Here is a 57,671-nt window from a genome sequence, read left to right as displayed (position 1 = left end):
CACCCTGTTCAATTTCCAAGTCCGAAAGAATCAGCCGCGGGTCGCCTTCCATGGCGAGTTCCAGCATGGCAAAGCGGTCTTCGGGACTCGCATTCAGCTTCTTGTCCCAACGGTCAGGACTCGGCATAAACCACACCTCGTCACAAAATCCTTTTTGCAGACAGGTCTTTGCTACCCTAATATGGTCCAAATGAACCGGATCGAACGCTCCCCCTAAAACAGCAACATTCTTCTTAAAATCAGACAAAACAAATCCCTAAAATTAAACCACTAGAATACGTACACCGAGAATCCCAAATTCATCTGGATGCGCCCGCCGTGAACCTTCTTGTCCAAGAACGGGTCATAATGCGTCAGCACCCAGCGGTAAGCGACTTCGGCAAACAGCATCGTCTTCGAGAAAATAAACAACAGCGACCCAAAGCCCGCGCCCCATTCGTTCCAGGCCACGTCGCCCAAGTCGCTCAGTTCCTTCACGCGAGAATACGAACCCAGCAAATAGACTTCGCCCAGCAAGTGGAGTCCCAATTCGAAATCCATTTCCGAATGGTCCACCTGATAATCCTTGCCATCATCGGTATCCTCTTCGTAACCATACATGCCGTAGCCCACACGGAGCAAAGCCATTCCTGGGTACCAAATACCGATCATCGGTTCAATCTGGCGGAGTCCGATTCCTCGGTCAGAACCCACGCCCGTGCCCGAGCCAAAGCCGAGCGCACCGCCCACAATCAGCGGCGTACGGATTCCGTTCAGCAACGGTCCGGCAGAAGTTCCTGCAGCAGCCCCCGTGGTCGGGTCAATGGCCGCTTCCATCTGCGACCAGGCCGGAACGCAGGCGAACAGCGCAAACACGAGCAGGGCGATTATCTTTTTCATAGGCACCTCACGATACGGCAATCACCGCCACCCCAAGCCCCATCAAGACATTCACCGCGGCATCTACCTTGGTAATCTTGAAGAACTTCGGGCGAATCGAATTTTCCTTGAAAATCTGCGAAATTTCCAAATGCGACAAATACATTGAAACCGCAAGCTTCACAAACACGACGCCCACCACCCAGTAGGCCAAGCCCGAAAGGTAAGTCAGCAAGATAAACAGCACCGAAAGCGTTCCGGTCAGCAAGAAATTCGAACGACGGATCGAACTTTCGTCCGAATCGTTCTCCAGCGCCATCGCCTTGAATTCCTTGACCTTTTCGCAAATTGCCTCATAACTCGTCACCAACTGGTGCAGGTTGTAACCCACCAGCACAATCGACGCCACCAAGGTAATTTTTATCGCAATATCCATCAAACCTAGTTCCTAGAATTCAAAATTCTCAAATAACTCGCATAGCGGGCCCGCGAAAGCTTACCCGATTCTACCGCCTCGCGCACCGAGCAGCCCGGTTCCTTCAGGTGCTTGCAGTTGCTGTACTTGCAGGTAAACAAGTCGCCCTCGAAAAATCCCGGGAAAATCTTCGCCAAGGTCTCGCCGTCCATATCGTCGTCACCGTCGGCAAGACCAATACTCCTAATCCCCGGCGTATCAATTACGTAGCCGCCACCCGGAAAATCGAACAGGCTCGAAGAAGTCGTCGTATGCCTTCCCTTGCCGTCGCGTTCGCGCACGGCGCCGGTTTCAAGTTCCGCACCCGGCACCAAGGCATTCACCAGCGTCGACTTGCCCACGCCACTCTGTCCGCTGAACACAGACGACTTGCCCAGGAGTTCCTCGCGCAGACGTTCCAGGCCCACCCCCGTCTTCACACTCACGGGAATCACCTTGTCCACGATACTCATGAAGTCGCGGATATCGTCGTTCAGGTCAGCTTCGCCATTCGGCAGCAGGTCCATCTTGGTCAGCACCAGCACAAACGGCAAGTTGTTCAGGTTAGCCGCCAGCAAGAAGCGGTCCATAAATCCGTAGTTGAATTCCGGCTGAGTCACGCTCGCGACAATCACCACCTGGTCAATATTCGCTGCCAGGGTGAGCTTACGCCTAAAGCTATCGCGGGGGCCGGGGCGCTTGAGTTCGCTCTTTCGCGGGAGCACACGCACCACGCAATACTTCTGCGAACCGACACCTTCGCCGCTGTCCTCGTCTTCGTTCACCTGACCCAAAAGCACGCGGTCACCCACCGCCGGAAATTCCCCCAGCGCCTTCGAAGTCGTCGCACGGTACATGGCAGTAACAGTAGACGGTAGGCAGTAGGAAGTAGGAAGGGAGTCATTCTGAGCGAAGCCGTTAGGCGTAGTCGAAGAATCTAACCGAACTTCACATGTTCTTCGGTGTACTTCGACCACCAAGCCCTCAACGCAATCCTTCTCGTCGATCTTTTCGAGCGGGTCCTTGATTTTCTTGATGCGGGGATTCTTGAATTCGCGACTGAAACGCTCCTTGACCGGGCGCTCGTCTACCACGCCCGATTCCAATTCACGCATCACGTCAATACGCCTGCTGCGGTGATCGCGGCGGGTCGGCTTTACGCGACGGAGCGGTTCCGGTTCGTCATCGAATTCGTTATTTAGCATCTTTCTTGCAATTTAAAAAATCCGGAAGCGATTCCTGGAGTTCGTCTTCCGAAACAGGCCTATCCTGACGAATGGACTCCATCAAAAAATGAATCGCCTTGAGTCTTCCATTACATTTTTCGATACAGTTGTCGTAAAAGCCCTTCGTTTTGTAGTCGCCCTCGACTACGCGCTCGGACGCATACAGAAAATGCTCCACGCATATCGAAAGTTGCTCGGCTTCCGCCCGCAAGTCCACAAGATTGCTTTTGGTAAAAAACGGCATACCGCAAATATAGAAAATCAAAAAGAAAGCTATATTTTACCCATGCTCCTAGCCCTCGTTAAAATGTCCCGGCCGGTGAATATCGTGATTGCGATGGTCACGCTTGTAATCGGCTACTACCTGCTTTCGGCGTTGCCTACAACGACGGGCGGTATCGAATGGTTTCCGCTTGTTTTGCAGGCGCTCGGTTTTGCATTTGCAATTGCCTTTGCAAACATCCAGAACGATATTTGGGACTTGGATAGCGACCGTCTGAATCGCCCGGAGCGTCCGCTGGTGAGCGGAAAGGTTTCGGTGGCGGCGGCGCGGAGGGCGTGGATTATTCTTCTTGTGCTCACAGTTGCGGCGGGCCTTGCCGACAGCCTGATGACCAAGACGAACTTCACGGCTTGCATTTTCTTTGTGCTACTCAGCGCGCTTCTTGTCGCCTACAACAAGTGGCTCAAGCACATCCCGCTTTTAAAGAACATGACGGTTGCCTTCCTTTGCGCAACACCCCTGATTCTCTGCCTGTTCTACCCCACGGGCCTCAAGGAATCCATCGAATCGACGCTTGGAATTTCGAACAAAATCGGACTTCTCTACCCCGCGATGCTGTTCGCAATACTCCTCACGACCGCCCGCGAAATCTACAAGGACCTGGAAGACGAAACTGGCGACCTCAAGGCTGGCATCATGACGTTCCCACTGATTGCAGGCGCCCCCACCGCTAGGCGCCTCGCCGGCCTCATTTGCCTTTTCACCTGGGCCATTTTACCGCTGCCTGTCGCGCAGGGTTACTACCCCATGCTCTTCTTGATTATCACCGGAATCGCCTTTACCCCCGCCGTCATCGCGATTCTCGTTTTTGCAAACAAGCGTAACTACCGAAACGCTCAAAAACTGGTGAAAATCGCCATGTTCGCAGGCCTTATCGCCCTCGTCGTGAGCTGTTAAAAGCCTCCTTACTCTAAAAAAATCAAAAAAAGTACTTTATCCAAAGCCAAAACGGTAAGTTTTTTGTAACTTTCACCCGTATTTCATTATTTTAAGGAGGAAATATGAAAATCACAAAGTTAATCCTGACATTACTGTTTTTACCCCTTGGAGCATTCGCCCTAGACCCCCCGATAGAACCGATCGAAACGGTGAAAGTTTCCAGCGAAGACGATTTTGAACATCGTTCTACCTTTGACGGCTGTTGGTCACTACAAAAAAACACAGACTACATATTAACCCAAAACGTAAAATTGACAAGATGCCTTCACATCGGAGCAACCATTCGCCTAGATCTCAACGGCTACACGCTATCACGTAATTTAGATAATCTTTTTGTTACAGAAAAAGCATTGATTTTCCGTGTCGATAGGACACTTATCATCGAAGACAGCAACAAGAGCGAGAACAATAGAGGCATAATAGCAGGAGATTTCAACATTAATACCGGCATCCCTGCGATTCTCGTTAATGATAACGGCAGTGCCTTCCTGCTATCAGGAATAATCAATGTTACGGAGGAAAATCTGGCCATCGACTTACACGGGTCCCTTCAAATAGATGGGGGGAGTGTTTATTCCTATGGTACAGGTATAACCGCTCATTCCGGCTCAAAAGTTGAAGTATTCAGCGGATCTGTCAACGGAAACAACAGAGGTATAGTCGCAAAAGAAGGATCCAAAGTGACTCTTGCAGGAGGATCATTCAATACTAACTCAAACTATGCTGTAGAAGCTTTTGAAGACATCAATATTTCTGGCACTCCATATTTTCCCAATTACAACGCGCTGGTTCTCTCTAACGGAAAGAAAATCAATATTGTAGGCGAATTAAAAGATAAAGCCCTCATCAACGTAAACATTGCAGAGCCCTTGACAGACAAAAATCCCAAGATCGCTCTTTCCGGACAATCGGAATACATCACCAATGACGCCATTGCTAATAAGATATTCAGACATGTCACAGCAGAGCCAACTGGCTACCAACTTTACGCCTACAACAACACGCTCATGCTGAGAAAGGATTACCCCGCTATCCGGTACATAACCGAAGACGGGAAAACAACAGCATACATCGATGGCGACTACTACGGATCCGTCGGCGACGTCGAAGAGAAACACGTGGACTCCGTCGTTTTCGAAAGAAAGTTCCCTCTTTCAGCAAACGGATACTCCACAATCATGCTCCCCTTTGCAGTCAAGCTGGGTCAACTGGGCGGAGTCAAGAATATCTACTATTTCAGAGGTGTCGAAGAAGTCAACGGCAAAATGGAAGTCCAAGTTCAAAACTTAAAAGATGGAGCCGAAGATATCAGCCAAGTAGAAATCCAAGCTTATAGACCTTATCTCATTCAAATGGAATCCGAAACCCTCAAAATTAAAGGTGCAGTAGAAATAAAGTCAAATAACTCCTATACTGTAAGCAGTAGTGGTCTTTGGTTTTTTAATGGCAACGACGAATTCTTAGAATTTACATCAGAGCATGTTGCGGGTGACAACATTTATGGATTTAACGATCAAGTCACAGAAAACTTTAAAACAGCAGGCCAGTTCGTCAAAATTGGTACCGGAGCCGCAATACCACCCTTCCGCGCATTCATATTTACCAGAGACATTTTCGGTCCCGAATTCAAGGAAACGAAACGCCCCGCCACCATGGACGTAGTCATCGTCGAAAGTACCAATGGCAACGAACACACGACAGTTATCGGGCGCATCGATACACGCACCGGCGAATTCAAGATGAACCGTAACTACGACCTCAAGGGCCGCAAGCTGAACGGCACACACCAAGCCCGCGGTGCCTACTACGGCAAGAAAGTTTTAGTGAAATAAGGAGGACACTATGAGCAACGAACAGAAAAAGAATTACTTCGCCCCCGAAATGAAGGAAATCAAGCTCAAGAACCAGGCCCACCTGCTACAAAGCAGCGAACCCTACACAGGCCTGCTTTCAGCGGTTGATTCCTCGTTGGACAAGTCCGACAAGGCATAAGACTCTTTTACATAAAACGTAAGTTTTACAATAAGGTTTTACACAAGTTGTAAAGCCTTTTTGTTTTGCAATTTGAATTTTGGCGTTTTTGAGCCAAAATCGCCATAATGGCACATTTTTTGCTTTACAAGGGCGGCCGTTTCCTTGCTTGCACCCGTCCGGGTGGGCTATGACCTTCGAGGTAGGGGGAACATACATTTCAAAGAGGCGTTATGCTCGACGAATTGCACGAAGAATGCGGAGTGATCGGCATTTACAATGGCGACACTGTCGTAAGGAATATTACCATGGGGCTTTACGCCCTGCAGCACCGCGGGCAGGAAAGTGCCGGATTCGCGGTCACTGACGGAGACAAGATTCGCGTCCGCAAGTCCATGGGGCTTGTATCGACCCTTCTCCGGGAACACGACATCAACGAATTTGACGGATTTGCAGGCATTGGCCACGTGCGTTACAGCACCACAGGCGCATCAACCTTGGCCAACGCGCAGCCGATTCTGGTGAGTTGCAAATGGGGCCAGATTGCAGTCGCCCACAACGGAAACATCACTAACGCCGCCGAGCTCCGTGCCGAAATGGAAGCCGACGGCCATATTTTTCAGACGACATCCGATTCCGAAATTCTTCTGCATGAAATCGCGCGCACCGAGGCCGCAGACCTAGGTGAAGCCATCAAGAAGGCCGTCACGAAATTTACCGGCAGTTTCTGCCTCGTATTCATTAGCAAAGACACCATGTACGTCGCCCGCGACGGATTCGGATTCCGCCCACTGTCGCTTGCACGCATGGGAAAAGCCTGGTGCGTCGCCAGCGAAACTTGCGCCTTCGACTTGCTGGGCGCCCACTACATTCGCGACATCCAGGCCGGCGAATTCCTGACCATCACCAAGAACGGGCTCCATTCCGAACGCTTCGTGCAAAAGGATCGCCTCGCCCACTGCATTTTCGAATACATCTACTTTAGCCGCCCGGATTCCAAGATTTTCGAGCAGAGCTGCGACAAGGTCCGCCGCAAAATGGGCAAGCAGCTCGCCAAGGAATGCCCCGTCGATGCCGACATCGTGATTTCAGTACCCGACAGCGCCACTACCGCTGCGCTCGGCTACGCCCAGGCGAGCGGCATTCGCTTTGAAATCGGCCTGCTCCGTAACCACTACGTGGGCCGCACTTTCATCGACCCCACGCAGAACGTTCGCGAACAGAAAGTCAAGCTCAAATTCAACCCCATCGAAGGCGTGCTTAAGAACAAGCGCGTCTGTGTCGTCGAAGATTCTATTGTGCGCGGCACCACGCTCAAGATTCTATCCAAGATGCTGCGCGATGCCGGTGCTTTAGAAGTGCATATCCGCATTGCATCGCCTCCGGTCGCACACCCGTGCTTCTTCGGCATGGATTTCCCGAGCCAAGGCGAACTTGCCGCAAGCTCCATGACGCCTGCCGAAATCGCCAAGATGCTCGGCGTCGAAAGCCTCGGCTACCTGAGCGTCGAAGGCATGAAGGAATGTACCGGCGAAGGCGAAAACTACTGCGCCGCCTGCTTTGACAACGACTACCCCGACTACATCGGAATAGACACGACAAAGACCCGCTGCGGTTAAAAGAAAAAGCGAGAGCATTTGCTCTCGCCTTTTTTATTTTCGTCTAAAGCCAAATTAAATCTGGTTATAAGTCCACTTGACGTGATCGAGCATAAACTCGTGAGCGTCAAAGGCAAGCCCGAACTGTTCCTGAATCTTGCTCACGTCAAACAGCATGGGTTCATCGCCCCAGCCAAGGTCAGTTTCCACGATTTTGGATTTGCAACCAGGCTTCATGGAAATCATCATTTCGGCAATTTCCTTCCAGCTCATCCAAACTTCACCAAGACCGAGGAAGATTTCTTCGTTCTTGTCGGATTCAAGGACGCTCATGTAAAGCTTTGCCTGCTGACTGGCATGAATGAACTGCGTGCCGTCATTCTTGATGATATTGATGTCGCGGTTTTCCTTGACGGCCTGTGCCATCGAGAAGAATCTGCGGTCCGGCTGCGAGCAGCCATCGGCCCAAGCAGGATTACCAAAGGTGTAACCAGGGCGAATAATGTTGCGGGTCATCTTGACTTCGGGGAACTGGGTTCCGTAGCCATGCGTAAAGCCAAGCACAAAGGCTTCGCCTGCGGCCTTGGTGGCACCGTAAAGATCCATCGGCAGGTTGCTCGTGATTTCGCGCATCGTGGGGCGCATGCGGCCCATAGCGGCCGTGCTACTCGTGTAAATAAACTTCTTGCAACCGGCCTTTGCCGCATTTTCAAGCAGCATCACCGTTGCGCGGGTGTCGTTAGCAAGCATCGTGCTCGGGGTATCGCCCCAGCCGAGAGCAATGTGAATGCAGGCGTCGCAACCCTTCAGTCCTTCAGCCATCAGGTCAAAATCAGTCAAGGCACATTCCACGAACGTAACCTTAGGATTTGCCTTGAGTGTCGGGACCTTATTAGGGTGCCTAGTCGCAATCACTACGTCGTGGCCATTTTCCAAAAGGGCCTTCACCACATAGTGACCGATGAAACCAGTACCACCTGTAACGAATACACGCATAACAACCTCTCTTTTCCCATAAGATACAAACCTTTTAAGAGCCAGGCAACTAAAGGAATTGAATTTACTACATTATTTGCATAAGTTTTTCAAGAGGTTTATTATGGCTCGTATGCGCGTATTAGTTTTAATGGGTGGCCCGTCCACCGAACATGATGTTTCCGTTGTCAGTGGCACGGGCGTTGTTCGCGCCATGAACCCGGATCGTTACAACATTCATCCGGTGCTTATCGACAAAGACGGCACCTGGCACTGGTCTTCCCGCGAACTTTCCCCCTACCAGAAGGACAACTTCTCGGTGAACTACTTCCGCGGACTCGAAGGCACTGCCGCAAACTGCAAAAAATCTCCGGCCCTTTCTGAGCTCCCTGATGCAGACATTGCATTCCTCGCCTTGCACGGCAAATGGGGCGAAGACGGACACATTCAGGCCTTGCTAGAAAACTGGGGCATTCCCTACACCGGTTGCGGCCTTTTGGCATCTGCTCTCGCCATGGACAAAGTAAAGACCAAGGAAATTTATAAGGCCAACGGTATTCCGACTCCGCCGTACCGCGTGATTTGGAAGCACGACTTCACCGGCGATACGCTCGTTTCCGTTTCTGATGAACTCGGATTCCCGCTGGTCATCAAGGACCCGCTTGGCGGTTCCTCTATCGGTATCGGCATCGCCAAGGACCTGGACGAAGCCGGCAAAATTGCCCAAGACTTGTTCAAGGATTCCAACCGCCTGCTCTGCGAAAAGTTCATTGCCGGCGAAGAAGCTAGCTGCGGCTACATCGAAGGCGAAAAGCCGCTGCCGCCGACCGAAATGCGCATGACTACCCGCGAATACTTTGACTTTGAAGCCAAGTACAACGGCGAATGCAAGGAAGTCACTCCGGCCGAATTCGAACCCGATCTGACGGCCCGCATCCAGGAACTCGTGAAGAACGCCCACTACGCCTTGGGCGGTGCTGGCTACAGCCGTACCGACGTGCGCATCACCAAGGACAAGCAGCTGTTCGCTATCGAAACGAACACACTCCCGGGCATGACACCCACGTCGCTCTTGCCGCAACAGGCTGCCTGCAACGGCATCACCTACAGCCAGCTCATCGACTTGATTATCGACAAGAGCCTCTACATCAAACGCTAAGTCACGGATAGCTTCATGCAATTCGACTTATTTGTAGATACTTCGCGCAAGGGAATTTCGATGGCGCTTCTGGAATCAGACGCCGCCCGCCCCCGCTATATGGAAAGCGTCGACGAATCGGCCCGCGGCGAAACCGCATCGGCCATGCTGGACGCACTCCTTGAAAAAACGGGAGCGACCCTCGACCAGGTGACCCGAGTCATGGTCACCCTCGGCCCAGGGTCTTTCAGCGGACTGCGCACGGGAGTCGCCTTTTGCGAAGGCTTGAGCTTTAGCGGCAAGCGCAAGCTCTACGGAGTTTCTACGCTGCAGGCCCTCTCCTGCTTCGCAGCAGAGCCCGACAAGGCAGCCGTAGTCATCCGCGCCCGCAAAGACTACTGGTACTTGCGCCTGAACGAAAAAGAAAGCTTCATCGAAACCGAGCAAGTGGTAAAAGCACTTAAGTCCAGCGACGTGAACTACGTCGTCGTCGACGAAAACGCCGCCAGCGACGAAACCTTGAAGGCCCTTTTCAGCGAAATCGGTGCAGCGACAGTCATCGACAAGGGCAAGCCCCTGAGCGATTGGGCAAGACTCTTCGAGCGAGTGGCCCCGAGCCTTATGCAAGAAGCGAACTACATCCAGCCCTCATATTTCGAAAAGTTGCACTGATCCACAGGAAGTTCCATGTCCATCCGCAAAATGAATTCCGCCGACATTCCTGCCGTACTGAGGATTCAGGGTGAACTTGCATTTCAAGACTGGAACGAACGACAATATGAGCTAGAAATCAAGGCGCCCTACACCTACGCCGTCGTTTACGAAACCGAAACAGGAATCGTAGGGTACGCCGTATTCCATTTGCTAGGCGCCGACTCCGAGCTGCTCTCTATTGCCGTAAGCGAATCGGCACAGCGCGGCGGAATTGGTTCACTGCTTTTACGCTCAGGACTTTCGCAACTGGATTTAGACAAGACAGATTGCTGTTTTCTAGAAGTCCGCGAGAACAATATTAAAGCCCGCCGCTTTTACGAAAGCCACGGTTTTAATTTGTTTGGAATCCGCAAGAAGTATTACGCCGACGGCGAAAATGCGGCGCTGTACCGCACCCAAGGAGCAAAAATTGACTAAGCTACCCACCAAGAAACAGATCAAGAAAAAGAAAGTCATTTTGAGTACCATTGCGGCCGCCGCCGTACTCCTCGTCATCGCCTTCTACTTGGTGATGACCAAGAGCGGCCATTGGCTTGTCGACGATGACGAATTCGAACATGTCAGCTGGATCGTCGTGCTCGACGGACAAACCGCCGACATGGAACGCATCGACATGGCCGCCGAACTCATGGCTAGCGGCAAAGCCGATTCCGTCTTGATTCTCGGGCGCCGCATCCTGCGCAACCGCAGCAACGCAGAATTCTATCTGGACGACTTCATGCGCCTCGGCAACTTCGACAGCAACGCAGTCTTTATCGCAAGGCACGATGACCCCTCCACCATGGACGAAGCCTACTCCATTATTCCTTGGCTCAAAATGCACAACGCCGACACGGTTTTGCTCCTCACCGGCGCCGCATCCACTTACCGCGTCAAGCGAATTTTTACAAAGCTTTCTGGCGAATCTCCCGTTTACCTGACCAAGGACGTTCACCATTACTACTACAATCCCGATTCCTGGTACACGCACCGTGAATCCCGCAAGGAATGGCTCCGTGGTTGGGCAGCTCTTGCAGCCTCTTACATAGACCTGCTCCCGTCTCACCCCATGAGCGCCCAGGATTCCTTCTACTACAAGCCTATCGTCTCGGCCAAGGAATTCGAAGCCGAAAAGAATCCGGTGGTAAACCTGCAATCCCTTTTGCCGAAGGTTCAGGAAAAAATCAAGGAAGCCGAAGCAGACACCACCGCCAAGGATACGACTGCAAAAGCATCTGCCAAAGAAGCCGTTAAAGATTCTGTCGTAAAGGAATCCGCTAAAGACTCTACATCAAAAAAAGATTCCAAGGAAACCAAGGAATCTAAAGAATCAAAGAAAGACTCGACCTCTAAAAAGGACGAGAAATCAAAAGCAAAGTAATGCAAGCACCGCTGTCAGCGGGGCGTTCCAGTTAATTGCCGTTTCGTTGCTCGCAAAAGAGCAGCGTTCGTCGGTGTACGAATAACCGGACAGTTCTCCCGGATAATGGGGAGCGCGGTGCATATCCTGACGGTCGCTGTTGATGCCTCCAACCAAAAGCCCCGGAATCGGTTCTTCGACGCCGTCGGAATGGCTTAAGCGATGGTGCGGATCTTTCGGAGAGCTCCAAGCGGAACCCGTCACAAAACTGACATCCACAGGATTGCGGCCATAAATAAAGTTCAACATTTCGCGGCACCAGAAATCCAGGGAGTTGCCACCCAGGCTCGGAGCCCAGCGTTTTACAATAGCCAGGGTAAGTGCATGGTTGGCAATATCGCCATTGCTGCCCCAAATAAACTTGCGTACCGGAATTCCGTAGGCATCGCCATTTTGCATGTCGACAATTTCACGAGCCGTCATGTTCAGCGTCGTGCGCGCATAAAGGCGGAATTCGCGGTCAAAGTCCTGCAAGGCAAGGGCTAGCCAGCCCAAGTTCTGGGTGTCACGCCAGTCAAGGCCCGACTTAGGCGGAATCACCTTCATGTCTTCAAGTAGCAGGGGGCGCAAGCTTTCGGCGGAAACTCCGTCTACTTCGCCGCGTACCTGCAACTCGCGGTAAAGCATTGCACGCGCCCAGAAAAATTCGTCTTCGGCGTGTTCGTCGCCGTAGCCGCCACTACCTTCGGTATTGTGCGGCCAATCCACAAAGGGGCGCGAAACGGCCCACTTATAGGCCTTTACCGCCGCTTGCAGGCAGCGTTCTGCGAACGCTGTATCGCGCTTACCATACACGCGCGATGCCGCGGCGAGAGCTCCCGCAAAATTCAGCGTCGATGTTGTCGACTTGCCTAAAATCATGCGCTTTTGCAACAGGTCGGAATCCGTAGGCGAAACAAATCCGTCCCAATGTTCAGGAGTCACCTTAAAAAATACGCCGCCGTCGGTGTCCTGCATTCGCAAGAAAAAGTCCAGTTCAAAGCGGATTTCATCCTTGAGGCTGTACATCTTGAGTCCGTCAGGCCCCACAAAGGGTTCCGTCGCATTGATCGCCTTATTTGTCAGGCTTTCGCATTCACAATCGCCAATCAATTCGCAGGCAAGCAAGAGTGTCGCCACCGAGACGCCACCATTCACAATATACTTGCCATAATCACCGGCATCGTACCAACCACCATGGGCGTTCCAGGTACCTTCGCGCTGCATGCTCGGGTGGAATCCGATATTGTCGTCTAAATGAGCTGCAGGCCTTGCCCACTTGCCCGCAAAATCGGCAGGCAGTTTCACACCGCTACGTTGGTAGTAAAAAGATTTGATGTTTGCAAGCAACTGACGACAAATCCAGTCATTCGATATTTCAAACGATTCCGTCTCAAAAAGGAGCGTCTCCTTCTCAGCGCCACCTTTTCGCAGAATTTGGATAAAGAACAATCCCGTTTCGTTAACGTCCGTAAAATTTCCCGACCAGAGAATTTCACCTGTGTACTCACAAACACCGGAATGCCCCAAAGTCCCCTCGACAAATGAGCCTTCCCATACAGCAGCATATTTCGTATACTGAAGTTGCCGTATTACACGAAAAAAATAATTATTCACATTACCACAATCAGGTTCAAGCTCCTTCGGGTTCACAAAGAAAATCTTTGCCGAATCAGGAGCATAACCGACATGGTTATAGCGAACAGGAATCTTCATATTACAAGAATAGCTTTTCATATGTCATTCCGGTGTTCCTGTGTATACAAATCTGTTTACCGCTGCAACCGACTAAAAGTCGTAATTCACTGCTGCAATTATATAAAAATCCTTATACTGGTCAGCCTTGTTATCCGGACGATAGTTGAAAATTGAACCTAATGTCCAATCTGTATACAAGGCCTGGGTGTGATGTATACGTAATTTTGCAGAAGCGTCGATATCGAGTTCCATTTCGTCGTAATCCTGGTCCTTGATCTCGTAGCTCAAGAAGTTCTGACGCAAACCACCCGACAGGCCCAGTTCCAAAAAGTCCCTGGAAAGTTCAATATCCATGTTATCCAAGAAACTCCACTCGAACTCGCGCATTTCGTTACGATTGTACACCTTGTAGCGGGGCGTCAACGAAACGGAATTCTTGAAGCCGTCCATCGTCGTCGTCAAAGAAATCGGGTAACGCTGTTCCAGGTAATCACTTCCGTGGAAATAGTAACCCAGAATGCCATAGGTTTCGTTCTTGAACCTAAAGCCAGAAATCAGGTTGTCTTGCTTGAATTCCGACATATCCGTAAAGGCCACCAAACCCGCCCCAAGTTTCAGCAAGTTCTTGGGGAACTTGAAAGAAAGCCCGAGTTCAAGAGTATGCTTCATCAGTTTTTCTTCGAACTGGGTTGCCAAATAATCTTCATCGACAAGTGCATAATACTGAGCCCAATGAGCCGAATCAATAACCGTCGTATCGAGCCCTTCATTCACCTTCACAGTCGGACGACCTTTAATAGCGTCAAACCACGGGTCATCATAAATACCCGAAGAGGCCGAGTAGTTGCCGTACAGGCGTTGCGGCGTGCTGCGGGTTCTGTAATTCAGGGCGTACTTGAAAGAAAGGCCGACCTTTTCATTCAACTTGAAGTCGTTCTTCAAGTAACCATCGTGAATATACAGCGTGCGCACCATATCCTGCTCATGCTTCTTGAGCCAATCGTCATCGGCGCCCGTAAGGCCCCACTGGGTACCTTCACCCAAGCCGAAGATATTGTAATCGTTGCCTTCTCCGGCAGCGTTTTCAATATTCAAGGTATAGCCAAAGCCCAAGTTCCAGAAGTCATAAATCTTATGCTTCAAGTTACCACCAATCATGCGGGTATTCTGCAACAAGTCTTCGGAACCGGGGCTGTAATATTCGGCACCCACATACCTGAAGAAACCTTCAATAGAAGTCGTCGGATTCGACCACTGGTAAGATCCGGCAAAAGCCCAATGTTCATGGCCCCAGAATTCACCATGAGAAGGCCTACTGTCTTCGGTCTGCAATGTCCTCGCCACCCTAGAAGCTTCCTTCAAAAGGGCCTTCAATTCGGCGCGCATCTCAGAAGGAGTCATCATGGCATTTTCACCAAAAATCTCATTCAACTCGGCAGGCGTCAAGGAATTTACCTGGTTCACGTTACTCATCAGCTTATTCAAGAGCGCAAAATTCGACGGATCCAGTCCCGCTTCCGAGAACACCTGATTTACCGCCCTGATTTTAGCGGCATTCAAGGTATCGGCTCCACCTACGGCAACCTGGCCATTCAGCTTGATATCGCCAGGGTAAACCAGCCAGTTACCATCGGCAAAGAAGGCTCTAGATGTCACCAGGGGTTTTGCCGTGTTGGTTTCGGGAGACATGCCGTCCCTCATAAAAGGATCTTCCAGGTAATCCTTGCTGGCCACAAAGCCCAAGGTTCCGTTAAAGCGACGGTGCATATTCCAGCGGATACTTCCGCCGGCTCCGATGCGCTGGGCCTCGGCTTCACCATCATCAATGTAATCCTTGTACACATCGTAGTTGCGCTTGCCCTGAATCTTGGGAGCATTCATTTCGCCCGCAAAAGCCGTACCGACGAAAGTCGGGATGTTGGCCGCATTCTTGAGCAGCGACAGTTCATACAAGCCACCAAAAGCGTTCATGCCAGACAGGTAAATCTCTCCCCCGTTCGCATAGAAATCACCGAGGACCAAGTGCTGCATATCGTCCGTATAGCTGGCTTGCAACTGGTAAAGCTTAAGGTTATCCCAGGAATCGCTTGAAGCATCCAAGAGGAATTCCATCGTTGCTCCCGTAGGAGACTTCATCAACAAGTTGGCATTCCAGTTGGTAAAGAATCCCGGAACCTGGAAGTAGTTGATGTAGCGTTCGCGCGGAAGCACCGTATCCTTATCGGACACGTACTTTTGGCCCGAAGAATTGTGGCGCATCAGCACCTTGTGATAGCCCATTTCAACGCCTACGCTACCCGAAATAGACCAGACAGAATCCGCAGAATCGTCCTGGTTGCCTGCAAATTTTTCGGTATTTGCGTAAGGATTACGGGGCTCGTCGCCCAGCATACCCGTATAGTCGTTCATATTATTCGCAAGCGGTCTCTTGTTGTCTTCCAACGCCTGGCGAATTTCTTCAGGCGGAATGTCCTTGGAAACAAGGCCGATTACGTTATCCATAATCAAGGAATTTCTCTGCTTCAAGTTGTTGTTACCAAAGTCGAGAATGGCTACATCGTTAGATTCCAAGTGAACGCGTTTCATGTTCACCACGGCATTTTCGCCGGCAACCAAGGCAATCTTGTTTTGCGTCAAATTGGAACCATCGATATCGATTTTGGCATTAGAGGCCGCCCACACGCCCACATTGCGACCATCTTCAACCGTTGTCCACTTCATCGCCAAAGAGGCGTTGCGGACATAGATGGCAGTGCGGCCAGCGTTCTTGATAACGCCATCGCGAACTTCCAAGGAACCGCTTTCAACCGCATAGCCAAACTGAGCATTCTTGATATGGGTGCCTTGAGTTTCGCAAGACTTGTTTCCCGTAATGGAAATACCGTTCCAATACTTGTCTTCTTCTGCAGCGGTCATCACCACCGGATTATGGCTCTCGCCCATCACCGCCAAAGAACCACCACGGACATCAAGACCCGTGCCTTCGTTAAAGTAAATCTCGGTTCCCGCTTCCACGACCAGGGCTTTGCCTTCGGGCACCACTAGGGTCTCGTTCACCAGGTACGGAGACTTGTCTTTTTTCAAGAAACCGGATACTTCGCCTCCAATCACGCTCCCTTGCTGGAGGGCCGTATCAACGGCAAAAGCACTCACGTGGAGTGCTGCCATAGAAAGTACGCCTACAAACCAATCCCTAAGTTTCATCAATGAACCTCGTAATCCTTCTTAGCCTTCGATATATATCCGCTCTTGTGAACGACTTCGATATCGAAATGGTTTCTCGCCCCTCGCGTTAGCGACACTGGAATCTGGTAATCCAGGTTGTGAATCTGCGATAGCGATTCTTGCAAAATGACCTTGCCGTTTTGTCTAACAGTTACCTTGTACAAGTAATCAGGATCATTTTCAGGAATTCGAATTCTAAACTGGAGCGTCTGCGTAATGCGATCCGGAATATCCTGCGGCGGAGGCGGGACCTTCAACACTTCCTTTGCGGGACCCAGGACTTCTACCGGGAATCTCTTGTTCGGGTAGCAACCCATCTTCTTGGTGACTTCAGCCTTGTTCGACGCCAAGTCTTCAACGCGGACCACATATTCATGGCGGCCCTTCTGCAGTTTCAGTCTCTTCTGGGAATTCTTGGTCACCGTTTCTTCGCTCAACTTGCTTCCATCCGCTTCCATGACCAGGATACCGGCATCATTCTGAATTTCACCGACCATCACGTTGGCAATACAGCGCAAAGAGTCATAAGAAATAATCGATGCCGTAGGAGCCTTCGTATTCACGTCGACGCAAGCCTTGTTCACCATCAAGTCAATGGACTTGGAACTGGTCACACCGGCGCCCTTGAATTCAAGAGTTGCCTTTTCAGCTTTCCAGAGACCGTTATCGTCGTTGACCACGACCTTTTCAGAGAAGGAATGAGCCTGGCCATCGGCAGCGCGGATCAAGTTGCTAGAGGTATAGGAATTGCCCACCTTCAAGACCAGCGTGGCAGATTCATCAGAGGTTCGGTAAGAGCCGTCAACCACAAGACCGTCTTCGCAAATTTCCACCGGCGAAACAGTGCTTACGATAAAGCCGTTCTCGGGAACCGTTGCGGCAGCCTGCTTGGCTTCTTCTTTCAGCTGAGCCTGGAATTCAGTATCGGCTTTTTCAAGTTCAGCCTTCAAAGCCTTCGTCGACTTGGACTTGTCCGAAAGAATCTTCGAAAGACGCTTCGCGAAGCGGGCTTCACCAGAAGAGGCCAACTTCACCACCACCAGGGAATCCGTTCCGAAAGTGGTTTCGCCAGCGACAATGGACACCAACTGGTCAGAACCGTTGGGCTTGATTTCCAGCTTACCCGTTTTCAGGCCCGCGAAGAAAACACCTTCGCCGCCAATATAGCCTTCGGTACCGCGAATCGATGCAGTTGCGGTTCCCGTCTTGAAGATGAACTTAGACTTCTTGTTTTTGAGTTTATGTACGGCGAAATTCAAGAAACCCTTTTCCACGTCGATCATGGTTTCGAAACCGCCTTCGTCGTTGGGTTCAAAAAGACTTTCCATTTCGACAATCGTCTTTTCGCCAATCTTGATGGAGCTTCCGTCAGGGAGTCGAATCACCACTTCGGATTCTGCGCCCGTACGCACTTTATCGGACTGATAAATCTTGGCACCGTTACCGAGAGGTTTCCACTGACTCTGCTTGGCCTTCCAGCGATCGACTTCGTTCACAGGCATGCTTGCGGTACCGACAGAAGGACCCGAAAATGCCATCGCAGGCACTACGGCAAGAATAAACAACGAGCGTAAAAACGTTTTGCGTGAAACGGAAATTCTGACCATTGTAAGCCCTCTTCTCAATCTCTTAAAAAATACCCTTTTTTTTCGAAAAAAGCACTCACTTTTTTTGCCTGGTGATATAAATCAATCTCCCCCCGAGCCGCTATTTCTAGCCACCAGCAAGCTTTACCGTGTACCCACGCTTTTCCAGCTCCGTTTTAAGCAGATTGCGCTTGTCACCCTGGATTTCGATGGCAAAATCCTTGACAGAGCCGCCTACCCCGCACTTTTGCTTGAGTTCACGGCCAAGTTCCTTGAGTTCGGGTTCATCCAAAGGCACTCCGGTCACCACGCTCGCCATTTTACCGCCACCCAAACGCTTTAAAAGAATACGGACCACGCCGTCACCCTGGGGGCGCTCCGCCTTAGGTTTTTCTTGCTTGACACGACCACCAAGAGCCGTCGAATATACCAGTGTAGAACGTTCTTCAATACTCATACTTAGAACTTAGAAATTTTCTGTATAAATAGGAAATGCCCGCTGTTCATTGGCGGGCATCTCCTACATTTTCAATTATTCAACTTACTTGTTTTTCGGACGACGGTAACCGAAGGACTTCAAGAGTTCGTCGCTGTTCTTGACAACGTCACCCTTGCGCTTGGTGGTTTCGCCGTAGCCATCACCCTTGTTGTGATCCGGATCGTAGGTGCCGTCCGGAATCGTACAACGAGCCTTGGAACGGATATTGGCCTGAACCTTGTAGACGAAGGCGCCGGTAGCATACTGCTTGCCATTGTCAGCCCTTACAAAGCCGTCCTTATCCGGTTTCATTTCGAAGTACATTTCAAGGAGACCGGCGTCATCCGTGAAGCTCGGGTCATTCAGTTCCTGAGTGAAGCTGAAGTAATCCACGAAGTTGCCCAGCGAGGTGTAGACCCAGATCTTGGCGTTCAGCTTGATGTCAAACAGGTTCACCTTGCTTGCATCGCTACCGATCTTGAAGCCGTCTTCGCAGTATTCTTCAACGTATTCTTCAACAGTGATCTTGTGGCTCTTCTTGGAGTTCGTACGTTCGAGAGCGATCATTCCATCCGGAGTAATCAAGTCGTCGAGCGTTGCGAGGCCAGAAATAGCGTCGATCACCGGCACCTTGATATCCATAGCGAGGGTCGGGCCCAAGTGCTTGGATCCGGATGCACCCGGATACGGTTCCTTACCGCTACCTTCCTTGGTCTTGAAGTCGCCACCAATCAAGGTTTCCACTTCTTCGCCCGTAGTCGGGTTCCTGATGCTCACAGCAAAGGTTTCACCCTTTTCAGGCGGGTTGATAGCATAGTATTCTTCGATCTTTTCTCTCGAGATCTCGGTCACCGGCTGTTCAACAGAAATGTCAACATCCTTGCTGTCCTTCATGTACACATACACCGTAGCAGAGGCTTCGTTACCGGCCTTGTCGCGGTAGATACGGATAATCGGGTTCGGACCCTTAGAGAGACCCTGGAGCGTCAAGGTATCCTGAATGACACCGTCAACAGTCCAGACAACCTGCACAGAGTTCGAGCGGATAATTTCCTTGTTGGTCGGCGAAAGGATTTCCACCTTCGGAAGCACCTGGTCAACCACGATGAATACGGATTCCGTTGCGACGTTGCCATACTTGTTTTCGTAGGTGTAGGTCACAGAGAAGCCCATATCGCCTTCGGGGCTCTTGACCGCGTTGCCCTTCTTGTCGACGAAGTACGAAATCGTCCTGTCGTTGCCAAGGGCATCCCTGGTCGTCGTGGTAATCGTAAACATACCTTCGTTGGTCGTGTAACGGCTGGTAGTCTTGGAAGAATCCTTTTCGGTAGGAGCAAACACGGTCTTGGAAGCACCCTGTTCCATTAGTTCGCCAGACGGACCCTTCACGAAGATTTCACCAGTCAAAGCGTCAGCCTGGTAAGAAACTTCGACGTCCTTACCATTGTTGCCGCCGACCCTGGTCTTGTAGGTCACGGTAATCACTTCGACAGAGTCAACCTTGCCCTTGTCGTTGATCACCGGCACCTTGACGGGGTTACCCTTCTTGTCGGTCAGGTAAGAAATCGTCACGGTGTCCTGGCCAACGATTTCCTTGTAAGAGAACTTGATCATGTCGGAGTTCACCGGAGTTTCGGTCACCTTCTTGCCGGTTTCATCGCGCATCAGCTTGGAATCGGCAATCTTGCTAACCTTATCGAGTGTACCCTGAGAAACGGTAACCGGATCAAGGTTCACTTCGATAGCAAAGGAAGTATCCTTCTTACCGGCAGGATCCTTAATGGACACCCAGATAGAATCCTTCATCGTATTGATGTAGATGTTGGTGTCGCCTTCCATGTCTTCCACAAGAGTAAACACGTTTTCTGCATCAACCAGCGTGGGCTTGCCAGTCACGGTCACAGCCGGAATAGCGTCGCTGAAGTAGATTCTTACCGTATCGCTACCCGCATGGTCCTTGGCCGGGTTCTTCCAAGAAATGACCACAACAGAATCCTTCGCAATGTTCAGATCAGTCATGCAAGTATCGTAACCATCTTGGTTCCAGCAGATTTCGCGGATCGGATGGTTGGTGTAAATCGTTTCAGGATCTTCCCAAGTCTTCTTATCGGAACTTGCTTCCGTAATCTTGACGTTGGTCCATTCTTCGATGTTACTGATATTGATCTTGACCTTGGCGGTATCGGCGAATTCACCGTCATCCACCTGGACAGTCACGTAGTAGCTGTTCTTGGTTTCGTAGTCGAGGGAATCGATCAAGGTCAAGGCACCCGACTTCGGGTCAATCTTGAAGGTGGTCGTATCACCGTCGATCAGCGTATAAGTCAGTTCGCGCTTCTTCGGATCCTTATCCGGATCGGTTGCACGCACGGTATCGATAACCGTACCCGGCTTGGTGTCTTCCTTCACCGTGATCGTCTTATCCGTAATGGAAGGCGGTTCGTTCACGTCGTGAATGTTGACCTTGACAGTCTTCGTGACCGTAATCGGTCCATCCTTAGCCGAGATCAACTGGCACTTACACTTTTCGTCGTACAAGCTATCCGGAATATTCACCATGTCAGTGATAGATACCTTGAGGTCGATCGTCGGATTCTTTTCGAAGTCAAGACCCGGGCACTTGCTATCGCTGATAGTCACGACACCCGTCTTCGAATCGATTTCGAAGCAGCCAATCGGATCGTCAACAATCTTGAAGGTCATCACAGAATCGAAGCGGTCAATGTCATCCCACTTGATCGTATCGACAACGGTACCCTTCGGCGAGTTTTCATCAACACCGATGGTATCGGTCAGAATCTTAGGCGGTTCGTTCAAGTCAATCAGCTTGACAGGAATCTTCAAGTCTGTATAGACAGTCTTGAGGGTCGTATCGCCATACGTCATGTACACCCAGTACATGGAATCCTGGCCGCAGATATACTCACCATTTTCGCAGTCAAGCACGACATTCGCGCGAATCATGACTCGCATCAAGTCCGTAGAGTCCTTGTCGAGCCAGAACAAAGCGGTATCACCACCCGTCATCTTGAAGCCGTTATCGAACAATTCCGGATTCCTAGACATCGAGTCGATATCGCTCGGGTGTTCCACGTGGCCAAGGGAATCGTTAATATGGTTGTTTTCGGTAATCACGAGCGGCCAGACATCGAAGAGCGGCTTTTCGTTTTCATCCGTCACGCGAATCTTACGATAGAGAGTATCGGCCAAGCCCTTCGGGTCTGTCACGACAATGCCCATCGTGTATTCCGGATCCGGATCATCACGAGAAGTTGCATTTCTAAGTGTTTCGTAGTCAAGCAGCTTTTCGTCCTTGACGCGCACCGTAATCACATGCTTTACAGAATCGTAAGCAATCGTAAAGAGGTCGGAGCCCTTCGTGCTCACGCCCGGAATTGTCGTACCAGCATCGAACCAAGTTACCTTAGCACCAGTAGCATGGTTGGTATCTTCGTCAGCAACATGATACTGGAACAAGATCATACCCGTCGGAGTAACGATCTTCTTAGTACCATTCGGATTATCCGGATTTTCCCTGATACCAATGGTAAGGATAGAATCCTTGCTCTTGACGCCACGGTCTGTAGTATCGCAGACGGCAACGCAAAGCGTATCGGAATCGTCGTCACCATCCGGAACAGGACCATCGACAATGATCGTCGGCTTTTCGTTGACATCCTGGATGTCGACAGTCACCTTAGCAGTGTCATAGAGGCATGCACCATCATACTTGCCAGAAGATGCGTTCAGTTCGCAGTTCGAAATCAAGACATTGAACACGTACTTATGCACGGCAAGTTCGTAATCCATCTTGGTCGGATCATTCACCACAACCTTGTTGGAGTCCATCACGAAGGCATAGGTGCTGTCCTTACCGATAATGGAGTATTCCAAGTGGCCAAATTCCTTGACATGCTTAATATCCGGTTCAGTAACATCAAGCTTACCAACGACAGTACCCTTCGGCAGATTTTCTTCGGGTTTCAGGTCGGCATCCTTTGCGCTCGGAGCTTCGTTCACGTCGACAACTTCGATAATGCGACGGATAGAGTCACCCATACCGGCAGGATCTTCAGGATCGCTAACGTAAATCGTGAGCTTGTGAATGTCGCTGACAGTTTCGTAGTCAAGCTTGCTGCCATCCTTTACGGCAACCACGACTCTCCACTTGCCACCGACCTTCTGCATATAAATCTTGAACAGGCTGTCAGCGCCAGAGGCATTCGTATTCTTGAAGTATGCGTACAGAGAATCCTTATGGCCAGTTCCGACGTCTTCGTCAGCAACTAAGTAGTCGATAATCTTGTAACCGGTCGGAACATTTTCCTCTACCGCAAGAGTCAAGACAGAGTCATGGGTATGGACACCGGTGCAATTCGGGCCCTTGCAGAGCGAATCCACAATGTCGTGGCAATCCGGGCCAGTGCATTCCGTGCAACTATCACCCTTACAATCAGGAATAATGATTGTCGTTTCGGGAACATCGGTCACAGAAAGCAATACGCTAGCTTCATCAAACAAGCAATCATCCGTTCTCGGATACGAGGGTTTTTCGGCATTCCACGTCGAAGAATCAATCGGGCAGTTTGTGACACGAACTTTAAAGGTAAAGGTCGTATCCGGTTTCAGGGCTTCGTAGTTAAGGGCACTTGCATCCGTCACCACAATTTTGTTAGAATCCATCTTGAACGGAATAGTTTCACCCGGAATCGGAAGAATTTCGTATTCGAGATGGGCAAAAGCCTTGATATTGATCTTATCGAGGTCAGAAGCGGAAACAGTACCGGCAACCTTGCCATTGGCAAGATTTTCTTTAATGGTAAGAGTTGTATCTGCAACCGCCGGCTTTTCGTTCACGTCGACAATGTAAATTTCGCGGTCAATGTAATCGGTCTTACCATCGGCATCCGTAACCGTAACCTTTACGTTGAATGTCTTCGGATCCTTTTCATAGTCAATATTGCTCTTGACAACAATCTTCAAGGTATCATCCTTCATGATAGCATCGAAGAAGTCGGCAGCCTTGCCACCAGTCGTATTGTCCTTAAGAGACGGCGTCATAGTAGCAATCTGACCCAGATCCGGATCCTTCACGATAAATTCGTGAACGACGGTTGTCGCGGCAGAGTTTTCCTTGACATAGTACGGGCCATTACATTCTTCAGGAGTATCGGTATCCTTACATTCAATGGTAGGTCCTTCCGGCACGTTCTGGATTCTTACCGTAACCAACTGCGTTGTTTCCAAGCAGTTCTTGGTCCACGAGTTATCAGAAGCCTTTTCGCAGTTTTGGACCTTTACCGTGAACTTGTAAACAACATTATCTTCATGATTCATCTTCGATGCATCATTCACATAAATGGTAGAATCCTGTGTTCCCTTCATCGTAAACGGAACCGGGTTAGATGCATCTTCAACAATAGAGAATGTCGAATGTCTGAAATCAGCATTCAAAACATCCGGATCAGTCGTGCGAACGATACCGACAGGATCATTTACCTTCAGGTTTTCCTTCGGATACAAGGTAAACTTATCCCTTGCTGCCGTACCCGTATAACCGTCATTCTTACGATCAAGACTGTCTACAGTCGGCTTTTCATTCACATCCTTAATACTAATGGTACGAGTAATCGAAACAGATTTTGAATCGGCATCAGTAACAGTAATCTTGACGACATATTCAGATTCAACTTTTTCATAGTCAATATTACTCTTAACCTTAATGTTCAAAGTATCGTGTGAAATAACAGCCTTGAAATAATCTGCAGCCTTACCACCCGTCTTTGTATCAGCAATAGATGCCTTAAGCGTGGCAAGCTGACCAATATCAGGATCTGCCACATGGAATGCATGGATTACAGAATCAATCTTGGAATTTTCAATTGCAGTGTACGGGCCAGCGCAATCAAGATCATCAGTAAAGCACTCTAGAACAGGATCTTCGGGAACGTTCACAATCTTTACGGTCACCTTATGGCTTGTCGTCAAGCAATTCTTTGTCCACGAACCATTTGTTGCCATTTCACAGTTGTCAACTTTTACGGTAAACGTGTAGACGCTATCCTTAGTTTCATAATTCATCTTAGAAGCGTCATTGACAACAATCACAGAATCATTCATCGTGAACGGGATACCCGTTTCAACGATAGAGAAAGCCAAATGACCGAAAGACACCGCATTATAAACATCAGGATCCACGGCATTAACAAAACCAACAGTATCGCCTAACTTTGATTTTTCCTTAATTTTGAGAGTATCAAACGCACCCGCCGTGAGAGCCAACTTAGGATCATAAATTCTATCAATTGTCGGCACTTCGTTCACATCAAGAACATTGATTGTACGAGTCGTAGAATCAGTAACAGTAGCGTCATTCTTCAAACGGAATGTCACCTTGAATGAATTCTTTGAATTCTTAGTCAAAGCTTCATAGTCAAGCGCGCTTTTAACCGACATCTTAATGTAAGCCGTATCATAAACGTCCGGATCATTGCGAGCTTCCTTTACCAATTCAAAATTAAACAAGGTTTGAGCTGCAGTTGCATCGTCACCATCAATAACAAGATCAAACTTGTCTCCGTCAGCAACATCAACTTTCACATTCTTGATAGGAATGCTATCAAAGACAATATTCTTCCCTGTATTTTCTTTGACATTGTATTTCTTTACATCATCATTAAATTGAGGACCACCAACGTCCTTAATCGTCAACACAATGAAACCATCATGAGAACCATCTTCAAGCGTTGCACCCGTCAGGCCCGTGATCCAAATTTTGAATGTTTCCAATCGGTCAAGACCTTTACCCTCAGGAGTGTATTCATCCTTAGTTGCAGTCAATGTTATCGGAGTACTCATTGACGTTTCACCGATTTCAAAACTACCCGGTTTGCTTGTAGCGCACTTTCCCGTACTTGCATTGTATAACGGAATATCCGAATTCTGGATATCATCACGGGAAGCTAAACCAGAGGTTAAATCGGTTTTAGAGCCTTCAAACTGGAAGCAATAGTTAAAGTCAATCTTCAACTTAGAAGGCTTGTCCAACTGGATTTTTACGACATTCGGAATACCTTCAATCAAATATTCGCTATCATCCGCAGCCTTGGGCAACTTCACCTTAGGATTGTCATACGGAACAAAGCGGAAACCGGAACCGTCAAAGTTAGCGTTAATCTGAACAAATTTTGCAAGGAGCTGACCAGCCAAGGTCATCTGTTGTTCAATAATAATGCTATCCCCAGCAATAAAAGAGCCCTGCATGGAGTCCACCGGAGTTAACGCACCCCAATGGATTTTTCCCGGTGTATAAATCAGCAATTCACCACCATAATCTTTATTTTCAAGCGTTGTTGAATGATCTACATGCCATTTAGAAGAAGTTACCGTTTGCGTTTGACCATTATATGTAACATCTACATTTTGCTCCCCGTCATAACCATAAGCAGCGTCCCAATGTCCTGTTTGGTCATTACCCACCCATGCGACATCCTCATCCATATAAACGATACGAACTTTGGGGTGAGCCGTACCAAATTCAATGTTGTTCTGGACCAAAACTCGCGTTAAACGTCCGCCTTTAGGCATTCTAACAACCAAGACACTAACATTACTAAACGAGAGGCCTTTGATATAGTAGTCATATTGACCAGAGCCTTTAGGAACATCAATAACACCAACGGAGTTATTCATCGAAATTGCGTCATGCAATGTATAACTGCTAGGATACTGGAATTCCGGAATAGTCAAGTCCTGATGAAACTGCGGAACTTCTTTGACCGGACAATCTCCATAAGATCCCGATTTACCACCAGTTTTACCTGTAACATCAGTATCATCTGTGTATAGATTACCAACAACCGCTTTTTCATAAAGCGCGGGTATAGTCCCCTGAATACACTGAGTTCCCTTAAGAACGTTTGTACCGCCAAAATTACCCTGTTTAACAATTGATTCCGTAACACGCACCGGACCGGTTGAAAAGGCATCATCACCATCGCCCAAGATAATGTTACCACCAATCATGATGGGACCGCCAACAATGTGAACATTGTTGCCAGACATATCAAAATTACCTTTGGCCGTACCAAACCAACCTACAGTATCCGTAACACGAATATTTCCACCAATGAAAGAGATCCCCTTTTCACCGAAGACCTTATACTTCATCATTTCTTCCCAATAATCCTGCTGGGATTCATGAGTACTACCTCCATTGGCAAAATGGAACGGTTCAAGATCCGCAGCAAAAGCGGGAACTGCCAATGCAAGAGCAAGGCCGAGTTTTTTCATTATGCTTTTTCCAAACCACATAATAAACTCCTAAAAAGTTCAGTGTATACAATACACCCCTATATTTCACCACCATAAAGATACAAAACTTTTTTAATTATTACAATAGTAATATCGCATAAAATGTTAATAAGTTGTTATTTTACGTAAAAATTTGCGTATTCTGAGTTAAAAACGACATTTTTGCGTGACGTACGACACCCCCGACCGGAGCCTCCAGTCAGCCCTCGAACGAAAAATTTCATTTACAAGCAAACTATTTCAAAAAAATTCATATAAATTACACGCCCTTATTACAAAATACCCCTGAGCCTTGGCCCAGGGGTTTTGTATAAGATAACACTTACAAATTCTTATTACTTGTTAGACGGACGCTTGTAACCGAAGGGTTTCAGGAGCTCTTCGCGGGACCTGGTCACGTCACCCTTGGTCTTTCCGGTGCCGCCGTTGAACGGCGGAATCGAGCAACGCAGCTTATTCTGCAGGCTAGCTTCTACCTTGTACACGTAGGCGCCCGTAGCCATAAGCTTACCGTTTTCTGCGTGCACATAGCCATCCTTATCCGGTTTCAGTTCGAAGTAGAGCTTCGTGAGGCCGGCTTCGTTGGCGTAGCTGGGGTCGTTCAGTTCCTGGGTAAAGCTGTAATCGCTTACAAAGTTACCGAGAGTCGTGTAGACCCAGATTTTGATCTTCAGCTTGGAGTTGTACAGGTTAAAGGCGCTTGCGTCGTCGGGGATCTTGGTTCCGTCTTCGCAGAATTGGGAAACGTATTCGTCAACCGTATATTCCTTGTAGTCCTTCTTCGCAGCGGCATCGAGCTTAGAAGTATCCACGCCCATACCGGCCGAAGAAATCCTACCGTTAGAGAGCATCAAGTCATCCATAGTCGCAAGGCCGCTCACGGTACCGCTCTTGCCATCGCTGACGGTCGGGAGCACAACGTCAAGAATCAGGGTCGGGCCCAGGTGCTTGGAGTCGCTAACTCCGGCATATGGCTTTTCACCGCTACCGTCCTTGGTCTTGAAGGAACCACCAATCAAGGTTTCCACTTCGTCGCCCGTAGTGGGGTTCTTCACGCTAACAGCGAAGGTCTGGCCCTTCTCGGGAGCGTTTTCGGCGTAGTATTCTTCGACCTTGTCCTTGGTCACGATAGTCACCGGACGTTCCACAGCAATGTCGAGATCCTTGCCATCCTTCATGTACACGCGCACCGTATCGGCGGCGATGTTTCCAGCCTTATCCTTGTAGAAGCGAACAATGATGTTCGGTCCCTTTACAAGCCCCTGGACAGTCAGGGAATCCTGCTTTTCGCCGTTGACAGTCCATTCGATATTCACGAAGTTCGTATGAGCCACCTGGTTGTCGACAGGCTTGAGGATTTCCACCGTCGGAAGCGTCTGGTCGAGCACCACGAACACGGACTGCTTGGCCGCATTGCCATACTTGTCTACATAGGTGTAAGACACCTGGTAGCCGCGGTCGCCTTCCGGATTCTTGACAGAATTGCCCTTGCTATCAACAACGTAGGTCAGTTCCACCGCATTGCCAGTATTCTTGTCGGTATATTCGTAAGAGACCTTGAACATGCCGCTGGAGCTTTCAGAATTCTTGGTAGCGATAAAGCCGCCGTTGCCATCCACATTGAGAACCTCGCCCGTGGTAGCGTCAGCCTGGTAAGAAACCTTCACCTTCTGTCCGTCAATTTCGGTTTCGTAAGTCACCGTGATGACTTCGATGGAATCGACCTTACCCTTTTCGTTCACCACAGCCTGCTTGACAACGTTGCCCTTAGTGTCGGTCACGTAACTGACAGTCACTTCAATTCCGGCAATCGTCGTCGGGTAGGAGTTCAGGTAGTTGGTTCCGTTAATCGGAGTACTTGTGGTTTTCGGATTCAGTTCGTCAAGAGCCACCGTCTGCTTGGCCACGTTAGAAAGAGCGTCGTAAGTCTTTTGCGGCACGCTAATCTTCTTGGTCAGGTCAACAGGGATAGTGAAGCTATAGCTAGAGTCACCCTTGATCGGATCCTTGTCCGTAACGTACACCGTAATCTGGCGAACCGTATCCTTCACGTACACGTTGGTATCGCCTTCAGCGGGCTGTTCCACAATGGTATAGATGTTGCTGGCGAGGTTAGCATCGCCACCGGCATCGATGTAAACTATCGGAGACACGTCGCTGTAGTAGGCAATGAAGCAATCCTTGGAACAGCCTTCGAAGCCGTCCACATCGCAAACTTCCTTACAGATCTTATTCTCGCCGGGCTTAAGCGTTGTATCGGAGCAATCCTTATTCGCCTTGTTGATTTCCCAGCAGATGTTAAGGGAATCCGTATGGGTGTAGATGATTTCAGGATTTTTCCAGAGGGAATCCTCGTTGCTTGCTTCGGTAATTTCGAGATCAGGTGCAAGAACATCGATGAGTTTCACAACGACAATCTTGGAATCAACGCCACCGCGATTATCCGTCACCTTGACCTTGATCGAAATCGTCTTGTTCTTTTCGTAATCAAGGTTAGAGCACTTCTTGGTGGTCACGACACCCGACTCGGACAATTCAAAGCATCCAGAAGGATCTTCTTCAAGAATCCACGTCAGTTCGTCGTTGTCCTTATCGATAGCTTCCAAGGTATCAACGATGGTGCCAGGATCAGAATTTTCCTTGACCTGAATGGTATCCGTGATAATCTTCGGATTTTCGTTCACATCATTGATCGTGATCGTAACCGTCTTGACAACGAAGAGCGTCGGATCGTTCTTGTCGGCAAGCATTACATCGATCGTGTAAGTATGCGGTTCCGTCTCGTAGTCGAATTCCTTCTTAGTCTTGATTACGCCTTCGGGAGTAATCGAGAAGTAGGCCGTGTCACCACCCACAGCGGTGAACACATCTTGCCTAAATACAGGTATGGAGTCATTTTCACCCCATTCGAGAGTTCCGACGACAGTTCCCGGGATCTTATGTTCATTGACATCAAAGTTCTGGTCGTCCAAAATCGGATTTTCGTTGACGTTGCCAATCGGAATAATAATCGTCGTATCGGCTTCCATATTATTGTCAACATCTTCAACATGAACTTGGATATCGATATACTGGACGGTTTCAAAGTCAAACTTGGTTGAATCCTTGACACGAACAGTACCATTTTCTTCAACCGTAACAAAGTCGCTATAATGGCTGGTATCGCTCAAGCTATACTTGCAACCAGGACAACCAACAAAATCATGAACACCGCGCAATGTGTCAATCACTGCATTATTCACCGGATTTTCGTTAATCGCACGCAAGGTGTCTTTTTCGAACTTGAGTGGAGGAAGATCAGGATCACTGATCTCCAAAGTGATGTAGCCATCATGAGAACCATCCTTCAGCGTTGCGGCATTCAGGTTCTGGATGATAATTCTAAAGGTTTCCTTTCCAGGCTTGCTGTCAGCACCTTCGTCAATTTTGTCATCATTGGCGGTCAAAATGATGGGGTCCCTCAGATTCTTGCTACCGACATCAAAATAGGCCTTACCAGGATTGACGCATTCCGTTCCATTGAACAACGGAATATTTGCAGTAGTGATATCAGCGCGAGCGGCAAGACCATTGGGATCCTTGCCATCTACAGTTCCTTGGAAGTCAAAGCAATATTCGAAATCAATAAGCGTCGTTGCTTCTTTGTCCAAAGCAATCTTAACCGTATCCAGAGCATGGCCTTCGACCAAATAAGTCTTTATGCCTTCTGCAGTCTGCAAAACAGGAGGATCGAACGGAACATAGCGGAAGGAACTGCCATCAAATTCGTGTCCAATTTCAAGTTCATTGGCGAGGAGCTGACCCGCCAGAACCAAGTTCGGGCCGACCTTAATCTTTTTCTTTGACAGGAACGAACCCTGGAAGAAAGATCCACCATTCATCGCAGACCAGTCAATATCCTCTTTACAATGGAACAATACATTTCCTGCATAGTCTTTATTCTCAACAAACTTAGGATTCGTAGAGTTAATCCATGCATCCCCTACATATTGAGCTCCTTCCTCAACGTAAGCCACTTGAATTGTCGAACTGGAGTTTGCAATAATCGAGCCACTTATAAACAGGCGAACCAAATTCTTGTTGTTCGCCATACGAACAACAATGCCCGAATTCGCGCCCATAATGATGTTTCCACCAACATAAACGTCATATATATTCGAACCGTTGCTATTAGGCGGAACATCAATGAAATAGGTTTGATTATTATTAATGGTTATATCGCCATAAATAACGTTCGCATTTGCAGGAAGAGCAGGCACATCAGGAATCGTAAGATATGTCGGGACTTCAGGAACACTATCGTAAGAACACATACCGAACTTGGCGGCAGCCCCTTGAGCAAGCCTACCTACAGGTTCTTTATCGCTTTTAAATTCGGCTTGGATAGTTGAGTTCTGATTCTTGGTGGAAGCAGCCCCCTCGATACAATGCGTTCCATAAAAGGAATTACCATTTGCACCCGTATTAAAATCACCCTTAACACGTGCAGGACCACTTAAAAAGACATCCGGACCATCTTGGAACACAATGTCTCCGCCAATATAAATCGGGCCGCCTAACTTGTGATCGCCATTGGTCAAAGTCATAGAGCCATGAGCTGTTCCAATTGCACCGTTGACATCGGGTGCACTCGCATGCCCCATAGAGATACCAAAAGAACCCCACATCTTAAAGGTCATCAACTTTTCCCAATACTTTTGGTGTTGAGCCCTTAATGCAGAATCCATCGTAGCAGGATTACCTACATCCGAAAGATCCTTGTAATATGTTGTAAGACTATCAAAAACTAGCGGTGCAACATCTGCAGCCGAGGCAACCCCCGCTACCGTCAGTACGAGCCATAACTTGTTTAAAAACTTTTTAATGTTGTTTACTCTAACCATCTTATACCCCCTGTTTGAAACAGGATTTTACTCTCCCGTAACAAAAATAAATAAAAAAAGTTTACGTAGGTTTCTTTTTTTTCACAAAACTAGACATTTTCATGGATAAATCGTCCACTTTTGTTCCGAAAATTTGTTTTTGCCGCTTTCCCTTGACAAAAATCACGACTTATTGCTAAATTGCGGGTTCCTAGGCCCTGCGCAATGACTATTTGCGGGCAAATCGCCAGGGCGAAAGCAGCAACGGACTTGCGAATTTTTATGTGCTCAGGTCGCCTAGGATTTTTTTATTGCCCTTAACAGGGCTTTTTTAATTGGGATTTTATGATTCTTTGGACGATTCGCCACACCAAGCCCTACAATCCAAACGATGTCTGCTATGGCAGGCTCGATTTTGACGTCTCCCCTACTTTTGAAGAAGAAAGCGACGGAGCTCTGAAGGCTTTACTAGGTGCTGGCGCCAAGCCCACGCGCATGTTCACCAGCCCCCTAAAGCGTTGCCTGAGGCTCGCCGAAAAGGCAGAAAAGGCCACGGGACTTACCAAGGAACCGCGAGAAGAAATCATCGAAATGAACTTCGGTACATGGGAAGGTCAGAAACTGACAGCCGTACCCCGCGAAGAAATGGCAGCCTGGGCTCACGACCTGCGCGGATACCGCTTTAAAGGCGGCGAATGCTTTTACGACATCGACCGCCGCGTGCAGTCGCTGCTGGACACGCTCGATGACGATGGTGAATTCTTGTGGATTACTCATGCCGGCGTGATTGCGGCCTTGCAGCATTTTGCCTGCGGACTGCCCGACGAACAGTTCGTGGAAGGTGCATTCAGCTATGCCATGGTGACTAAGTTCGAATTCAAGCGTGACGCAGACGGTCACTACCACGGGACGTTCACGAAGATCCACGACGGCATCCAGATGCAGCCGTTGAAGATAGGGTAATGCCGACCCTGAAACGAGTTCAGGGTGACGGATGCGTTAGAAATCAAAGGACAGCAAAGCCTGGAGGCCGCCGCCCAGCTGCGGCAGTACGGCCAAGTGCATGGGGTTGTCGAAGTCGCTCAACAGAGCGTCGACAGCGGCATCGCCAACGGAATACAGATAAAGTAAAGCAATCGCCCAAATGTACTGGTTGCGGTTCTTGCGATAATAAGTAACGCGTTCATCGACGCGTTCATACTCTTCGGACGTGGTGCTTTCTTTTTCCACGATATGCTTGCGATCCAGGTAGTATTCCACCATATTCTGCGAAGTCCAGATACTGGTCGCAGAGCCGATAAACGCCATATACAAAAGGCCCTGCTTACCGAACTCGCGGTTGTACATTTGTCCGAAACCGGGGATAATGGACCAGAGCAATGCCGTCTTCATGCTCTTGAGTTCAACGCTGCGGTAGTTGTTATTGTACCAGATTCCAAAGGCATCAAAGAAACTATACAGGTAAAGGCCGTACATCCAGGCAGTTTCTGCCTTGCGCAAGTCTTCCTGTTCCATTTTCTTGTCGCTCTTTTCATGAACACGGCCAATGAATTCGGTTCGTTTTTCGTGGTAATAGGCAAGGCTATCGCGGTTACGCTCATGCAAGACCTTGTCGGTATAGAACGCCACGGAATCGCGGAAGGGTTCTGCCTGTTCAAGCACTCGCTTATGCTGGTAACTCTTGTTCGCCGTGACTTCGTACAGCAACAGGAGTTCGATGCCCGTAATAAAGCCACCACGCACATAATGTTCGGTATAGTACTGACCACCACCCGGGAATATGGCAAACAGCATCGTCATTGCAAGCGAATTGCGCTTAGTCGGAATATCCCATTCGTTTACCGCAAGTGTATCGATAGCAACAATGCCCGTTTTGCCCTTTTGCATAGGGTCACTTGCCAAGGTATCGGCAGATTCTTCTGCTTGCGAGGAATCCGCCGGAACCGTCTGCGCACTAACCCCCGCCGCAAAGGCGAGGCTTACAAACAAGATTATAGCAAGCAGACGATTTGACATCGGCTTGACAATATAGAAAAAGATGACCTAATCCTTGATGCAACGAACAGACTTGAAGCTGGTCTTTTCTTCTTGAACCACGTAGACATAATATCCCAAAATGAGCAGATTCGCATACAAGGCTTCATCGACACTATCGCCAAACAGATTTACCAAGTATTCTGTAGCTAGCCAAAAATCACTCATGCCACCGACCCCCATAAAATCGCCACCTTTATGCTTTTGACCTGCCGGAAGAGCAGAAAACCCATAAGGGTCCGAACCGCCCCAACCCTTGGGAATTCTGTCCATCAAAGCGGAATCCAATTGGGATACGATAGAATCCATAGACGCAGCGGCACTTTCGCTTCTGGGCCAGCCATTCTTCGAAATAAGATTTACGGTAGCCGAATCCTTTCCACCCACTTCATCCAACAATACGTTCCACTCCGTTGTATCGGGCAAGTGCCAACCGGACGGGCAAGCCTCCTTAGCATCGTTCCATGAATAAAGCCTTCCATACTTGGCGCAACTATCGGCAGCATTATTGAAGCAGACAGAATTCGTCGTTTCATAGTTCAAATTTTGCGCAAGCCAAGTCTGCGAACCGATTGTAGTCGTCTTGTACACCTGACCGTCGCGAGCATCCGTCATCTCCCCGTACGAATAATCGGGATTAAGGTAGCTCGTCGTGACATAGGATGTTTTGGCAGAATCTTTAGGAACATCGGATGCAGACGTAGAAGAGTCATCTCCGCAAGCGGCAAAAAACACAGCACCGATCAAGAGTGCATATTTTAAGTAATTCATCATTGTTCTCCTTTATATTCGTTTGTTCAAATATATCTTTTTTTCAATCTTTGGCAATAATTTTTCATTTTTTCGCAAAGGAACAGCATACCGAGGTTCCAAAAGGTATATTTTCAAAAAAATTTCAGGTTTTTATCAAATTGTCATTTTATGACACAAAATAATTCTAAATTACGGAGTATGAAAATGAGCGATACAAAAGATTTTGATCTTCAACACGAAGACTTCGAAAACAAGATTTCCCAGTTGGTCAAGGCCATCAAGGATACGCTCATTGCACGTGGCGAAATGATGGCTACAGCCGAATCGCTCACGGGCGGACTTGTGGCAAGCAGCATCGTAAACGAGGCAGGATCTTCGGCAATACTTGCCGGCGGCATTGTCGCCTACCAGAACGAAATCAAGGAATCCCTGCTCGGAGTCCCGCACCAAGTGCTCGAAGAAAAGGGCGCCGTCTCGGCCGAAACAGTAAAAGCCATGGCCGAAGACGCACGCAAAAAGTTCGGTTGCGAATGGGCAATCGCCACTTCCGGAATCGCAGGCCCTACCGGAGCAGAACCCGGCAAACCTGTAGGAACCGTATGGATGGCTGTCGCCAATAGTTTGCAAAATGAGGTTTTTTGTAAAATTTTCGAAGGAAACCGTACCGAGGTACGCGAAAAAAGCGTGTATAGTGTATTGGGCAAGCTACTTTTTTTGTTGAATAACCAAAAAAGCACTTGCACAAGTGAACACTAAATGTTATATTTAGAAACGAAAAACAAAATGGAGTCCAACATGGCTAAGAAAACAACAACCCCGACAAGCAACCTTTCCGCAGACAAGGCCAAGGCAGTAGAAGCCGCCATCGCCCAAATTGAAAAGAATTATGGTAAAGGTTCCATCATGGCCCTAGGCCAGCAGCCCGTCGAAGACATTCCCGTTATTCCTACGGGTTGTATCCAGCTCGACATGGCCCTTGGCGTCGGAGGTTTCCCCCGCGGTCGTATCATCGAAATCTACGGACCGGAATCTTCGGGTAAGACGACTTTGACCCTGCACGCCATTGCCGAAGCCCAGAAGCTTGGCGGTGTCGCCGCATTCATCGATGCAGAACACGCTTTTGACGCCGTCTACGCCCGTAAGCTCGGCGTGGATATCGAATCCCTCCTTGTTTCCCAGCCGGACACCGGTGAACAGGCCCTCGACATTGCCGAGACCCTCGTTCGTTCCGGCGCTATCGACATCATCGTGATCGACTCTGTGGCAGCACTTGTGCCCCAGGCCGAAATCAACGGCGAAATGGGCGACAACCACGTCGGTCTGCAGGCCCGCCTTATGAGCCAGGCCCTGCGTAAGCTCACCGGCATTCTTTCGAAGTCCAACACTTGCATGCTGTTCATCAACCAGCTGCGTATGAAGATCGGCGTGATGTTCGGTAACCCCGAAACCACCACCGGCGGTAACGCCCTGAAGTTCTACGCCACCCAGCGTATCGACATCCGTCGCATCGCCGCCATCAAGGACGGCGAAGAAGTGATCGGTAACCGCACCCGCGTCAAGGTGGTCAAGAACAAGGTGGCCGCTCCGTTTACCCAGTGCGAATTCGACATCCTTTACGGTTGCGGTATTTCTCGTGAAGCCTCTATCCTCGACCTCGCTACCGAACTCGATATCATCCAGAAGAGCGGTTCCTGGTTCAGCTACAACAACGAACGCATCGGCCAGGGTCGCGAAAACACCCGCCTGTTCCTGAAGGACAACGCAGACCTCTGCAACGAAATCGAGCAGAAGATCCGCGAAAGTATGAAGGACGTGGAACTGTTCAAGCTGAACGAAGGCGACGCCATCGAAGCTGACGACAGCGACGAAGTCAGCGTTAGCGAAGACGCATAGAACCCTATCCAAACATTTTCTTCCTGAAGAGCAACAAACCCTGGCCTATCCTTTAGCCATTGGGATGGGTCGGGGTTTTCCTTTGTTGTAAATTTGCTATATTCCAGACCATGAAGGCAGAATTTTTCAAGGCAACATTACGGACGACAGCAACATTCCTCGCTATTGCTTGCTCCGGCGCCTTTTCCCAGACATCCTGCCCCCACTTTTTGCTGAACGGTCCCATGGTCGTCAATATCGAAGGCTTCTTCGTGAACGAAAAGATGTCCCGAGTGAGCCTCGATGTAGAATGGCGACACCACCCCGAAGCGCTGGACACATTCTTCGTGAACCAGCCGGACGTTCCTAAATTCAATTTCGTGACCGCCGGCGAATACCGCTACATGGAATTCCCCGATATCAAGGTCAAGCGCCAGCTGGGCACTCACCACCTGAAAGAAAACATCGGCGAGACTCCCTTGAAGCTCGACGACATGGAACTTCTGGCCAACGGCCAGTTCCTGTGCAGGGACTCCAGCGTCCAGAAGCCGAACATTCTTTCTACCGCCTTCTCCATGGCCTGGTGGAGCCTGGTTGCAGACAGCCTGCCGCAGCCGTCAAAGGTGACAATGAACGGCGCACGCAAAGAAAAGCGCTCTTTCTGGATTCGCCAGTGGAAAAACTATTCCGGCGAAATGCTGCCGACCCTAGTAAAGCTTGAAAGCGAAAAATACAGCGGCGAAATCTGGATCCGCTCCGCCTACACCATTCAGGCACTGCAAGCCGACCCGCTCAAGAACAGCGTAGAAGGCAAGCCAAAACCGCCTCTGCCGGATTTATTTAGAAAAATTCCTGTGAAAGGGGAAAGAAAAATACCCCTGATACTCAAGCTGAACCAGGAACTGCTGCGCGAGTGATCCGTCATAGAAACGCTTTTCAACACGTTTCCAGCCGCCCACTTCCAAGATAATATTCTGAAGACCCTCGTTCCAGAAGAAATGGCCGCCAAGCATGGCCTTGCCGTAACCGAGCGATTCCTTACGCACGGTGTTCTTGTCGCGCAAGAAACCGGTCTTGTAGAAATTGGATTCAAAAATGGCGGCGAAATGGTTTGTCAGAGGGATACGTCCGTAAGTATCCAACACTAGCAAGAAATCGCGGCTAAATACGGGGATGTTCCTGCGATAATCATAGCTTTTGCCTTCGAAATCGGTACTGACATCCAACAAGATATAGTGGAACTTGACGCCGAGAATAGAACCCTTGGGCAAAGAATAGCTCAAGCTGAAGAACATATCGATCAACTGGGTGTAATCAAAGGCGGCATCGTCCTTATAGATATTGTCCACCACATAGTCCGCATTCCAACTTTCGGCAATACGGCCCTCGCCTTCCACTTCGGCGGTCACCATTTCCAGGTTCGAACGCATGTAGAGATAGCTTTCGTAGACCACATTCGCCTCGATTTGCGGATTGGTCTTAAAGGGACGAATACCTATACCGGCCAGGTAACCCGCATAGAATGGGGAAACTTCAACGGCGGCATCCATACGCAAATAAGTCGGGAGGTTTTCGAGGCGTTCACCGTAGGAAAGTTCTTCAAGAGGTTCGAGCCAAGTATAGTGCAACATGCCCGTAGCCTGAGGCAGCCACTGGCCCCACACGAACGGGGTGTTCCCCATCAGGCTCCAGGAAAGGTTCGGACCATAACGGAAGCCATAATTGGCAATTTCATTAAAACCATCGGCAAAAGACGCGACGTTACAAGTAAAAAAAATTATAGAAAAGGCCAATAATTTCTTAAAATAAGTCATTTCGGAATAAAATTTAAAATAATTTCCCCATTTGCGCCATAAATTCTTATTTTGTAGGCATTAATTTATAGGAGTCACTATGAAGCTCTCTCATATTTGCGTGCTTGGCGTGAGCGCCCTGATGTTCTGGGCCTGTGCAAGCCGCTATTCTTCCCCCATTCTGATCGAACGCGGCGAAGGTCGCAAGGAATACGAACGCGAATACTACGCCGTTAAGGAAAGTATGGGCATCGACAAGCGCCTGAAGGACGTGTTCAAGCAGGGTTATATCGAAGAAGGCATGACCAATGACATGGTGAACCTCTTGTGGGGCCCTCCTGACCACGAAAAGACTACCGACAAGCAGAGCATTTGGGAATACTACACCCGCGAAGGCGAACTCATTACCCGCCTTATCTGGAAGCACCCCGACCAGGCTCGTTTGAAGGGCTACGAAGAAGAATGGATTTTGGAAAAGATCGAAGGCGACCGCTACGGTGGATCCCCGGCTCCGACCTCCAAGCATTCCTCTAACTACTAGTTTAAGTAGCGATTCCGGACCAAGTCTGGAATGACAAGAACGATTTATGCGAAAAGATGCGCCCTCGGACTACCGGGGGCGGTCTTTTTTTACTAAATTTAGGCGCGTTAAATTTTAAACCTCTCAAGGAGTTAATTATGCGTCAGTATATCATCGCTGGTAACTGGAAGATGAACAAGACCGTTAGCGAATCCATTCAGCTCGCTAAGGATATCGTGGAAGCCGTCAAGGACGTGAAGAAGACCGAAGTGGTCATCGCCCCGACTTACCTCGCCGCCGCCAAGGTCGCCGACGTCATCAAGGGTTCCAACGTGAAGCTCGCCATCCAGGACATTCACTGGAAGGACCAGGGCGCATACACTGGTAAGGTTTCTGTGGACATGGTCAAGGAAATCGGTGCCGAATACATCATCATCGGTCACTCCGAACAGCGCCAGTACTTCCACGACACTGAAGAAACTGTGAACCTCAAGGTCAAGAAGACCCTCGAAGCCGGTCTGAAGCCGATCATCTGCATTGGCGAAACTCTCGACCAGCGCAACGGCGGCATCCTCAAGGAAGTCCTCGGCCTCCAGATCAAGGGCGCCTTCAAGGACGTTTCTGCTGAAGACGCAGCCAAGTGCGTTCTCGCTTACGAACCGGTTTGGGCAATCGGCACTGGCGTTACTGCTACCGACGAACAGGCTCAGGACACCCAGGCCTACGCTCGCTCCGTTGTTAAGGAAATCTACGGCGAAGCCGTTGCCGAAGGCATGCGCATCCAGTACGGTGGCTCCATGAAGGGCGCCAACGCTGCAGGCCTCCTCGCTCAGAAGGACATCGACGGTGGTCTTATCGGTGGTGCAGGCCTCAAGGCTAACACCTTCATGGAAATCATCGCCGCTGCCGAAGCCAAGTAATTTCCGGTAAAACTTTAAACTCAAGGTAAAACGACTATGACAACTCTCTTTTGGATTGGTATCGTCCTCCACGTGTTCCTGTGCCTCTTCCTCATGCTGCTCGTTCTGGTTCAGAACGACAAGATGGGCGGTCTCGCAGGCCTCGGTGGCATGACTTCCCAGTCTGCCTTCTCTACCGCAGGTGCCGCGACTTTCATCCAGAAGTTGACCCGTGTCGTGGCCGTGATCTTCTTTATCGTCGTGTTCGCCCTCGGCCTGATTACTGCCAAGCAGGACCAGGCTGTCGAAGAATCTTCGATGCAGAAGGCTACCCGCGAAAACGCTGCCCAGCAGCAAGCTCCGGCTCCGGCACTTCCGGCTGACTTTGCAGCTCCTGCTGCACCGGCCGCCGATGTTGCTCCGGCTACCGAAGCTCCGGCCGCTCCCGCAGCTGAATAAGGTTTTGTTTGGCGCAGCTTAGGCTCGCCAACAGCCTGCGGTCGTGGTGGAATTGGTAGACACGCTAGCTTGAGGTGCTAGTGGGAGCGATCCCATGACAGTTCAAGTCTGTCCGACCGCATTACGAAGTCCGCCCTTGTGAAAAGGGCGGATTTTTTTAATTTCTTCCCCGAGGTTTTATATGCAGAATACATTAGTTGCACCGGTTGGAGTCCTGGGCTTTGGCGTCGAAGGCCAGAGCACATTCAATTACCTTGTTCGTAACGGAGTCAAGGACATCGTGGTGATGGACAAGAATCCGGTGAACCTGCCGCAAGTACCCGCCGGCGTGAACGTGAAGGTTTGCAGCGGAGAAAGCTACCTGGACGGTCTCAAGGATTGCGTGACCGTGGTACGTTCCGCAGGTGTTTACCCCATGAGCCAGGAGCTGTTCAAGTTCCAGATGAACGGCGGCCTCATGACAAGCCAGATCCAGCTGTTTTTAGAACAAACTAAATCCAAGAAGGTTGTTGGCGTTACGGGTACGCTCGGCAAGGGCTCTACCGTGAGCATGATCAGCCACATTCTGACCAAGTGCGGCGTGAACAATGAAATTGGCGGCAACTTCGGTGTGCCGGCGTTGGACTTGCTCGAAACGGAAACGGCAGACCGAATCAGCATTCTGGAGCTTTCGAGTTTCCAGCTGATGACATTGTCGCTGTCGCCGGACGTGGGCGTGGTGCTGCGTGTTTCCACGGAGCACCTCGACTGGCATAAGACTGTCGAAGAATACCGCGACGCGAAGGCGAACTTGGTTCGTTGGCAGAAGCGCGCCGGTACGTGCGTGTACTTGAAGGACGCCGCACCCACCGCAAAGATTGCCGCAGAAAGCCCCGCTGGGACCAAGTATGCGGTTAGCCTTAAAGATGGTCCGAGCGCGGGCGATGGCGATGCAGTCATCGATGGAGCAACACTCTCGATTGACGGCGAGAAGCTGTTCCTTTCGGACTGCAAAGTACGCGGCATTTACCAGCTTGAAAACATGGCCGCCGCAACGCTCGCTTGCAAGGCCTTGGGAATCAAGGTTGCAGACGCCTTCAATGCTTTGAAGAGCTACGAGACTCTCCCCTTCCGTATGGAATTCAAAGGCGAAAAGAACGGCATCGAATTCTTTAACGACAGCTACGCAACTCGCCCCGATGCAACGATTGCTGCAACGGCCAGCATGAAGCGCCCCTTCGCGCTGATTCTCGGCGGTTCCGAAAAGAACGCAGACTTCACCGAACTTTCGCAGATTCTGGTGAACGAACGTCCGAACCTCAAGCGCATCGCGCTCATCGGCGCTACCGCAGAACGCATGCTGGAATCGCTGAAGCAGGCCGGGCTCAAAGTCACCGCAAATATCTTTCCCACTCTTGAAGAAGCATTTGCAGACAGCCTCTCCATCGGCGAAGGCGGCACCGTTATCATGAGCCCCGCCTGCGCAAGCTTCGGGCTGTTCAAGAACTACAAAGTCCGCGGCCAAGTCTTCGACAAGCTCGTCGCAGATTTGTAATTCGGACAGAACAATTACCTATATCAAGCATGCCGCACAATGTGCGGCATTTTTTTTGAATTTTTTCAAAAAAATTCATCCTTACCCCTTTACAAGCGGAGCGATTTAATCTAAATTTGGGTCGTTCCGCTAAGGACCACGCGGTCGTGGTGGAATTGGTAGACACGCTAGCTTGAGGTGCTAGTGGGAGCGATCCCATGACAGTTCAAGTCTGTCCGACCGCAGAAGAAAGACTCAGTGAAAACTGAGTCTTTTTTCGTTTTATGCACTTCCCTATTTTATCACATTTTCATGCATGCGACAGAGCCGAACGGTCATAAGCAATTTTCGTGAGCCACGAGCGACTCGTCTTAACGAGTCGTGAGGGCGAGAGTGAGGCGATATCACATTTTCATGTATGCGACAGAGCCGAACGGTCATAAAAAGTCTTCCCAGTGCAAAGCACCGGGAAGACTTCGTTGGAGGTGTATGTAAGAAGCTTATTTGGTGAAATTCACCACGAAGGTCTTATTGCCCTGCTTGAGCATGTAGACACCCTTCTTGAAGCCGGCGGCCTTGAGCGCTACAGTTGCATCACCCTTATGAGCCATATCTACCGAGCCAAGCACAGAGCCCTTCAAGTCAAACACACGGTAAGATACAGAAGCCTTGTTCTGGAGCTTGACCGTTCCGATGGATGTCGTTGTTTCAGGAGCATCCTTACCGGCCACAAAGTTGAAGTAGTCGATATCGAACCAATCGCCCGTCACTTCGAAGCGAAGGATATGTTCGCCTGCGGGAAGCGTCAGGTTTGCCTTCACCTTGGTAAATTCATCCCAGCTAGAGCCAGAGACCGGAACTTCAGCCACGGCATCACCATCGATAGAGAGCTTGAAGCCTGCAGTCGAATTGTCTGTGGCAACAGAAGCGTACATGGTGTAATCGCCCGCTTCCTTCACGTTCACGGTGTATTCGAGCCATTCGCCAGCCTGGTTGTAACCCACCACTACGCCGGTTTCTTTTTTATAAAGGTCAACGCCGGTGCCCTTGCGCAGGTCGCTATCACCATGGTTGTCAGAATCGTTTTCAGCATAGGAATCATTGCCTGCGCCATAACCCGGTTCGTCGAAGTTTTCGGCTTCAATCTTGCCCGGAATTTCTGCAACCTTGCCGCCGAAAGCGGTCTGCGGTTCAGGTTCGCGCTTGGTACCCTGGAATTCCCATTCGAGAATGCCCATGGTAGAGTCCTTGCCATTATTCTTGAACACGAAGAACACCTGGTCGATCACGCCAGTAAGGCCCTTCATTTCGCAATCGTTATCAGTAAAGGTCTTGTTATTGGCAGTCTTTGCAAGTTCGCAAGTACCGGCCAACGTACCGCTAGCGCTACCCGTATGGATTTCAATCTTGTTGCCATCGCCTACGTTTGCGGCCTTGATACGAAGGTTCTGAGCACCATTACCGAAGTCCACACCAGAAACGCGGATCCAAGATTCGCTACGGCTCGTGAGCGGCAAGAGCACGTGCTTCACCGGCTGCCCCTGAGTCCAGTCAGTACGGCTACGGATGTTCAGCTGCTTGGAGCTCGTCGTTGCCTTGTAGGTCTTGTACGGGTCAAAGTTCTTGATCTGCTTAGGTCCTTCACGAGTGAAGGTCAGCTTGTTCATCTTGTCGCCACTCCAAGTGAGTTCGTCGATGGACACGCTTCTGTGGTTTTCGTAGTTCGGGTTTTCAGAACGCACGCCAGCCTGAGTCGTTGCAGCCGGGTGGTTGTCAGAAGTCACCAAGCGGCGGTCGTGATACACGGCATACCACTTGTCCTTGAACGGAGCGAAGCCCTGGTGGTTGTTACCACCTTCGCCATGAGCATCAGGCACAGAGCCGATTCCCGGAATGACCGTGCCCACAAAGGTATACGGACCCCAAATATTGTTGGACATACCATAGTCAATCACCTGGCTACGGTTGTTGAAGCTCAAGTAATAAGTGCTGCCCTTCTTGTGCAAGTACGGAGCTTCGAAGGAGTTCGGCAAAGAGACCTTCTTCAAGGAGTTCTTGTCGAAAGTAATCTTGCCATTGCTTTCGGTAAAGCTGATAATGTCAAAGTTGTTGCCGTAGGGACGGCTGGAGCTTTCACCACCACCGAAAATCACGTAACCCTTGCCGTCGTCATCAATCAAGATGCCCGGGTCAAAGCAGTGCGCAATGCCGTCGCAACCGCCGATAAGGCTTCCGCCACCTGCAATTCTATTGACGCCATGAGTTTCCTTGACCGGGTCGGTATAAGGTCCATCAATCGCCGGGGCGGTAATCATACCCACGCCGCTTGCACCATCAGGGTAAACGATATAGACCTTACCATTCTTGACAGCAATGCCCGAAGCCCAAGTGTTGTTCGGATAGTTGCCGAATTCACGCTTGGAACGGAAAATCATACCGTGGTCGGTCCAGTTTTTCATATCTTCAGAAGTGAAGGCATAAAGACCGACAATGTCGTAGTTCCAGTTGGTCTGATTGTTGTAGTCGTCGACATCCGTCAGAATATAGAACGTGTCACCATCGGAGGCACAAGAGGGGTCCGCCAAATAATGATACGATGAAATCGGGTTGTCGGCTAAGCCAAACACAGCAAGGCCTGCCACAAGGCAAGTGGCCCTTTTCCACACCTTTTTGTAATCCATTTATCACTCCATGCAAGGGCTACAACATGTAGACCCATCCAAAGGTAAAATTACCCCCTTTTTGCGTAAAAATCCCGTTTACATGGATATTCTTATGGATAAATTGACAACAGGGAAAATTTGCTAAATTTACAGCTAATGAACCGTTTTGAACTTCTAAAGACTTCAAAAAAATCGAAAGCGCGCCTTGGCGTGGTCCATACCGATCACGGCGACGTGACAACGCCGATTTTTATGCCCGTGGGTACTGAAGCGACCGTAAAAGCAGTCACTCCGGCACAGCTGAAGGACATCAAGGCTGAAATTATCCTTGCAAACACCTACCACCTGTACCTGCGCCCGACCACCCCGCGAATCGCAAAAGCGGGCGGAATCCACAAGTTTATGGCTTGGGACGGCCCCGTTTTGACGGATAGCGGCGGATTCCAGGTGTGGAGTCTTAAAGATTTACGCAAAATCACCCCCGAAGGGGTGGAATTTAGAAGCATTCTCGACGGTTCAAAGCACTTTTTCAGCCCCGCAAGCGTGATGAACGCCCAGCGCGAAATCGGCGCGGACATCATCATGGCGCTCGACGAATGCACTCCGTACCCGAGTACCGCCAAAGAAGCGGAGCATAGCCTGAATTACACCTTGAAATGGACCGCCGAGGCCATGCAATGGCTCAAGGAGCACCCGCCCATTCACGGTTACGACCAGCAGTTCTTCGGAATCATTCAAGGCGGCATGCACAAGAACCTGCGCAAGCAAGCTATCGAACGTATTGCCGAACTTGGCCCCGACGGCTTCGCCATGGGCGGCCTTTCGGTGGGTGAACCAACCGAAACCATGTACGAAATCGCGGACTTCTGCACCGACATTCTGCCGCAAGACCACGCCCGCTACGTGATGGGTGTGGGAACGCCGTGGAACCTGCTCGAACTGATTGAGCGCGGCGTGGACATGTGCGACTGCGTGATGCCGACCCGTAACGCGCGCAACGGCATGCTGTTTACCAGCGAAGGCGTGTTGCGTTACAAGGCCGCCCGCCATGCCGAAGAATTCGACAAGCCGGTCGACCCGAATTGCGATTGCTACTGCTGCCGCAACTTTAGCCGCGCGTACTTACGCCACCTGCACCATGCAGGCGAATCGCTCGGATTTACGCTTGCAAGCATTCACAATTTGCACTTCTACCTGCACCTGATGCGCGAAGCTAAGCAGCATATCGCTGATGACACCTTCGAGGAATGGAAGCGGGAAAAGTGCGAAATATTGCAAAGGGATTTGCAGTAGTTCAGCAAAACAATTCAACACAAAAAACCCCGGTTAAAAACCGGGGTTTTTGTTAAAGAGGATTCCCGGCGCGAGGCCGGGGATAAATCTTAGCGGATGCTGATGCGAGCAGTCTTGGCCATGCCAGCAGACTTCACGCGGACAACATAGTTACCGCGGTTCATGCCCTGGAAGGACACCTGATGATTACCGGCGGCATTTTCGACGCGGTTCATCACCATGTTACCTTGCATGTCGAACACCTGGATGCGGGCAGCGGCAGTAGTCACCACGTTCAGCATATCGCCGTTCACAGTGAGTTTGAGGTCGCTTGCAGCCTTGCGAGACACGCGGACACCCACAGAACCAGCGGCGACGCACTTCAGGTCATCCACATAGAGGTAGTTGTATTCCGGCTGGAATTCGTCAGAGTAACCGAGAGCACCGATGACTTCCCAGGACATCTTCTTGACGTTAGCCCAGTTGAAGTCGACCTTAGTTTCGGTCCAGCTCGGCTGCTTGAATTCTTCCTGAGCGAAGGCAATCGTCGTCCATTCAGCAGCGGATTCAACCCTACGGTTATGGAAGGCGAAATCAGTCACCTGACCGTCCTGAAGCTTGATGGTATGACCGTTACCCTTGTAGCGATAGCTGATAACCGGGCAGTTGGTCAGGTCAACACCCTTAGAGGTGTCGGCATTCAGGTTAACACCAAGAGCGACAAACGGATCGTACGTGAGCGTACCGTCTTTCCAAGAAATTCCTTCCAGGCCAACAAAGCCCTGCGTGCCGTTAGTGGCATCCTTGGTACCCGGGAACACAACGACATAGCCCGGAAGAGCCGGATCATAGACGTTGGTAATTGCAGACTGTCCACCACCGTCAACGTCGGTGTAGGCGTACCAAGTACCAGTAGTATTGAGGACTTCATCAACGTCTTCAACATCGTCAATCACCAAGAGATCCGTAATCACCGGAGCGACAGAAGAAGAAGACTGCGTCGGAGCGATGCTGGAGCTTGACTTGCCACCCTTGCTGGAGCTAGACTTGCCGCCATTGGAAGAAGAAGAGGACTTCGGAGTATCGCCAGCACCACCGCTAATTGCAGTGATAGACATGCCATCGCAACGGACATCATCCACATAGAGGTAATCGAGAGAAGGCTGGTTCTGAGCATCCGGAACGTTCAGCACGCCCTTGACTTCCCAAGCGAGGCGCATGACCTTGTCGAGGCCCTTGTCCTTGAGGTTGAAGTGCTTGTCGTTATCGCCCCAGTCTTCCTGGTTGAACTGATCCCAAGTGAGTTCCACTTCCTTCCATTCTTCGGAAGCGTCCTTGTTCACGTGGTGGAAGTTCCAGTTCGTCACGAGAGAGGTTTCGAGACGGAAGTTGTGGCTTGCGCCCTTGAACTTGTAGCTGATGGACTTGCAGGACTTCATGTTGAACACGGTGGTGTCCTTCGTGAGGTTCAGGCCGAGGTCAGCATACGGAGCGTATTCGTAGGTACCTCTAGCGAGCTTGATACCCTTCATACCAACCATATACTTAGAGGTGTTCTTGCCGCCATCGGACGGAAGGAGAACATCATAAACTTCCTTGCCGAAGTCATTTTCCCACTTAGCATTGGTCAAGGTAGACTTACCAACACCATTGGTGCCGCTTTCGCCAGCGTCAGTCCATGCAGACCAGAAACCACCGGTATAGGCATAATGGTCATTGTCTTCCACGTCGTCGATCAAATCGGTCTTTGCGCCGTTGGCCACACCAGTAGAGAAGCCGGAGTTACCAGAGCTGCTACCGTTCTGGAGGCCGCAATCCTTGTAAGACTTGCCCTTGTTCATCCAGCCCTTGACCATGTTACCGGAGGTGGAGTAAGAAAGGCCGTTATCAAGGTTAATCTTGTTAAATGCTGCAGAACCTTCGTTCACAGCAGAAGCGGACCAGTTTGCCCAAGAAATCTTGTTCTGATCCATCCAGGAAATCCACTTTTCGCTTTCACCCTGGTTGGCACCACCGTTACCATCGGCAGAAACGGTACCCCATTCCGTTGCAAACACCGGAACGCCCTTGCTCATGGCACTTGCAGCAGACTGAGCCTTGTCACCGTTAGCAGGGTGGGTGGCTGCGTAGAAGTGAAGTGTGCAACCGTAGTTTTTATCGCTAAAGGAACCGGCACATTCAGCAGGGTTACTTGACCAACCCGTGCTACCGATAAGAATCAGGTTGTCAGAGTGCTTACGAATGGCAGAAATAACCCTGTCAGCATGGCTCTTGACTTCGCTCCAGCCACCGGTGGGTTCGTTCCAGACTTCGAAAATCACGTTGTTGTATTCACCGTAGGTCTCTGCAGCATAGTCAAAGAACTTGACGGCGTCATCGGTATAGCCAGTAGAGCTTTCGATGTGCCAGTCGATAATCACGTAAATATCGTTTTCGATGGCAGCATTCACCACGTTCTTGAGGTAAGCCTTCTGGAGGTCTTCACCACCGGTGATATAGCCACGGCCCTTGTCAAAGCTGTTGCTCACGCCCATAGCAAAGCGGAGCACTTCGATGCCCATGTCCTTCACCATGAGGTTCACTGCTTTTTCTGTGTAGAAAGCGGTTGCACTATCCGCAGCAGAGCTCCAGAAGAGGCTCATGCCCTTGACCTGGACAGCTTCGTTTTGATACTGCGGGCAAGAACCCGAGAGCTTGCTGCCATTTGCTTTAAGTTCACCGTAAGTACTTACAGGACCAACCCTGTTCGCACTGATTGCCATGGCGGACACCGCAGCCACGGCCATAATCGCAAGAATCTTTTTCATTCTTCGTGACCCTTTTTGGTTTATGTGGACACCAATCCCTTATAGTTCCCAAAGCAAAAATAGTAAAGCAAGTCGTAATTTCCTTGTAATATTTTCTATAACAAATTTTGAGCCCAATAACCACCGTTTCCCTAAACATCTTTTTACAAAAAGAAGCCCTGCCCAAAGGCAGGACTTTCTCCATTGTAAAATTTCAAACACCTCTTTTTTACAATTACTCTACGGACTTGCCCTTCTCCACGGCTTCGGCAAGGGACATACCCGTAAATTCCTGAGCGCTGAACCAACGGCCGCTCTTCTTGTCGTCGAGCATGACAGACACCATAGAACCCGGAATCACGGTTTCGGGAGCGTTAGGGGCGTTGGGGCCACCGAGATCCGTGCGGAGCCAACCCGGATCCATCACGTTCATCATCACGTCGGTGCCGTTCAACTTGCAAGCAAAATCCTTGACAAATTTTGTCAAAGCAGCCTTAGCGCAGGCGTAACCCATCAGCTCCGGTTCGTTAGCAATACCGCTAGTGGTAAGCTGCATGCGACCAAAGCCTCGCTTGATCATGCCCGGCAAGAAATGGTAAGCTATCTTGATGGGAGCCAAGAAATTCACCGCCATGGCCTGGTGGAAATCTTCCATCGTGTTGGTGAGATAGTCGGTAAAGTAATGGCTCATGAGGCCGGCATTGTTGAACACGATATCGACCTGCACGCCCCAAGAATCAATTTCAGCGAGAGCGGCATCAATTTCGCAAGCGACTTCAAGGTTGCAGCCCACGGCACGGCATTCGACACCGTACTTCTTGATTTCGTTCATTACCGGTTCAGCGTGGGACTTGTCGCGGCCCTGCAAAATAATGTTGGCGCCGAGTTTCGCCATTTCGATGGCGGTGAGACGGCCCACTCCGCGGCAGCCGCCGGTAATCAAGGTCCATTTGCCCTTAACGTCGATCATAAGTCATCCTTTTTTGTATGAAAAACAGTTCAACCCGTTTTTCTGATTTCTGTGTATAAAGATACTCTTTCGCTGTCCCAAATCAGCGCTTTTTTTTGGAAAATCTGTATACAAGAGTAAATAACGTCAAAAAAAAAGAGGGGATTCCCGCCTACGCGGGGAAGACAAAAGCAGTATATTCTACATTTGTTCCAAAATTTGAAAGGATGTGAAAAATGAAAAGCTCTAGAGACAACTGGGGTTCGAAACTTGGTGTGATTCTCGCGGTCGCGGGTTCCGCCGTCGGACTTGGCAACTTCTTGCGTTTCCCGGTGCAGGCAGCCACAAACGGTGGTGGCGCATTCATTATCCCTTACCTCATCGCCTTCTTGCTTTTGGGCATTCCCCTTTCGTGGATGGAATGGACGCTTGGCCGCGCAGCTGGTAACAAGCACCACGGTACCGCTCCGGGCGGATTCCACTACATTCTGAACAAGAAGCCCTGGGCCAAGCACCTGGGATCGCTCGGGCTCTTGCCCCCGCTGTTCATCAGCTTCTACTACATCTTTATCCAATCCTGGATTCTGGCGTTCACCTACTACTCTGCCACAGGCAAACTGATGGAAGTGGTCGCCGGCGGTTACGAACCGATGAAGGAATTCTTCGGCAACTACATCATGCTGAACACCAAGATTGGCCCGGTTCCTGCCGCCATTCTCTTCTTCTTGATCACGTTCGCCTGCAACATGGGGCTCCTGTCGTTCGGCGTGCGCAAGGGCATTGAACGCGTGAACAAGATTACCATGCCGATTCTTTTGATCATGGGCATTATCCTTGTGGTGCGCGTGCTTACCATTAGCGATATCGGTAAGGGACTCGCTTTCGTGTGGAACCCGAACCTTTCTGAAATCCTTAACCCCGCCGTTTGGCTTGCCGCTTCGGGCCAGGTGTTCTTTACCATGAGCCTCGGTATGGGCATCGTCTTCTGCTACGCAAGCTACCTGAAGCCCAAGGAAGACCTGGTGCTTTCGTCCTTGACCGCAGGCGCCACCAACGGCTTTGCCGAAATTATCCTCGGCGGTACCATCGTGATTCCGATGGCCGTGCTCATTGCCGGCAACAATATTGAAGAATGCGCGAAGCTCGGCACCTTCGGCCTCGGTTTCCAGACCATGCCGTTCGTGTTCGGCCAGCTACCCTTTGGCGGATTCTTCCAGACGCTTTGGTTTGCGATGCTCTTTATCGCAGGCGTCACCAGCGCCATTTCGATTATCCAGCCGCTGATCAGTTTTTGCGAAGACGACCTGAAGTTTAGCCGCAAGGGCTCCATTACCGCCACCGGTACAGTGACCTTCTTGGGAGGCCTTGTGGGTATTTTCGGCCTTGCCGCAGGCGCGGTCGATGAGCTCGACTTCTGGGGCGGAAGCTTCTTGCTCGTGGTTCTCGGCACGATTCAGGCATTCATTTTCTCGTTCGTGCTCGGTCGCCGCAAGTCCGACGTGATTGGCGAAGACGGCAAGCCGGAATGCGAAGCTTTCGCCTTGATGAACGACGGCGCCGCCTTGAAACTCCCCCGCTTCTTTAGGCCGATCATTATGTATGTGTGCCCGATTTATCTGGCCGTCGTGCTGGTCGCCTGGATTATTCACGATGGTATGGGCGTGCTCCTGCTGAGCAACGTTCCGGCCGATGCCAAGGTGACTTTCCTCGGCAGCGAATTCACGCAGATTGGCTTTACCTGGGGCGTTCGCGGATTCCTGCTCGCCCTCGTGGTGCTTTTGAACATTGCCATCTACTACGCCTGGAAGGTGAACGGCCCGGCTAGAAAGACTACCGTTCTCCACAAGCAGAACATGACTGTCGGCGATTCCGACAATGAGGAGGCATAACATGGAATTTTCTACTAGCGGCCTGATTTTTATGGTCCTTTCGTGGGCCGGCATTATCGGGATGTGCACCTTCTGCTTCTACAAGGTGTTCAAGAAGAAATAGTTTTGAGGATTTATGAAGCTTACCAAGTATAAGAGCTCCATTGCGTATTTAATATTTGTTTTCTGCAGCATTTTTGTGCAAATGGGCTTGTTTGTTCATTTCCAGAGATGGCTTTCCTTCTCGTTCGAAGGGTCTGCCTTCTGGTGGCGCAGCATGCTGTTGCAGGTAGCCATTTTTGCACCGAGCATCTTTATGCTCCCGGCAGCGAGCTACTTTGCGGGCCGATTCCACAAGGGTCACGTCATGGCGTGGTCCTCGGTGGGAATGCTTGCCTCGGTAATTGCAGTCGTTGTCTGCTATGTGGCGGGCGCCGAATGGGTTGCCTACGGGCTTCTTGGCTTGTACGGTATTTTTCTTGCCGTACTCAGTCCGGCAAAGCTTGGCATTATGAAAGAGATGGTCGAAAGCGAGGACTTGGTCAAGATTAACTCTTGGTACATGGCCCTTTCAGTGCTCGGCACCGCGACCGCGGCCTTCTTTGCCATGGGACTTTCGGGCAGGCCCGATTCCCCCGTAAGCATTGACCTTACATTGTGGATTTACCTTGGCTTGAGTGTCGTGACAACCATTGCCGGTTTTTGCATCAAGGTCGGCGAAACGCATGACAGTCTCAAGATGCGCTCCCCCATGCGCAATTTCTCGGCCACCTGGAGCCACCCGATTGTACGCCTTTCGATTCTCGGTCTTGCCGCTTTCTGGGGCGTGACGCAGATTTTCCTGATTTTGATTCAAGACTTGGCGAACATGCTGAACACCGCCGTGATTCCGGTTTCCATGTTCATCGTGACCGCCGGCTATGTGGTTGGAGCATTCTCTGCCAGTTGGGCATCCAAGGGCTTTGTCGAAACAGGCTTGATCCCGTTTGCAGCCGTGGCCTCCGCCATTACCATGTTTGCACTCCCGTTCGTACATAACGCCTGGTTGCAAGCGATCCTTTACGGCATTATCGGCTGGAGCGCCGGCTGCGCCTTCGTGATTTTGCGTACGGTCATTCAAAGCTACACGCGCCCCGATACAGCAGGCCGCATTCACGCTGTGGCTAACGCTATTCAGATGGCCTTGCTCGTGGTCATTATGGGCGGCCAGACTCTGCTCTTGATTTTTACACCGATTACGCTTGATTACTGCTTCATGATTTTGGCAGTGATTCTTGCACTCTGCTTTATCGCAAACCTCAAGAACAACCCGATGGCCCTTTTGCGTGCCGCACTCCGCTTTGCGTTCGCCTTTGTATTCCGCTACAAGGTGAAGGTCATGGGCGTGCAGAACATTCCTGAATCGGGCCCGGTTCTTTTGGTGGGGCCGCACTTCAGCTTTATTGACTGGGCGGTACTCCAGATTGCAAGCCCGAGACCGCTCCGTATTGCAAGCAACCGCAACACTTTTGCCGACTGGTACCAGCGCTGGTTCTTCCACGGCAACTTCCTGATCAGCATTAACCGCCGCGATCCGGCGCCCGCTATGGAAGAAATCCACAAGGCACTCTTGAACGGCGAAGCGGTCGTAATTTTCCCGGAAGGCGAAGTGTCGAAGACTCCGTTCGTGTCGACCTTCTCGCTGGACTATTCCAAGGCGATTGAAGGCACCGAAGCTCCGATTATTCCGTTCTACATTCAAGGTCTTTGGGGCAGCCGTTACAGCCACGCCAGCGAAAGCGTGAACCGTCCGCAGTCTTTCAACCGAATCATTAGCGTCGGTTTCTCGAAGCCGCTGCCGACGAACGCTACCGAAAAAGAAATCCGCCACGACCTGGAACTTTTGGATACCGACATTTGGAACATTGCCATGGACCATTCCGCCTCCATTGTTCCGCTGTGGTTCAGGGCCATGCGCAAGCGTCGTAGCCGCATGATTTTGATTGACCCCGCCGGTAACCACGTGAACGGTTACGGCATGATTCGCCTGTGTCATTACCTCGGCAAGGTCATCAAGTCTGTAACCAAGAACGACAAGAACGTGGGCTTCATGATGCCCACCAGCCGCGACGCCGCTCTCGGCATCATGTCTATTCTCGGCACCGGCAAGACGACGGTGAACTTGAACTACTCCGCTCCCGTAGATACGATTCTTGGATGCATCGAAAAGGCAGATCTTTCTACAGTCGTTACGACTCGCCCCTTCTTCGACAAGCTTTGTGGCAAGAACCCGGCCTTCGCACAGATTGCCGACAAATGCCAGATGATTTACCTGGACGAAGAAGAAGCCAAGATGTCAACCATCTGCCGCTTTGTTTCGGCATTCATCATTCGTACATGCCCGGCAGGATTGTTACGCCGTCTGTGGTTCACCTCTGCCAAGCTCGATGACGACGCCGTGATTCTGTTCAGCTCGGGTTCCGAAGGCTCGCCGAAGGGTGTTGAACTCACCCACAAGAACGTGATTTCGAACGCCCAACAAGGCGACCACATTATTAAGCTGCGTCGCACCGACGTGATGACCACCTTGCTTCCGCTGTTCCATTCCTTCGGCTTCACCATGACCTTCATGATGCCGCTGTTGGATGGCGTGCCCATGGTGCTTTGCCCAGATCCGACGGACATCAAGACGCTCGCTCGCGTGTGCGCCCAGTACAAGACCACTATCATGATGGGTACGCCCACGTTCCTGCGTGCTATTGCGATTAACCGTTGGGTCCACCCGATGTGCTTGGATTCTCTGCGCTATATTATTGCCGGTGCTGAAAAGCTCCGCCCCGAAATGCGTGAGACCTTCAAGCTCAAGTTCGGCAAGGATGTTTACGAAGGCTACGGTTGTACGGAGCTGACGCCGCTTGCTACCTTGAACGCCCCGAACGTGTTGCTGGATGACTTCTTGACCATGGAAAAGTGCAGCGACAACTCCAGTATCGGTATGTCCGTGCCGGGAGCCATTTGCGCCATCATCGATCCGGAAACCAACGAGTTCTTGCCCAATGGCGAAGAAGGCATGTTGGTGGTAACCGGTCCGCAGGTGATGAAGGGATACCTGAAAGACAAGGAAAAGACCGATGCCGTGGTCATCAACATCAATGGCCGTCGCTGGTACAAGACGGGCGACAAATGCAAACTCACTCCGGACGGATTCGTACAGATTCTCGGCCGCTACAGCCGCTTCGCTAAGCTCGGTGGCGAAATGATTTCGTTGACGGCTGTGGAATTGCGCATCGCAGAATCCAAGGTCATGGAAGATTGCGAATTCGCCGTTACGGCAGTGCCCGATTCCGCCAAGGGCGAAAAGATTGTGCTCCTGGTCAAGGGCAACGTGAACGCCGAAGACGTTTCTCGCAACCTCCGCAAGGCAGGCATTCCGCCGCTCATGCAGCCGGGTGCGGTATTTGTCGTAGACAACATTCCGAAGCTGGGTTCCGGCAAGTGGGACTTCAACGGAATGAAGAAAATGGCTCTGGAGCTTGTCGAAAAGAAAGCATAAGCCCCACACTAAACGATATTACACGGCAATTTATACATAGAGTGTAAATTGCCGTTCTTTTTTGCAGATAAAATTGTATATTAATGGGGCAAAAAATGAGCAAGGAGTCTATATGGAACAAATCGTTAAAAAAGTTCAAGAACTAGGATTGACGCTCCCCAAGTGCCCCGCACCGCTCGCCGCCTATGTTCCTGCCACTCGAAATGGCGACACCATCTACGTTTCTGGCCAGTTGCCCTCGGTAAACGGTGATTTTTCCGCATTTTGCGGTTCTGTGCCTACTGACATTTCTGTTGAAAAAGCCACTGAAGGCGCCGCTATTTGCCTTATGAATAACGTGGCCGCAGCCCTCTCGCTGCTAGAAGAAAACGAGACCCTCCGCTTGGTCCAGATGCAGGGCTTTGTGCAGTCTGCACCGGGATTCCATGAACAGCCGAGCGTGCTGAATGGCGCCAGCGAACTTGCCGTGAAGATTTTTGGTGAAAACGGAAAGCATGCCCGTACTGCCGTAGGCGTATCGAATTTGCCCAAGAATGTGGCTGTCGAAATCAGCTGTACCTTCCAAGTTTTAAAGGCTGAAGCCAAGTTCAACGGCCGCTACGGCTGGATTGAAGGCTAAAAAAGTCCATTTTTCACAAAAAGCCACCTTTTCAAGACCCTTTCGACCTCCGAAAGGGTCTTTTCATTCAAACTTTAGTCCAAAAACGTTCAATTTACTTTATTCAAAATTCAATTTTTGTCAAACTTACACAAAAAATGCACCATTTTTCCCACTCAAAAACAAAAGTATTTCAAAAAATAGACCTAAAGCAAGCAAACTTTTCAGAATACGCCGTATAAAAATTCACAACTTTTCAAAAAATATTAAAAATTTTCGGTTATTTTAGAGTAAATCTCTTGCCACTAGGGGGCATTCGTTCTATATTTCAGCCATATTTTTTGAACAACAACCCGTTAAGTACAGGAAATTATATGGCAAATTCTCCATTAAGTGGCGCAGAGGTGATTATCGAATGCCTCAAGCGCGAAGGAATTGATACCATTTTCGGTTATCCCGGTGGATCGGCCATCCCGATGTTCGATGCCATTCTGGATTCCAATATTAAAGTCGTGTTGACCCGCCACGAACAGGGCGCTACCCACATGGCCGACGGTTACGCTCGTCAGACCGGCAAGGTCGGCGTCGCTCTCGTCACCAGCGGCCCGGGTGCCACCAACACCTTTACCGGTATCTACACCGCCCTTATGGATTCTAGCCCGATCGTCGTGCTCGCCGCACAGACGACCACTCCGAACTTGGGTAAGGACGCCTTCCAGGAATGCGATACAAGCGGTATGACTTTTGCAGCCGTGAAGCATTCTTACTTGGTGAAGGATTCCAACGACCTTCCGCGCATTATGAAGGAAGCCTTCCACATTGCACGCAGCGGCCGTCCGGGTCCCGTGCTTATTGACTTGCCGAAGGACGTGACTGCAGGCCCCTGCACCGCTCCGTTCACCGACAAGATGGACCTTCCGGGTTACAAAATTCCGAGCTACGCTTCTACTGAAAGCGTCGAAAAGGCCGCTGAATACTTGAAGAAATCCAAGAAGCCGCTCTTGCTCGTGGGCCACGGCGCCATGATTTCTGGCGCTAGCCGCCAGGTGAAGGAACTCGCCGAAAAGCTGAACGCCCCGGTGGCATGCACCTTGCTCGGCCTCGGCACCTTTCCGACCGACCATGAACTTTCTCTCGGTATGCTCGGCATGCACGGTACCGTGTACGCCAACAAGGCCGTTCTCGATTGCGACTTGATTCTTTCGATCGGTAGCCGCTGGGACGACCGTATTACCGGTAAGCTCGAAGTGTTCTGCAAAGACGCTATCAAGATGCATATCGACATCGACCCCGCCGAAGAAGGCAAGGTTTTGCAGCCGGATGTGTTCATGTGCGGCGATGCAAAGCTCGTTTTGGAACAGCTCCTCCCGCTCGTGGGTAAGCTCGACACCGCCGAATGGGTGAAGACCTGCCAGACCTGGAAGAAGCGTTTCCCGCTGACCTACCCGAAGCAGGGCGGTCTCCGTATGCAGCATGTGATTCAGACGGTGAGCGACCTCACTCAGGGCAAGGCCATCGTCACGACCGACGTAGGCCAGCACCAGATGTGGGTGGCACAGTTCTTCCACACCAATTATCCGCGCCAGCTCCACTCCAGTGGCGGTGCAGGAACCATGGGCTTTGGCCTCCCATCTTGCATTGGCGCCGCTTTCGGCAATACCAGCGGTTGGCCGGTGATTACCTTCTGCGGTGACGGTGGTTTCCAGATGACTGAAGCCGAACTTGCAACGGCCGCTATTCACAAGCTCCCCATCAAGATTTTCGTGATGGACAACAAGTACCTGGGCATGGTGCGCCAGTGGCAGGACATGTTCTACGACAAGCGTTACAGCTGCGTGGACATGAAGGGCAACCCCGACTTCGTGAAGCTCGCTGAAGCCTACGGCATCCTCGGTCTCCGCATCAAGCGCAGCGCCGACGCCGAACGCGTAATTCAGAAGGCTTTGGAATACAACGAAGGCCCGGTGCTCATCCACTGCGAATGCGAAAAGGAAGACAACGTGTTCCCGATGATTCCGGCCGGTGCTCCGATTACGAGCATGATTACCGAACAGCCGAAGACTCAACTTGAAAAGCCCACGGGATCGACCTAAGGAGATAAGCCATGTTAAAGGATAAAGCACATTCTATTAGTTTGTTAGTTGCAAACCGCCCAGGCGTGCTCGTGCGCATCGCCCTCGTGTTCTCCCGTCGTGGTTACAACATCGATTCCCTGGTGGTCTCCCCCACGCTCGACCCGAACTTTAGCCGCATGAACATCATCGCTCACGGTAACCCCGAGATCTTGATGCAGATTATCAAGCAGCTCGAAAAGCTCGTGGACGTGGTGCAGGCCAAGGACCATACCGATACCGACGCCGTCGAAAAGGAACTCGCACTCATCAAGGTGCGTTGCACTCCGGACCAGCGTACCGAAATTCTGCAGCTTTGCGACCACTTCCACGCCAACACCGTGGATATGACC

The 57,671-nt window shown here is 50.3% G+C and carries 40 protein-coding genes, 2 tRNA genes and 1 other RNA gene (2 of these 43 cut by a window edge); 25 read left to right on the top strand and 18 right to left on the bottom strand.

The features are described 5' to 3' along the window. The 5 genes in view from BUA40_RS05970 to BUA40_RS05950 are tightly spaced (at most 23 nt apart) and all read right to left on the bottom strand, a layout consistent with a single transcriptional unit that may run on beyond the window. A protein-coding gene (locus BUA40_RS05970) for a nicotinate-nicotinamide nucleotide adenylyltransferase (RefSeq protein WP_072799496.1) crosses the window boundary here: on the bottom strand, nt 1-247 show its 5' portion. 389 nt of this gene lie to the left of the window's left edge; the window shows 247 of its 636 coding nt (coding positions 1-247); its start codon is at nt 245-247; its stop codon lies off the left edge, out of view. A 23-nt stretch (nt 248-270) separates the two neighbouring features. Then, complete coding sequence (locus BUA40_RS05965) at nt 271-879, bottom strand: hypothetical protein (RefSeq protein ID WP_072799494.1); 609 nt, start codon at nt 877-879, stop codon at nt 271-273. Nucleotides 880-886: 7 nt separating this feature from the next. Continuing rightward, nucleotides 887-1,294 (bottom strand): hypothetical protein, encoded by a 408-nt coding sequence (locus BUA40_RS05960; RefSeq protein WP_072799492.1) that lies wholly within the window; start codon nt 1,292-1,294, stop codon nt 887-889. A gap of 5 nt (nt 1,295-1,299) precedes the next feature. Further along, a complete protein-coding gene (gene rsgA / locus BUA40_RS05955) occupies nt 1,300-2,517 on the bottom strand; it encodes a ribosome small subunit-dependent GTPase A (protein ID WP_072799490.1) in 1,218 nt (405 codons plus the stop codon). Further along, the gene (locus BUA40_RS05950; protein WP_143149710.1) at nt 2,507-2,782 is read right to left on the bottom strand and encodes a hypothetical protein; all 276 of its coding nucleotides are present in this window, start codon (nt 2,780-2,782) and stop codon (nt 2,507-2,509) included. Before BUA40_RS05950 ends, rsgA begins: the two co-directional genes overlap by 11 nt. A gap of 42 nt (nt 2,783-2,824) precedes the next feature. On the opposite strand from BUA40_RS05950, the gene BUA40_RS05945 reads away from it, so the two are divergent. The 4 genes from BUA40_RS05945 (at nt 2,825) to purF (ending at nt 7,350) form a co-directional block, all read left to right on the top strand. Further along, complete coding sequence (locus BUA40_RS05945) at nt 2,825-3,718, top strand: geranylgeranylglycerol-phosphate geranylgeranyltransferase (protein WP_143149709.1); 894 nt, start codon at nt 2,825-2,827, stop codon at nt 3,716-3,718. A 104-nt stretch (nt 3,719-3,822) separates the two neighbouring features. Beyond that, a complete protein-coding gene (locus BUA40_RS05940; RefSeq protein ID WP_072799485.1) occupies nt 3,823-5,592 on the top strand; it encodes a hypothetical protein in 1,770 nt (589 codons plus the stop codon). 10 nt (nt 5,593-5,602) lie between these two features. Then, complete coding sequence (locus BUA40_RS14540) at nt 5,603-5,752, top strand: hypothetical protein (RefSeq protein WP_158212915.1); 150 nt, start codon at nt 5,603-5,605, stop codon at nt 5,750-5,752. 212 nt (nt 5,753-5,964) lie between these two features. Continuing rightward, nucleotides 5,965-7,350 (top strand): amidophosphoribosyltransferase, encoded by a 1,386-nt coding sequence (purF, locus tag BUA40_RS05935; RefSeq protein ID WP_072799483.1) that lies wholly within the window; start codon nt 5,965-5,967, stop codon nt 7,348-7,350. 54 nt (nt 7,351-7,404) lie between these two features. Here the strand turns inward: purF and BUA40_RS05930 are convergent, their stop codons facing one another. Beyond that, complete coding sequence (locus BUA40_RS05930; RefSeq protein WP_072799481.1) at nt 7,405-8,325, bottom strand: NAD-dependent epimerase/dehydratase family protein; 921 nt, start codon at nt 8,323-8,325, stop codon at nt 7,405-7,407. 103 nt (nt 8,326-8,428) lie between these two features. Between BUA40_RS05930 and BUA40_RS05925 the strand changes: the two genes are divergently transcribed. The 4 genes from BUA40_RS05925 to BUA40_RS05910 are packed head-to-tail and all read left to right on the top strand — an operon-like array spanning nt 8,429 to nt 11,516. Next, the gene (locus BUA40_RS05925; protein WP_072799479.1) at nt 8,429-9,463 is read left to right on the top strand and encodes a D-alanine--D-alanine ligase family protein; all 1,035 of its coding nucleotides are present in this window, start codon (nt 8,429-8,431) and stop codon (nt 9,461-9,463) included. 15 nt (nt 9,464-9,478) lie between these two features. Then, nucleotides 9,479-10,114 (top strand): tRNA (adenosine(37)-N6)-threonylcarbamoyltransferase complex dimerization subunit type 1 TsaB, encoded by a 636-nt coding sequence (gene tsaB, locus BUA40_RS05920; RefSeq protein ID WP_072799477.1) that lies wholly within the window; start codon nt 9,479-9,481, stop codon nt 10,112-10,114. Between the two features lie 15 nt (nt 10,115-10,129). Beyond that, nucleotides 10,130-10,573, top strand: coding sequence for a ribosomal protein S18-alanine N-acetyltransferase (rimI, locus tag BUA40_RS05915; RefSeq protein ID WP_072799475.1), 444 nt, complete (start codon nt 10,130-10,132; stop codon nt 10,571-10,573). After that, nucleotides 10,566-11,516 (top strand): ElyC/SanA/YdcF family protein, encoded by a 951-nt coding sequence (locus tag BUA40_RS05910; RefSeq protein WP_072799472.1) that lies wholly within the window; start codon nt 10,566-10,568, stop codon nt 11,514-11,516. The genes rimI and BUA40_RS05910 overlap by 8 nt, the downstream gene beginning before the upstream one ends. On the opposite strand, the gene BUA40_RS05905 is transcribed toward BUA40_RS05910, so the two are convergent. The 6 genes from BUA40_RS05905 to BUA40_RS05880 all read right to left on the bottom strand — a co-directional run bounded on the left by BUA40_RS05905 (nt 11,502) and on the right by BUA40_RS05880 (nt 31,717). After that, nucleotides 11,502-13,250, bottom strand: coding sequence for a glycoside hydrolase family 9 protein (locus BUA40_RS05905; protein WP_072799470.1), 1,749 nt, complete (start codon nt 13,248-13,250; stop codon nt 11,502-11,504). The two genes, BUA40_RS05910 and BUA40_RS05905, sit on opposite strands and share 15 nt — an antisense overlap. Nucleotides 13,251-13,322: 72 nt before the next feature. Then, nucleotides 13,323-16,436 (bottom strand): right-handed parallel beta-helix repeat-containing protein, encoded by a 3,114-nt coding sequence (locus tag BUA40_RS05900; protein ID WP_255369224.1) that lies wholly within the window; start codon nt 16,434-16,436, stop codon nt 13,323-13,325. Continuing rightward, entirely contained in the window at nt 16,436-18,064 is a 1,629-nt protein-coding gene (locus BUA40_RS05895; RefSeq protein WP_072799467.1) for a FecR family protein, read from the bottom strand. Before BUA40_RS05895 ends, BUA40_RS05900 begins: the two co-directional genes overlap by 1 nt. Nucleotides 18,065-18,170: 106 nt before the next feature. After that, the gene (locus tag BUA40_RS05890) at nt 18,171-18,500 is read right to left on the bottom strand and encodes an SUI1 family translation initiation factor (protein WP_072799465.1); all 330 of its coding nucleotides are present in this window, start codon (nt 18,498-18,500) and stop codon (nt 18,171-18,173) included. Nucleotides 18,501-18,584: 84 nt separating this feature from the next. Beyond that, nucleotides 18,585-26,834 (bottom strand): cadherin repeat domain-containing protein, encoded by an 8,250-nt coding sequence (locus BUA40_RS05885; RefSeq protein WP_083585301.1) that lies wholly within the window; start codon nt 26,832-26,834, stop codon nt 18,585-18,587. A 335-nt stretch (nt 26,835-27,169) separates the two neighbouring features. Further along, nucleotides 27,170-31,717 (bottom strand): cadherin repeat domain-containing protein, encoded by a 4,548-nt coding sequence (locus BUA40_RS05880; protein WP_143149708.1) that lies wholly within the window; start codon nt 31,715-31,717, stop codon nt 27,170-27,172. A gap of 188 nt (nt 31,718-31,905) precedes the next feature. Between BUA40_RS05880 and ffs the strand changes: the two genes are divergently transcribed. Both ffs and BUA40_RS05870 read left to right on the top strand, forming a co-directional pair. After that, nucleotides 31,906-32,002, top strand: an RNA gene (ffs, locus tag BUA40_RS05875) — signal recognition particle sRNA small type. Between the two features lie 39 nt (nt 32,003-32,041). After that, a complete protein-coding gene (locus BUA40_RS05870; protein ID WP_072799458.1) occupies nt 32,042-32,659 on the top strand; it encodes a histidine phosphatase family protein in 618 nt (205 codons plus the stop codon). A 36-nt stretch (nt 32,660-32,695) separates the two neighbouring features. Here BUA40_RS05870 and BUA40_RS05865 read toward each other — a convergent pair whose 3' ends face one another. Then, a complete protein-coding gene (locus tag BUA40_RS05865; RefSeq protein WP_072799456.1) occupies nt 32,696-33,712 on the bottom strand; it encodes a DUF5683 domain-containing protein in 1,017 nt (338 codons plus the stop codon). Between the two features lie 27 nt (nt 33,713-33,739). Further along, a complete protein-coding gene (locus BUA40_RS05860) occupies nt 33,740-34,501 on the bottom strand; it encodes a fibrobacter succinogenes major paralogous domain-containing protein (RefSeq protein WP_178299563.1) in 762 nt (253 codons plus the stop codon). A gap of 186 nt (nt 34,502-34,687) precedes the next feature. Here BUA40_RS05860 and BUA40_RS05855 point away from each other — a divergent pair, with 186 nt between their 5' ends. The 3 genes from BUA40_RS05855 (at nt 34,688) to BUA40_RS05845 (ending at nt 37,272) form a co-directional block, all read left to right on the top strand. After that, the gene (locus BUA40_RS05855) at nt 34,688-35,239 is read left to right on the top strand and encodes a CinA family protein (protein ID WP_072799452.1); all 552 of its coding nucleotides are present in this window, start codon (nt 34,688-34,690) and stop codon (nt 35,237-35,239) included. 39 nt (nt 35,240-35,278) lie between these two features. Continuing rightward, on the top strand, nt 35,279-36,376 hold the full coding sequence (recA, locus tag BUA40_RS05850) for a recombinase RecA (protein ID WP_072799650.1): 1,098 nt from the start codon (nt 35,279-35,281) through the stop codon (nt 36,374-36,376). A 110-nt stretch (nt 36,377-36,486) separates the two neighbouring features. Continuing rightward, on the top strand, nt 36,487-37,272 hold the full coding sequence (locus BUA40_RS05845) for a hypothetical protein (protein ID WP_143149707.1): 786 nt from the start codon (nt 36,487-36,489) through the stop codon (nt 37,270-37,272). On the opposite strand, the gene BUA40_RS05840 is transcribed toward BUA40_RS05845, so the two are convergent. Continuing rightward, nucleotides 37,192-38,169 (bottom strand): hypothetical protein, encoded by a 978-nt coding sequence (locus BUA40_RS05840; protein ID WP_072799447.1) that lies wholly within the window; start codon nt 38,167-38,169, stop codon nt 37,192-37,194. The genes BUA40_RS05845 and BUA40_RS05840 overlap by 81 nt on opposite strands. 79 nt (nt 38,170-38,248) lie before the next feature. On the opposite strand from BUA40_RS05840, the gene BUA40_RS05835 reads away from it, so the two are divergent. From BUA40_RS05835 to BUA40_RS05810, 6 genes are all read left to right on the top strand, one after another. Further along, the gene (locus tag BUA40_RS05835; protein WP_072799445.1) at nt 38,249-38,689 is read left to right on the top strand and encodes a hypothetical protein; all 441 of its coding nucleotides are present in this window, start codon (nt 38,249-38,251) and stop codon (nt 38,687-38,689) included. 137 nt (nt 38,690-38,826) lie between these two features. Continuing rightward, complete coding sequence (tpiA, locus tag BUA40_RS05830) at nt 38,827-39,588, top strand: triose-phosphate isomerase (protein WP_072799442.1); 762 nt, start codon at nt 38,827-38,829, stop codon at nt 39,586-39,588. A gap of 36 nt (nt 39,589-39,624) precedes the next feature. Then, nucleotides 39,625-40,026, top strand: coding sequence for a preprotein translocase subunit SecG (gene secG / locus BUA40_RS05825; RefSeq protein ID WP_072799439.1), 402 nt, complete (start codon nt 39,625-39,627; stop codon nt 40,024-40,026). 37 nt (nt 40,027-40,063) lie between these two features. Then, nucleotides 40,064-40,147 (top strand) — tRNA-Leu (locus BUA40_RS05820). 60 nt (nt 40,148-40,207) lie between these two features. Continuing rightward, nucleotides 40,208-41,560, top strand: a complete 1,353-nt coding sequence (gene murD / locus BUA40_RS05815; protein ID WP_072799437.1) for a UDP-N-acetylmuramoyl-L-alanine--D-glutamate ligase — start codon at nt 40,208-40,210, stop codon at nt 41,558-41,560. A 140-nt stretch (nt 41,561-41,700) separates the two neighbouring features. Further along, nucleotides 41,701-41,784: transfer RNA gene (locus tag BUA40_RS05810), tRNA-Leu, on the top strand. A gap of 255 nt (nt 41,785-42,039) precedes the next feature. Here BUA40_RS05810 and BUA40_RS05805 read toward each other — a convergent pair. Then, entirely contained in the window at nt 42,040-44,220 is a 2,181-nt protein-coding gene (locus BUA40_RS05805) for a carbohydrate-binding protein (RefSeq protein WP_072799434.1), read from the bottom strand. A gap of 138 nt (nt 44,221-44,358) precedes the next feature. Here BUA40_RS05805 and tgt point away from each other — a divergent pair, with 138 nt between their 5' ends. Continuing rightward, complete coding sequence (tgt, locus tag BUA40_RS05800; protein ID WP_072799431.1) at nt 44,359-45,495, top strand: tRNA guanosine(34) transglycosylase Tgt; 1,137 nt, start codon at nt 44,359-44,361, stop codon at nt 45,493-45,495. An 89-nt stretch (nt 45,496-45,584) separates the two neighbouring features. On the opposite strand, the gene BUA40_RS05795 is transcribed toward tgt, so the two are convergent. After that, complete coding sequence (locus BUA40_RS05795) at nt 45,585-48,281, bottom strand: cellulase family glycosylhydrolase (protein ID WP_072799429.1); 2,697 nt, start codon at nt 48,279-48,281, stop codon at nt 45,585-45,587. 214 nt (nt 48,282-48,495) lie between these two features. Next, a complete protein-coding gene (locus BUA40_RS05790; protein ID WP_072799426.1) occupies nt 48,496-49,230 on the bottom strand; it encodes an SDR family NAD(P)-dependent oxidoreductase in 735 nt (244 codons plus the stop codon). Nucleotides 49,231-49,445: 215 nt separating this feature from the next. On the opposite strand from BUA40_RS05790, the gene BUA40_RS05785 reads away from it, so the two are divergent. The 5 genes from BUA40_RS05785 to ilvN form a co-directional block, all read left to right on the top strand. Continuing rightward, nucleotides 49,446-51,098 carry an SLC5/6 family protein gene (locus tag BUA40_RS05785; protein WP_072799424.1) on the top strand — a complete coding sequence of 551 codons (1,653 nt, stop codon included), beginning with the start codon at nt 49,446-49,448 and terminating at the stop codon, nt 51,096-51,098. A gap of 184 nt (nt 51,099-51,282) precedes the next feature. Continuing rightward, nucleotides 51,283-54,609: an MFS transporter gene (locus tag BUA40_RS05780; protein WP_255369223.1), complete on the top strand. Its 3,327-nt coding sequence runs from the start codon at nt 51,283-51,285 to the stop codon at nt 54,607-54,609. 112 nt (nt 54,610-54,721) lie between these two features. Beyond that, the gene (locus BUA40_RS05775) at nt 54,722-55,228 is read left to right on the top strand and encodes a RidA family protein (protein WP_072799419.1); all 507 of its coding nucleotides are present in this window, start codon (nt 54,722-54,724) and stop codon (nt 55,226-55,228) included. 353 nt (nt 55,229-55,581) lie between these two features. Continuing rightward, on the top strand, nt 55,582-57,300 hold the full coding sequence (gene ilvB / locus BUA40_RS05770; RefSeq protein WP_072799417.1) for a biosynthetic-type acetolactate synthase large subunit: 1,719 nt from the start codon (nt 55,582-55,584) through the stop codon (nt 57,298-57,300). An 11-nt stretch (nt 57,301-57,311) separates the two neighbouring features. Beyond that, nucleotides 57,312-57,671, top strand: the 5' portion of a protein-coding gene (gene ilvN / locus BUA40_RS05765) for an acetolactate synthase small subunit (protein WP_072799415.1). It continues 138 nt past the right edge of the window; only the first 360 of its 498 coding nucleotides appear in the window; the start codon lies at nt 57,312-57,314; its stop codon lies beyond the right edge, outside the window.

Source organism: Fibrobacter sp. UWT2, assembly GCF_900142545.1.
In the GTDB taxonomy this organism is placed as follows: Bacteria; Fibrobacterota; Fibrobacteria; order Fibrobacterales; family Fibrobacteraceae; genus Fibrobacter.
The sequence above is the reverse complement of the archived record's forward strand: the minus strand, read 5'-3'. Positions and strand labels throughout refer to the sequence as shown.

Coding starts and splice junctions, on each gene's coding strand:
- BUA40_RS05965 (WP_072799494.1), bottom strand. CDS start 879: ATGAAAAAGATAATCGCCCTGCTCGTGTTTGCGCTGTTCGCCTGCGTT.
- BUA40_RS05960 (WP_072799492.1), bottom strand. CDS start 1,294: ATGGATATTGCGATAAAAATTACCTTGGTGGCGTCGATTGTGCTGGTG.
- rsgA (WP_072799490.1), bottom strand. CDS start 2,517: ATGCTAAATAACGAATTCGATGACGAACCGGAACCGCTCCGTCGCGTA.
- BUA40_RS05950 (WP_143149710.1), bottom strand. CDS start 2,782: ATGCCGTTTTTTACCAAAAGCAATCTTGTGGACTTGCGGGCGGAAGCC.
- BUA40_RS05945 (WP_143149709.1), top strand. CDS start 2,825: ATGCTCCTAGCCCTCGTTAAAATGTCCCGGCCGGTGAATATCGTGATT.
- BUA40_RS05940 (WP_072799485.1), top strand. CDS start 3,823: ATGAAAATCACAAAGTTAATCCTGACATTACTGTTTTTACCCCTTGGA.
- BUA40_RS14540 (WP_158212915.1), top strand. CDS start 5,603: ATGAGCAACGAACAGAAAAAGAATTACTTCGCCCCCGAAATGAAGGAA.
- purF (WP_072799483.1), top strand. CDS start 5,965: ATGCTCGACGAATTGCACGAAGAATGCGGAGTGATCGGCATTTACAAT.
- BUA40_RS05930 (WP_072799481.1), bottom strand. CDS start 8,325: ATGCGTGTATTCGTTACAGGTGGTACTGGTTTCATCGGTCACTATGTG.
- BUA40_RS05925 (WP_072799479.1), top strand. CDS start 8,429: ATGGCTCGTATGCGCGTATTAGTTTTAATGGGTGGCCCGTCCACCGAA.
- tsaB (WP_072799477.1), top strand. CDS start 9,479: ATGCAATTCGACTTATTTGTAGATACTTCGCGCAAGGGAATTTCGATG.
- rimI (WP_072799475.1), top strand. CDS start 10,130: ATGTCCATCCGCAAAATGAATTCCGCCGACATTCCTGCCGTACTGAGG.
- BUA40_RS05905 (WP_072799470.1), bottom strand. CDS start 13,250: ATGAAGATTCCTGTTCGCTATAACCATGTCGGTTATGCTCCTGATTCG.
- BUA40_RS05900 (WP_255369224.1), bottom strand. CDS start 16,436: ATGAAACTTAGGGATTGGTTTGTAGGCGTACTTTCTATGGCAGCACTC.
- BUA40_RS05895 (WP_072799467.1), bottom strand. CDS start 18,064: ATGGTCAGAATTTCCGTTTCACGCAAAACGTTTTTACGCTCGTTGTTT.
- BUA40_RS05890 (WP_072799465.1), bottom strand. CDS start 18,500: ATGAGTATTGAAGAACGTTCTACACTGGTATATTCGACGGCTCTTGGT.
- BUA40_RS05885 (WP_083585301.1), bottom strand. CDS start 26,834: ATGTGGTTTGGAAAAAGCATAATGAAAAAACTCGGCCTTGCTCTTGCA.
- BUA40_RS05880 (WP_143149708.1), bottom strand. CDS start 31,717: ATGGTTAGAGTAAACAACATTAAAAAGTTTTTAAACAAGTTATGGCTC.
- BUA40_RS05870 (WP_072799458.1), top strand. CDS start 32,042: ATGATTCTTTGGACGATTCGCCACACCAAGCCCTACAATCCAAACGAT.
- BUA40_RS05865 (WP_072799456.1), bottom strand. CDS start 33,712: ATGTCAAATCGTCTGCTTGCTATAATCTTGTTTGTAAGCCTCGCCTTT.
- BUA40_RS05860 (WP_178299563.1), bottom strand. CDS start 34,501: ATGAATTACTTAAAATATGCACTCTTGATCGGTGCTGTGTTTTTTGCC.
- BUA40_RS05855 (WP_072799452.1), top strand. CDS start 34,688: ATGAGCGATACAAAAGATTTTGATCTTCAACACGAAGACTTCGAAAAC.
- recA (WP_072799650.1), top strand. CDS start 35,279: ATGGCTAAGAAAACAACAACCCCGACAAGCAACCTTTCCGCAGACAAG.
- BUA40_RS05845 (WP_143149707.1), top strand. CDS start 36,487: ATGAAGGCAGAATTTTTCAAGGCAACATTACGGACGACAGCAACATTC.
- BUA40_RS05840 (WP_072799447.1), bottom strand. CDS start 38,169: ATGACTTATTTTAAGAAATTATTGGCCTTTTCTATAATTTTTTTTACT.
- BUA40_RS05835 (WP_072799445.1), top strand. CDS start 38,249: ATGAAGCTCTCTCATATTTGCGTGCTTGGCGTGAGCGCCCTGATGTTC.
- tpiA (WP_072799442.1), top strand. CDS start 38,827: ATGCGTCAGTATATCATCGCTGGTAACTGGAAGATGAACAAGACCGTT.
- secG (WP_072799439.1), top strand. CDS start 39,625: ATGACAACTCTCTTTTGGATTGGTATCGTCCTCCACGTGTTCCTGTGC.
- murD (WP_072799437.1), top strand. CDS start 40,208: ATGCAGAATACATTAGTTGCACCGGTTGGAGTCCTGGGCTTTGGCGTC.
- BUA40_RS05805 (WP_072799434.1), bottom strand. CDS start 44,220: ATGGATTACAAAAAGGTGTGGAAAAGGGCCACTTGCCTTGTGGCAGGC.
- tgt (WP_072799431.1), top strand. CDS start 44,359: ATGAACCGTTTTGAACTTCTAAAGACTTCAAAAAAATCGAAAGCGCGC.
- BUA40_RS05795 (WP_072799429.1), bottom strand. CDS start 48,281: ATGAAAAAGATTCTTGCGATTATGGCCGTGGCTGCGGTGTCCGCCATG.
- BUA40_RS05790 (WP_072799426.1), bottom strand. CDS start 49,230: ATGATCGACGTTAAGGGCAAATGGACCTTGATTACCGGCGGCTGCCGC.
- BUA40_RS05785 (WP_072799424.1), top strand. CDS start 49,446: ATGAAAAGCTCTAGAGACAACTGGGGTTCGAAACTTGGTGTGATTCTC.
- BUA40_RS05780 (WP_255369223.1), top strand. CDS start 51,283: ATGGGCTTGTTTGTTCATTTCCAGAGATGGCTTTCCTTCTCGTTCGAA.
- BUA40_RS05775 (WP_072799419.1), top strand. CDS start 54,722: ATGGAACAAATCGTTAAAAAAGTTCAAGAACTAGGATTGACGCTCCCC.
- ilvB (WP_072799417.1), top strand. CDS start 55,582: ATGGCAAATTCTCCATTAAGTGGCGCAGAGGTGATTATCGAATGCCTC.